The 57,671-nt window shown below is 40.6% G+C and carries 57 protein-coding genes and 2 pseudogenes (2 of these 59 cut by a window edge); 28 read left to right on the top strand and 31 right to left on the bottom strand.

All coding sequences use genetic code 11. The features are described 5' to 3' along the window. The 6 genes and pseudogenes from U9670_RS03335 to U9670_RS03310 form a co-directional block, all read right to left on the bottom strand. A protein-coding gene (locus U9670_RS03335) for a phosphatidate cytidylyltransferase (RefSeq protein WP_323841380.1) crosses the window boundary here: on the bottom strand, window positions 1–830 show its 5' portion. It extends 25 nt beyond the left edge of the window; only the first 830 of its 855 coding nucleotides appear in the window; the start codon lies at window positions 828–830; its stop codon lies off the left edge, out of view. Beyond that, complete coding sequence (uppS, locus tag U9670_RS03330; protein ID WP_323841379.1) at window positions 815–1,597, bottom strand: polyprenyl diphosphate synthase; 783 nt, start codon at window positions 1,595–1,597, stop codon at window positions 815–817. The genes U9670_RS03335 and uppS overlap by 16 nt, the downstream gene beginning before the upstream one ends. A gap of 126 nt (window positions 1,598–1,723) precedes the next feature. Continuing rightward, window positions 1,724–2,278, bottom strand: a complete 555-nt coding sequence (gene frr / locus U9670_RS03325; RefSeq protein ID WP_323841378.1) for a ribosome recycling factor — start codon at window positions 2,276–2,278, stop codon at window positions 1,724–1,726. 92 nt (window positions 2,279–2,370) lie between these two features. After that, the gene (gene pyrH / locus U9670_RS03320) at window positions 2,371–3,096 is read right to left on the bottom strand and encodes a UMP kinase (protein WP_323841377.1); all 726 of its coding nucleotides are present in this window, start codon (window positions 3,094–3,096) and stop codon (window positions 2,371–2,373) included. Between the two features lie 199 nt (window positions 3,097–3,295). Further along, window positions 3,296–3,574, bottom strand: a complete 279-nt coding sequence (locus U9670_RS03315) for a hypothetical protein (RefSeq protein WP_323841376.1) — start codon at window positions 3,572–3,574, stop codon at window positions 3,296–3,298. Between the two features lie 14 nt (window positions 3,575–3,588). Continuing rightward, window positions 3,589–4,227 (bottom strand): annotated as a pseudogene (locus tag U9670_RS03310) (SLC13 family permease); the annotation flags it as partial. Window positions 4,228–4,673: 446 nt separating this feature from the next. Between U9670_RS03310 and U9670_RS03305 the strand changes: the two are divergent. Then, on the top strand, window positions 4,674–6,125 hold the full coding sequence (locus tag U9670_RS03305) for an NAD-dependent succinate-semialdehyde dehydrogenase (RefSeq protein ID WP_323841375.1): 1,452 nt from the start codon (window positions 4,674–4,676) through the stop codon (window positions 6,123–6,125). 176 nt (window positions 6,126–6,301) lie between these two features. Further along, window positions 6,302–6,508, top strand: coding sequence for an exodeoxyribonuclease VII small subunit (gene xseB, locus U9670_RS03300; protein WP_323841374.1), 207 nt, complete (start codon window positions 6,302–6,304; stop codon window positions 6,506–6,508). 109 nt (window positions 6,509–6,617) lie between these two features. Here the strand turns inward: xseB and pncB are convergent, their stop codons facing one another. Next, window positions 6,618–7,829 carry a nicotinate phosphoribosyltransferase gene (gene pncB, locus U9670_RS03295; protein ID WP_323841373.1) on the bottom strand — a complete coding sequence of 404 codons (1,212 nt, stop codon included), beginning with the start codon at window positions 7,827–7,829 and terminating at the stop codon, window positions 6,618–6,620. A 271-nt stretch (window positions 7,830–8,100) separates the two neighbouring features. Here pncB and lipB point away from each other — a divergent pair, with 271 nt between their 5' ends. The 7 genes from lipB (at window position 8,101) to U9670_RS03260 (ending at window position 13,609) form a co-directional block, all read left to right on the top strand. Further along, the gene (lipB, locus tag U9670_RS03290; protein WP_323841372.1) at window positions 8,101–8,838 is read left to right on the top strand and encodes a lipoyl(octanoyl) transferase LipB; all 738 of its coding nucleotides are present in this window, start codon (window positions 8,101–8,103) and stop codon (window positions 8,836–8,838) included. Between the two features lie 175 nt (window positions 8,839–9,013). After that, a complete protein-coding gene (locus tag U9670_RS03285) occupies window positions 9,014–9,544 on the top strand; it encodes an inorganic diphosphatase (protein WP_323841371.1) in 531 nt (176 codons plus the stop codon). Between the two features lie 131 nt (window positions 9,545–9,675). Continuing rightward, on the top strand, window positions 9,676–10,296 hold the full coding sequence (locus U9670_RS03280; protein ID WP_323841370.1) for an inner membrane-spanning protein YciB: 621 nt from the start codon (window positions 9,676–9,678) through the stop codon (window positions 10,294–10,296). 52 nt (window positions 10,297–10,348) lie between these two features. Continuing rightward, window positions 10,349–10,651 carry a YciI family protein gene (locus tag U9670_RS03275; RefSeq protein ID WP_323841369.1) on the top strand — a complete coding sequence of 101 codons (303 nt, stop codon included), beginning with the start codon at window positions 10,349–10,351 and terminating at the stop codon, window positions 10,649–10,651. A gap of 71 nt (window positions 10,652–10,722) precedes the next feature. Then, complete coding sequence (locus U9670_RS03270; protein ID WP_323841368.1) at window positions 10,723–11,175, top strand: hypothetical protein; 453 nt, start codon at window positions 10,723–10,725, stop codon at window positions 11,173–11,175. Between the two features lie 20 nt (window positions 11,176–11,195). Further along, a complete protein-coding gene (gene mnmC1 / locus U9670_RS03265) occupies window positions 11,196–13,115 on the top strand; it encodes an FAD-dependent 5-carboxymethylaminomethyl-2-thiouridine(34) oxidoreductase MnmC1 (protein WP_323841367.1) in 1,920 nt (639 codons plus the stop codon). Beyond that, complete coding sequence (locus tag U9670_RS03260; protein WP_323841366.1) at window positions 13,115–13,609, top strand: c-type cytochrome; 495 nt, start codon at window positions 13,115–13,117, stop codon at window positions 13,607–13,609. Before mnmC1 ends, U9670_RS03260 begins: the two co-directional genes overlap by 1 nt. Before the next feature lie 112 nt (window positions 13,610–13,721). Here U9670_RS03260 and sodA read toward each other — a convergent pair whose 3' ends face one another. From sodA to U9670_RS03215, 9 genes are all read right to left on the bottom strand, one after another. Beyond that, a complete protein-coding gene (gene sodA / locus U9670_RS03255; RefSeq protein WP_323841365.1) occupies window positions 13,722–14,336 on the bottom strand; it encodes a superoxide dismutase [Mn] in 615 nt (204 codons plus the stop codon). 306 nt (window positions 14,337–14,642) lie between these two features. Continuing rightward, window positions 14,643–15,269 (bottom strand): RNA chaperone Hfq, encoded by a 627-nt coding sequence (gene hfq / locus U9670_RS03250; RefSeq protein WP_323841364.1) that lies wholly within the window; start codon window positions 15,267–15,269, stop codon window positions 14,643–14,645. Between the two features lie 73 nt (window positions 15,270–15,342). Then, entirely contained in the window at window positions 15,343–16,425 is a 1,083-nt protein-coding gene (gene miaA, locus U9670_RS03245) for a tRNA (adenosine(37)-N6)-dimethylallyltransferase MiaA (RefSeq protein ID WP_416381470.1), read from the bottom strand. Further along, on the bottom strand, window positions 16,418–16,849 hold the full coding sequence (tsaE, locus tag U9670_RS03240) for a tRNA (adenosine(37)-N6)-threonylcarbamoyltransferase complex ATPase subunit type 1 TsaE (protein ID WP_323841363.1): 432 nt from the start codon (window positions 16,847–16,849) through the stop codon (window positions 16,418–16,420). Before tsaE ends, miaA begins: the two co-directional genes overlap by 8 nt. Before the next feature lie 63 nt (window positions 16,850–16,912). Further along, window positions 16,913–17,524: a 6-pyruvoyl trahydropterin synthase family protein gene (locus tag U9670_RS03235; RefSeq protein ID WP_323841590.1), complete on the bottom strand. Its 612-nt coding sequence runs from the start codon at window positions 17,522–17,524 to the stop codon at window positions 16,913–16,915. 159 nt (window positions 17,525–17,683) lie between these two features. Beyond that, the gene (locus U9670_RS03230) at window positions 17,684–18,976 is read right to left on the bottom strand and encodes an ABC1 kinase family protein (protein ID WP_323841362.1); all 1,293 of its coding nucleotides are present in this window, start codon (window positions 18,974–18,976) and stop codon (window positions 17,684–17,686) included. 24 nt (window positions 18,977–19,000) lie between these two features. Further along, the gene (locus U9670_RS03225) at window positions 19,001–19,795 is read right to left on the bottom strand and encodes a HesA/MoeB/ThiF family protein (RefSeq protein ID WP_323842628.1); all 795 of its coding nucleotides are present in this window, start codon (window positions 19,793–19,795) and stop codon (window positions 19,001–19,003) included. Continuing rightward, complete coding sequence (prmC, locus tag U9670_RS03220) at window positions 19,785–20,606, bottom strand: peptide chain release factor N(5)-glutamine methyltransferase (protein ID WP_323841360.1); 822 nt, start codon at window positions 20,604–20,606, stop codon at window positions 19,785–19,787. The genes U9670_RS03225 and prmC overlap by 11 nt, the downstream gene beginning before the upstream one ends. 18 nt (window positions 20,607–20,624) lie before the next feature. Then, window positions 20,625–22,454, bottom strand: a complete 1,830-nt coding sequence (locus U9670_RS03215) for an AmpG family muropeptide MFS transporter (RefSeq protein ID WP_323841359.1) — start codon at window positions 22,452–22,454, stop codon at window positions 20,625–20,627. A 286-nt stretch (window positions 22,455–22,740) separates the two neighbouring features. Here U9670_RS03215 and U9670_RS03210 point away from each other — a divergent pair, with 286 nt between their 5' ends. Continuing rightward, entirely contained in the window at window positions 22,741–23,685 is a 945-nt protein-coding gene (locus U9670_RS03210; RefSeq protein WP_323841358.1) for a LysR substrate-binding domain-containing protein, read from the top strand. Between the two features lie 133 nt (window positions 23,686–23,818). On the opposite strand, the gene U9670_RS03205 is transcribed toward U9670_RS03210, so the two are convergent. Beyond that, window positions 23,819–24,427 (bottom strand): FxsA family protein, encoded by a 609-nt coding sequence (locus tag U9670_RS03205; RefSeq protein ID WP_323841357.1) that lies wholly within the window; start codon window positions 24,425–24,427, stop codon window positions 23,819–23,821. Between the two features lie 241 nt (window positions 24,428–24,668). On the opposite strand from U9670_RS03205, the gene ruvC reads away from it, so the two are divergent. Together ruvC and U9670_RS03195 are read left to right on the top strand one after the other, a co-directional pair. Beyond that, the gene (ruvC, locus tag U9670_RS03200; protein WP_323841356.1) at window positions 24,669–25,253 is read left to right on the top strand and encodes a crossover junction endodeoxyribonuclease RuvC; all 585 of its coding nucleotides are present in this window, start codon (window positions 24,669–24,671) and stop codon (window positions 25,251–25,253) included. Window positions 25,254–25,422: 169 nt separating this feature from the next. After that, a complete protein-coding gene (locus U9670_RS03195; RefSeq protein WP_323841355.1) occupies window positions 25,423–26,079 on the top strand; it encodes a TerD family protein in 657 nt (218 codons plus the stop codon). Between the two features lie 146 nt (window positions 26,080–26,225). On the opposite strand, the gene leuA is transcribed toward U9670_RS03195, so the two are convergent. After that, complete coding sequence (gene leuA, locus U9670_RS03190) at window positions 26,226–27,956, bottom strand: 2-isopropylmalate synthase (RefSeq protein WP_323841354.1); 1,731 nt, start codon at window positions 27,954–27,956, stop codon at window positions 26,226–26,228. Window positions 27,957–28,162: 206 nt separating this feature from the next. Between leuA and U9670_RS03185 the strand changes: the two genes are divergently transcribed. The 7 genes and pseudogenes from U9670_RS03185 (at window position 28,163) to U9670_RS03155 (ending at window position 32,956) form a co-directional block, all read left to right on the top strand. Beyond that, a complete protein-coding gene (locus tag U9670_RS03185; RefSeq protein ID WP_323841353.1) occupies window positions 28,163–28,627 on the top strand; it encodes an Lrp/AsnC family transcriptional regulator in 465 nt (154 codons plus the stop codon). A gap of 118 nt (window positions 28,628–28,745) precedes the next feature. Next, window positions 28,746–29,459 (top strand): annotated as a pseudogene (locus U9670_RS03180) (glycosyltransferase family 2 protein); the annotation flags it as partial. A gap of 17 nt (window positions 29,460–29,476) precedes the next feature. Beyond that, a complete protein-coding gene (locus U9670_RS03175) occupies window positions 29,477–29,803 on the top strand; it encodes a glycosyltransferase family 25 protein (RefSeq protein ID WP_323841352.1) in 327 nt (108 codons plus the stop codon). 10 nt (window positions 29,804–29,813) lie between these two features. After that, window positions 29,814–30,602, top strand: coding sequence for a glycosyltransferase family 32 protein (locus U9670_RS03170; protein ID WP_323841351.1), 789 nt, complete (start codon window positions 29,814–29,816; stop codon window positions 30,600–30,602). Window positions 30,603–30,605: 3 nt separating this feature from the next. Continuing rightward, a complete protein-coding gene (locus U9670_RS03165; RefSeq protein ID WP_323841350.1) occupies window positions 30,606–31,388 on the top strand; it encodes a glycosyltransferase family 25 protein in 783 nt (260 codons plus the stop codon). Then, entirely contained in the window at window positions 31,385–32,164 is a 780-nt protein-coding gene (locus U9670_RS03160) for a glycosyltransferase family 25 protein (protein WP_323841349.1), read from the top strand. The genes U9670_RS03165 and U9670_RS03160 overlap by 4 nt, the downstream gene beginning before the upstream one ends. A gap of 3 nt (window positions 32,165–32,167) precedes the next feature. Beyond that, window positions 32,168–32,956: a capsular polysaccharide synthesis protein gene (locus tag U9670_RS03155; protein ID WP_323841348.1), complete on the top strand. Its 789-nt coding sequence runs from the start codon at window positions 32,168–32,170 to the stop codon at window positions 32,954–32,956. Between the two features lie 20 nt (window positions 32,957–32,976). On the opposite strand, the gene glnE is transcribed toward U9670_RS03155, so the two are convergent. After that, window positions 32,977–35,760: a bifunctional [glutamate--ammonia ligase]-adenylyl-L-tyrosine phosphorylase/[glutamate--ammonia-ligase] adenylyltransferase gene (gene glnE, locus U9670_RS03150; RefSeq protein WP_323841347.1), complete on the bottom strand. Its 2,784-nt coding sequence runs from the start codon at window positions 35,758–35,760 to the stop codon at window positions 32,977–32,979. Window positions 35,761–35,892: 132 nt separating this feature from the next. Here glnE and tusD point away from each other — a divergent pair, with 132 nt between their 5' ends. The 3 genes from tusD (at window position 35,893) to U9670_RS03135 (ending at window position 36,979) form a co-directional block, all read left to right on the top strand. Continuing rightward, entirely contained in the window at window positions 35,893–36,273 is a 381-nt protein-coding gene (gene tusD, locus U9670_RS03145) for a sulfurtransferase complex subunit TusD (RefSeq protein ID WP_323841346.1), read from the top strand. A gap of 67 nt (window positions 36,274–36,340) precedes the next feature. Continuing rightward, window positions 36,341–36,649, top strand: a complete 309-nt coding sequence (locus tag U9670_RS03140) for a hypothetical protein (RefSeq protein ID WP_323841345.1) — start codon at window positions 36,341–36,343, stop codon at window positions 36,647–36,649. Next, entirely contained in the window at window positions 36,650–36,979 is a 330-nt protein-coding gene (locus tag U9670_RS03135; protein WP_323841344.1) for a TusE/DsrC/DsvC family sulfur relay protein, read from the top strand. Window positions 36,980–37,031: 52 nt separating this feature from the next. On the opposite strand, the gene U9670_RS03130 is transcribed toward U9670_RS03135, so the two are convergent. The 5 genes from U9670_RS03130 to U9670_RS03110 form a co-directional block, all read right to left on the bottom strand. Then, window positions 37,032–37,553, bottom strand: a complete 522-nt coding sequence (locus U9670_RS03130) for a tRNA (cytidine(34)-2'-O)-methyltransferase (RefSeq protein ID WP_323841343.1) — start codon at window positions 37,551–37,553, stop codon at window positions 37,032–37,034. A 131-nt stretch (window positions 37,554–37,684) separates the two neighbouring features. After that, window positions 37,685–38,890 (bottom strand): radical SAM family heme chaperone HemW, encoded by a 1,206-nt coding sequence (hemW, locus tag U9670_RS03125; RefSeq protein ID WP_323841342.1) that lies wholly within the window; start codon window positions 38,888–38,890, stop codon window positions 37,685–37,687. Further along, entirely contained in the window at window positions 38,887–40,161 is a 1,275-nt protein-coding gene (locus U9670_RS03120; protein WP_416381469.1) for a DEAD/DEAH box helicase, read from the bottom strand. Before U9670_RS03120 ends, hemW begins: the two co-directional genes overlap by 4 nt. Window positions 40,162–40,181: 20 nt before the next feature. Then, the gene (locus tag U9670_RS03115; protein ID WP_323841341.1) at window positions 40,182–40,649 is read right to left on the bottom strand and encodes a hypothetical protein; all 468 of its coding nucleotides are present in this window, start codon (window positions 40,647–40,649) and stop codon (window positions 40,182–40,184) included. 169 nt (window positions 40,650–40,818) lie between these two features. After that, the gene (locus tag U9670_RS03110; protein ID WP_323841340.1) at window positions 40,819–41,028 is read right to left on the bottom strand and encodes a cold-shock protein; all 210 of its coding nucleotides are present in this window, start codon (window positions 41,026–41,028) and stop codon (window positions 40,819–40,821) included. Between the two features lie 326 nt (window positions 41,029–41,354). Here U9670_RS03110 and aroQ point away from each other — a divergent pair, with 326 nt between their 5' ends. Next, window positions 41,355–41,831: a type II 3-dehydroquinate dehydratase gene (aroQ, locus tag U9670_RS03105; protein ID WP_323841339.1), complete on the top strand. Its 477-nt coding sequence runs from the start codon at window positions 41,355–41,357 to the stop codon at window positions 41,829–41,831. Between the two features lie 94 nt (window positions 41,832–41,925). Here the strand turns inward: aroQ and ttcA are convergent, their stop codons facing one another. The 3 genes from ttcA to U9670_RS03090 form a co-directional block, all read right to left on the bottom strand. Further along, a complete protein-coding gene (gene ttcA, locus U9670_RS03100; RefSeq protein ID WP_323841588.1) occupies window positions 41,926–42,888 on the bottom strand; it encodes a tRNA 2-thiocytidine(32) synthetase TtcA in 963 nt (320 codons plus the stop codon). Between the two features lie 140 nt (window positions 42,889–43,028). Next, window positions 43,029–45,848: a bifunctional 23S rRNA (guanine(2069)-N(7))-methyltransferase RlmK/23S rRNA (guanine(2445)-N(2))-methyltransferase RlmL gene (rlmKL, locus tag U9670_RS03095; RefSeq protein ID WP_323841338.1), complete on the bottom strand. Its 2,820-nt coding sequence runs from the start codon at window positions 45,846–45,848 to the stop codon at window positions 43,029–43,031. 133 nt (window positions 45,849–45,981) lie between these two features. Further along, window positions 45,982–47,151 carry a mechanosensitive ion channel family protein gene (locus U9670_RS03090; protein WP_323841337.1) on the bottom strand — a complete coding sequence of 390 codons (1,170 nt, stop codon included), beginning with the start codon at window positions 47,149–47,151 and terminating at the stop codon, window positions 45,982–45,984. 270 nt (window positions 47,152–47,421) lie between these two features. Here U9670_RS03090 and U9670_RS03085 point away from each other — a divergent pair, with 270 nt between their 5' ends. Continuing rightward, window positions 47,422–48,324, top strand: a complete 903-nt coding sequence (locus U9670_RS03085; protein ID WP_323841336.1) for a LysO family transporter — start codon at window positions 47,422–47,424, stop codon at window positions 48,322–48,324. 105 nt (window positions 48,325–48,429) lie between these two features. On the opposite strand, the gene U9670_RS03080 is transcribed toward U9670_RS03085, so the two are convergent. From U9670_RS03080 to U9670_RS03065, 4 genes are all read right to left on the bottom strand, one after another. Continuing rightward, window positions 48,430–49,686, bottom strand: a complete 1,257-nt coding sequence (locus tag U9670_RS03080) for an FAD-dependent monooxygenase (RefSeq protein ID WP_323841335.1) — start codon at window positions 49,684–49,686, stop codon at window positions 48,430–48,432. 181 nt (window positions 49,687–49,867) lie between these two features. Continuing rightward, window positions 49,868–51,277 carry a type I glutamate--ammonia ligase gene (gene glnA, locus U9670_RS03075; protein WP_323841334.1) on the bottom strand — a complete coding sequence of 470 codons (1,410 nt, stop codon included), beginning with the start codon at window positions 51,275–51,277 and terminating at the stop codon, window positions 49,868–49,870. 190 nt (window positions 51,278–51,467) lie between these two features. Beyond that, on the bottom strand, window positions 51,468–51,779 hold the full coding sequence (locus U9670_RS03070) for a hypothetical protein (protein ID WP_323841333.1): 312 nt from the start codon (window positions 51,777–51,779) through the stop codon (window positions 51,468–51,470). A gap of 90 nt (window positions 51,780–51,869) precedes the next feature. Continuing rightward, window positions 51,870–52,379, bottom strand: coding sequence for a hypothetical protein (locus U9670_RS03065; RefSeq protein WP_323841332.1), 510 nt, complete (start codon window positions 52,377–52,379; stop codon window positions 51,870–51,872). Between the two features lie 375 nt (window positions 52,380–52,754). Between U9670_RS03065 and rpoD the strand changes: the two genes are divergently transcribed. The 4 genes from rpoD to U9670_RS03045 all read left to right on the top strand — a co-directional run. Next, window positions 52,755–54,611, top strand: a complete 1,857-nt coding sequence (gene rpoD / locus U9670_RS03060) for an RNA polymerase sigma factor RpoD (protein ID WP_323841331.1) — start codon at window positions 52,755–52,757, stop codon at window positions 54,609–54,611. Window positions 54,612–54,822: 211 nt separating this feature from the next. Beyond that, window positions 54,823–55,149 carry a YbeD family protein gene (locus U9670_RS03055; RefSeq protein WP_323841330.1) on the top strand — a complete coding sequence of 109 codons (327 nt, stop codon included), beginning with the start codon at window positions 54,823–54,825 and terminating at the stop codon, window positions 55,147–55,149. 68 nt (window positions 55,150–55,217) lie between these two features. Beyond that, the gene (locus tag U9670_RS03050) at window positions 55,218–56,513 is read left to right on the top strand and encodes an exonuclease SbcCD subunit D C-terminal domain-containing protein (RefSeq protein ID WP_323841329.1); all 1,296 of its coding nucleotides are present in this window, start codon (window positions 55,218–55,220) and stop codon (window positions 56,511–56,513) included. A gap of 17 nt (window positions 56,514–56,530) precedes the next feature. Next, window positions 56,531–57,671, top strand: the 5' portion of a protein-coding gene (locus U9670_RS03045; RefSeq protein WP_323841328.1) for an AAA family ATPase. It continues 2,771 nt past the right edge of the window; only the first 1,141 of its 3,912 coding nucleotides appear in the window; the start codon lies at window positions 56,531–56,533; its stop codon lies beyond the right edge, outside the window.

Raw genomic sequence — 57,671 nt, 5'->3', positions numbered from 1 at the left:
CTGGCTGTATGCCCTTTTGTCCACGACTTAGTAAATACACCCATTTCCATCAATGCCCAAAAACCCAAAGCAAATACAGGCGTTGCTGATAATAATGAATCAATACGATCAAGCACACCACCATGCCCTGGCAGAACATTGCCAGAATCTTTCATTCCTGCACGGCGTTTTAGCATGGACTCAAACAAATCACCAAGAACGCTTGCACCCACCGTCAGAGCGGATAATGCCAAAAACCAAAATAAGGCTGCACCTGATAATTGTAAATAATAACCCACAATACCAGCAACCACGCCTGCTGTTACAAGACCACCACACAGCCCTTCTACCGATTTATTGGGCGAAACATTTGGTGCAAGTTTGGTTTTACCAACTTGGCGACCAACAAAATACGCACCACTGTCAGCACACCACACAAGCAAAAACACATACATGAGCCACCAAGGCGACATTTGCCAAAGTCCGTACATCGCCGTGATGGCAGCGGTCAAAATCACACAGCCCATGTATATCAGACGATGGCCATACCATTTTTCTTTACTGGGATATTGCTTAACCCATATCATCGCCATTACCCAAATAAGAAGCGACATCGCCCACCAAAACACCCAAGTTTGTGGCAAAAATATCGACACCGCCGTCAATGCACAAGTAGCAGCAACAAATATTAACGGATTGCCCTGCTTAGGCAAAAATTTTGTCCATTCATAAGAAGCCATCAACACGCCCACTAATAATAGCGGAATGATAAAAATTGGTGCTGAACTGGCAAATAACGCAAAGCCAACAACCAACACCAAAACGATGGCAGTTTTTATTCGTTGCCACATGATACACTCTCCGTTGGTTGCTGACTGGCAATTTGCTGGCTTGTCTTACCAAAACGGCGTTCACGATTGACAAAATTTTGTATCATTGCATCAAGTTCATCAACGCCAAACTCAGGCCACAAAGTCGTCGTAAAAAATAACTCTGCATAGGCTGCTTGCCAAAGTAAAAAGTTGGAAATGCGATAATCACCACCTGTACGAATCAACATATCTACAGGCGGATACTCCGATAATTGAATGTATTTATCAAGCACGCTTTCATCAACATCATCAGCACAAATATTCCCTACTTGCACATCTTGGGCAATGGCCTTGGTAGCATTGACAATATCCCACTTGCCACCATAACTGATGGCTATCACTAAAGTCATCGCATCAAATGCTGCCGTCTTGGTTTCAGCATCGGTCATCAGCTGAACCAATTTATCTGACAAACAGGCACGATCACCGATGAATTTTAAGCGAATGCGGTATTTATGCATTCTGGGTATCTGCTCATAAATGGTCTGAGCAAGCAAATCCATGAGTAAATCTACCTCCGCCCTAGGCCTTTCCCAATTCTCCGAAGAAAAAGCAAAGACCGTCAAGACTTCCACCTTGCAAGCCAAACAATGCTCCACAATCGGATCAAGAGCATCTTTACCTTTGATATGACCTTGACCTGCGGCAAGGTTTTGAGATTTGCCATAACGATTATTACCGTCCATGATGATGGCAATGTGTTTGGGCATAGCAACAGGCGGTATTGGGCTGGCAGTATTTGGCATAAATTTAGTCAATTAAAACAATAAAAACAAAAGACTTATACAAAATTATCTCAAAACCAAAGTCAATTTTGACAACTTGCATAAGTCTTGTTTAGCTTGATTATTATCTTTTGGTCAAAGACAATATTAAACTTCCATAAGCTCGCTTTCTTTTTTGGCAAGTCGTGTATCTATGGTTTTGATGAAATCATCGGTCAGTTTTTGGATATGAGTTTCGGCACGACGCTCATCATCTTCACTCACTTCTTTATCCTTGACCAATTTTTTAATGTCGCCCAACATATCACGACGAATGTTACGCACAGATACACGCGCAGATTCTGCATCAGAGCGTGCCAATTTTTGCATATCACGGCGAGTCTCTTCAGTCAAAGCTGGCATTGGTACACGAATCACATCTGCAGTCATGGGATTTAGCCCCAAATCTGCCTCACGAATTGCCTTATCCACAGCCTGCACCATCGAACGGTCAAAGGGTTGAACCAATAGCGTACGAGAATCTTCAACATTGACGCTCGCCACTTGATTTAGTGGCATCTCAGAGCCATAGCAACTGACCATCACCCCAGACAAAATGCCAGGGTGAGCTCGCCCCGTACGCAACTTAGCAAAAGCACCTTCCAAGGCTTCTAGTGCTTTTTGCATACGACTCTCACCGTCTTTTTTAATATCATCAATCATTGTCATTCCTTAAATAATTCAAATGGTTTTAGTTGAAAAAGTTAAAAAAATATTAAATAAAATTGCTAAAAACACAAATATGTTGATATAAATCAATGAAAAACTCTCGTGCCTTCTTTTTCACCCATCACAACATTTAACAACGCATTAGGCTTATTCATGTCAAATACTTGCAACGGAACATTGTGCTCACGACACAAGGCGATGGCAGTCAAGTCCATCACACCAAGTTTTTTTTCTAACACTTCATCAAAAGTTAGGCTTTCGTATTTGACCGCATCATCATGAATGCTTGGGTCTTTATCATACACACCATCAACCTTGGTGGCTTTTAAGATCAGCCCAGCTTCAATCTCAATGCCACGCAAACAAGCGGCGGTATCGGTAGTGAAAAAAGGATTGCCTGTACCAGCAACAAAGATACACACTTCTCCATTACTTAAATGGCGAATGGCATCACGACTAGAATATGGTTCACCAATGGTTGAAATGGCAACAGCCGACATCAGACGCGTTGTAATATTACGGCGTACAAGAGCATCACGCATGGCAAGACCATTCATAACCGTAGCAAGCATACCCATTTGATCACCAGTAACACGGCCAACCAGACCCTCTTTTTGCAGGGTTGAGCCACGATACAAGTTGCCACCACCAACAACAATGCCCACCTGCACGCCCAAACCTCGTAAATGTGCAATAGAGAGGCTCATTTGGTCTAAAATAGATGCATCAATGCCCATGTCACGACCACCCGCTAGGGCTTCACCAGATAATTTTAATAAAATGCGAGAAAATTTTGGATTTTTATCAGACATAACAACCTCAAATTTGATGAATCAATCCAACTTGAAAAGTTCATAGATATTTTTATAATTCTATCACATTTTGACTACTTTTGATAATTTTATTTCCAGTCATGACTTAATTTGATTTTTTAATTTGCACTTGTTTTAAAACCTTAAACTCATTGTAAACTTGACAATCTGCAACCATCTTAATCATCAACAAAATCAATCAAGCATCTATACGAGCTTCTTGTATGCGAGCTTCTTGAATGATCCTAAGCTCAGGATAGCTCAGTATCAGCACATAGTGTACGCCATTTTTTAAGGCATAGATATTTAAAATAAAAGCATTCATGCGAGGTTGCAACTCAATATTACGCACTTGATAGCCATGCTCTTGAAGCATACGCAATGCCTTGGTGCGAGTTTCGGCAAATGCCATTTCATCATACCCCTCGTGAATATGATTTGAATATAGACTCTCAGAATACGCGAAGATAGGCATCATCGCCAACATCATGGACCAAAAAGACAATATGACCAATCTTTACCAAGTAAAACGAAGATGAAAGTATTGCGGTCTTTTTTGCCATCAACATGACTCAATAAACCTACCGCCAAAGGCAACATCATCGCCGCAGTGGCGGTATTACTAATCCACATGGACAAAAAGCCAGTTGCCACAAAAATCAGCGTAATCGCCCAACCCAAATGCCCACCAGCAAGACTGACAATACCAAACGCAATCTTGCGGTCAAGTTTTTGCACATGCAAAGCTGCTGCCAATGCAAACCCACCAAAAAACACAAAAATAATAGGGTCAGCAAATGATACGAGGGCTTTTTTGGTGTCAAATTCTGGAATGCCGATAAAAATCGCCAATACTGGCACAAGAATGGCCGTTGCTGTGATATGAATGGCCTCTGTTAACCATAAAATACCGATAAAAGTCGCCAGTGCCAGACCTTTATTTGCCAAAGCACCAAATGGTAAAATGCTTGTCGCCAAGAAATAAGAGATGATCGCAGAAATCACCGTGATGACCAAGCCTCTGACCACATCAGAACGCACTTTTCCTGAAGGTGGTACTTGGTCGTCATTATTTTGATAATCAGTCCTAAGAGCAAAATCTGTCTCGTTGTTTTGAGTTGATTGAACCATATGAAGTTCCTTTTAAAAAATAGCCATGAAATAAACTCAGATAGAGCATCTTCCATGACTTTACAAGTCTAAGCCAATCTCAAATTTTTTATTAAGTCATGCCACTTTTTGTACCCAATAGACACAACTTAACACCATAATAACACAAAAGTTACACATCGTAAAATAATTAAGCACTGCTGTTACAATTTGCGGTCAATATTTACTTTTTACACCTACCTTTATCATGCATTTGGTTTATACTTAATTACTTAATTAATTAACAATGGCTTTTTTCATTGTTTTTGTTTTATCATTCTTATGATGCCTTGCCATATCACCTTAATCATTTTAATCATTCATCAGTAGAAGTAAATAAGTAGTAAAAATAAGTCAATAAGTAAGCCACTTCCACAGATTAAATCAAGATTAAATCACAACTTTAAAAAGTAAATTTAGGAAGGAACATGAAACTAAAAAATTCCGTTTTATTTCGTCAAGCCGCTTTCATCAATAATGAATGGCAATGTGCCAACTCTGGTGAAACAATAGATGTATTCAATCCGTTTGATGGCAAAAAAATTGGCGTGATTGCCAATCTATCTGCTGATGAAATCAAAGATGCAGTCGGATTTGCCCAAGATGCCCAAAAAATCTGGGCGAGCAAAACAGCACATGAGCGTGGTGAAATTTTACACAAATGGGCAAATTTGATTGATGAACATATTGATGATTTGGCCATCATCATGACTACCGAACAAGGCAAACCATTAAAAGAATCAAAAAGCGAAATCACCTACGCCAATAGCTTCATACGCTGGTTTGCCGAAGAAGGCAAACGCATTTATGGCGACACTATTTTTGCCAAAGCCAACAACCTACGCCACATCGTCCTAAAACAGCCGATTGGTGTATGTGCGTCCATCACACCGTGGAATTTTCCAGCCGCAATGCTGACACGCAAAGCTGCACCAGCACTGGCAGCAGGCTGTACCATGCTCGTACGCCCAGACAGTCAGACACCTTTTTCTGCACTTGCCCTAGGTGAACTGGCCAAGCAGGCAGGCATTCCCAAAGGTGTACTACAAATTGTTACAGGAGAGTCGCAGATTGTAGGCGGTGTATTGACAACCGACAAACGCATCAAAAAACTTTCTTTCACAGGCTCAACTCGGGTTGGTAAGCTACTGATGGAGCAATCTGCCAGCACCTTGAAAAAATTATCGCTTGAACTGGGCGGAAATGCACCGTTCATCATTTTTGATGATGCCAACCTTGATAAAGCCATTGATGGTGCGTTGTCATCAAAATATCGCAACGCAGGGCAAACTTGTGTCTGTGCAAACCGAATTTATGTACAACGCAATATCTTTGATGAATTTTTGAATAAATTCACAGCCAAAGTCAATAATCTTACGGTAGGTAATGGGCTTGATGACCCAGACATCAGCTGTCTTATCAACGATGCTGCAATCAAAAAAACCCAAGAATTATTGCAAGATGCACTGGATAAAGGTGCTACACTCATTACAGGTGGTGCACGCCATGCCAAATACAATTCTTGCTTTTTGCCAACCGTTGTTACAGACATTACAAATGATATGCGCATCGCCCACGAAGAAATTTTTGCACCCATTTCAGCCATTTACCCTTTTGATGACGAAGACGATGTCATCAGACAAGCAAATAACACACCCTACGGTCTGGCGGCATACTTTTACACTCAAAACCACGCGCGTGCATGGCGAGTTACCGAACAGCTTGAATACGGCATGGTCGCCCAAAATACAGGCATGCTTTCTACAGAAGTTGCTCCATTTGGTGGCATAAAAGATTCTGGTTTTGGGCGTGAAGGGTCAAAATACGGCATAGACGAGTACATCGTAACCAAATATTGGTGCTTGGATATTGGTAGATGATGAGTAAATAGTAAAAATAAGCACCGCCTTCATCAACAAAATGCACATCTGAGCTTATTAGCTTAATGTGCGTTTATCAACCCATTTCATCACCCCTCTTAACAAAATGCTCATGATCGATTACAATAGCATTCTAAATTTTTATTGATGATTACAAAAAAAAGTAAGAGAATACAATGGCAAAAAAACCAACCACATTCAAAGACGCTTATCACATATTAAAAACCAATAGTGAAAATCTAGAACAGACAGAAGAGCTGGACATTGATAATTTGGTGAAGACCATTGAAGAATCTATTACCGCTTATAAGGTCTGCCAAGAACGGATTTTGGCAGTAGAAAAAGCATTGGCACAAGCCTTTGATGACAAGCTTGATGAATGAACCAATTCTCAAAACCCATCAAAGCAATGATGATTGGTGATTGTAATGATTAAAGACGCATTTAAGATACGCCTTTTATTGAAATACAACAATTCTTAGGTTTTTAGCATCAATCCTTGATATCAAATACTTGTCTTAGATATGCCAAATAAGTATCATCATCAATCATCGTTTTGCCTGGACTGTCAGATAACTTAGCGACTGGTTGACCATTGCATTGCACCAATTTTAAGACAATATTTAACTGCGTCAACCCCATATCATTGGTTAAATTTGTACCAATGCCAAAGCCTGTCTTGATGCGTTCTTTAAAATATTGATGTAAGCTCCAAGCCTTTTTTAGCGTCAAGCCATCACTAAAAGTCAAACTCTTGGTTTTAGGGTCAATTTTTAGCATTTCATAATGAGCAACCGCTTTATCCCCCCACTCGTACGGATCTCCAGAATCATGACGCAAACCATCAAAAAGTTTGGCAAAATATAAATCAAAGTCTTTTAAAAAAGCGTCCATACCCACAACATCAGTCAAGGCAATACCCAAATCACCACGATATTCACGCACCCAGCTTTCAAGAGCTGCCTTTTGACTGTCTCTTAGTCGTACATCCAATGCCTGAAAAGCCTGCATGAATTCATGTGCCATCGTGCCAATCGGTGTAATGCCCAACTCTTTGGCCAAATACACATTGCTTGTGCCACGAAAAATTTCAGGCGAAGCTTTGGTTAATATACGCACCACATGATAATGCCAGTCTTTAGAATAACGGCGACGCGTACCAAAATCCGCCACCGCAAAGGGTGGGTTTGTCAAATCTGAGCGTTGAAGCATTTCGTAGTGCTGGAGTGTTTGCACTTTTTCACAAAGACGCCTTTGACCCTCTTGCAAAACATCATCATTGTGCAAACGCACATAGTAAAGCTCATTGATGATACTTAAAACAAAAATCTCAAAAAACATTGCCTGAATCATTGGGCCTTCAATATCAATATTTAGGTGATCATCACCATCAACCGATACTTTAATAAAACGGCGTTTTAGCTTGAATAATTCTAAATAATCAACAAAATCAGATTTAATAAATCTCAATCCACGCAGATAGCTGAGCTCATCTTGAGAAAATTGAAGCTCACACAAATAATCCAGTTGTGTTTCTAAATCGTCCTTAATCCAAGCAAGAGGGTAGGCCGTCTCTTCATTGTTGCGACAGCGAAATCGGTACACGCCATGCGTCTGCGGAAATTGGTGCAGCATCGCTTGAAGCATGGTAAACTTATACAAATCATTATCAAGCAATGAAGTAATAATGGGCGTGGTTTGCATGACTTTTTTGTCCAAATTATCACAATAAGGTTGCTCTATCATACCGAAAAATAACAATTTTTGCATCGTCTTTGGAAAAATGTTACAAAATAATGCCACTCAAATGCTGAAAGCTATAAAAACTTTTCTTAAAAAATTGCCTAAAATTCTAAAAACCGTATGGCAATTTGCTGGCAATTTAACAAAATCCCAACAAACAACTTAAAAAATTCTCAATTTAAGGGTACAATAAAGCATTTCTTTATTACTCTTGTTACAGCAGTTCATCATCATGACAACACCCATCACTTCCTTAAATTTGTCCACACTAGATATCCAAGAGCAATGGAACGATTTGCGTATTTTTATTTGCAATGATGCTGAGTATAACACCACACATGACGCAATGCTATCGCAAGTTTTAGCACGCATTGATGACAAAAAAAATGGCAAGCTCACACCCAATGAGCTGTGGATTGTAGAACATCAAGATGTCTATACACTCGGCCAAGCAGGTAAAGAAGAGCATATCTTACATAAAACAGACACGCCCATCATCAAGACCGACCGAGGCGGTCAGGTTACTTGGCATGGCAAAGGACAGCTTGTGGTTTATTGGTTATGGGATTTGCACCAGCTTGGCATAGGTGTAAGAGATTTGGTCAGTCATGCCGAGCAAGCGATTGAAGATGTTGTACATGAATATCTGCCAAGCAACTTGACTGCCAAAGCTCGTCGAGATGCCCCTGGAGTATATGTCTATAATCACGCAGGCGATATGCTTGGCAAAATTGCATCTTTGGGCTTTAAAATCAAGCAAGGACATAGCTATCATGGTGTTGCGATAAATTTAACCAATGATTTAACCGCCTTTAACGCCATCAATCCTTGTGGCTATGCTGGTATGAATATGGTGAAATTATCCAGTTTTGGCAAATTTACCGCTGACGATACGCACGCATTCATTCAAAAATTTGTTCAAAATATTTACAGCAGGCTTCAAGGAACGATTGCACTTCGCAAGATTTAATATTACAATGGTGCGGTTTTTTAAATTCATTCACCAAAGCTCTTGTAAAATCATAAAAAAAACCAAAAGCCGTCTGTTTGTATCTCATCAAAGAGCCAGCTTTTTATGGTACAACACGCTTACCACAAACAAGACGACCGATTTTACAAGCAGTCTACTTAAATTGGAGCACATTATGGCAGATTTTAACCAAATTTTGGACGCAGGCGATGTAGATGGCGGTATCATCAATGTTGTTGTGGAAATACCAGCAGGCTCAAACCATAAAATTGAGTGGAATCGTAAATTGGCATGCTTTGAGCTTGACCGTGTTGAACCAATTGCTTTTGCCAAACCCTGCAACTATGGCTTTATCCCCCAAACTCTAGACGAAGACGGTGATGAGCTAGACGCCCTAATTCTAACCGAACAGCCTTTGACTACTGGCATTTTCTTAAAAGCCAGAGTTATTGGTGTCATGAAGTTTGTAGACGATGGTGAAGTGGACGATAAAATCATCGTTGTGCCAGCAGATGATCGTAATAATGGCAATACCTATCACTCATTGGCAGACCTACCAAAACAATTCATCAAACAGCTAGAATTTCATTTCAACCATTATAAAGATTTGAAAAAAGCTGGCACCACTAAGGTTGAGGGATTTTTTGATGTTGATGAAGCAAAAGCGGTCATTATTGAAAGCCAAAAACGCTGGAATGAGAAATAACTTTTTGATCCATCATAAAAAATAGCTCAAAATTGGGCTATTTTTTTGTTTTTGATGGTCATTTTAAAAATTTTGGTTTTATTTTTATTCATTTTATTTTAAACTATGTGTTTTTTATTGTCTGCCAATTCATGAAAGCCATACTTGACTATATTCCACTGATTGTCTTTTTTTATCTGTACAAAACCACAGATGAAACCAATCCCAATCACCCATTGCTTGACCTTTTTGGTCTAACTGGTGCAACAACGAATAACCACATCATCGTTGCAACCTTGGGGCTCAGTCTTGCAACACTCATGGTGTATGGGTTTTTGTTCATCAATCAAAGATTTCGCCTAGAAAAACAGCAAATTTTTGTACTATTGATGACGATTATTTTTGGTGGACTGACCTTAGCATTACGAGATGATTTTTATATTCGTCTAAAAGCTGTGTTAATTAACCTAGGTTTTGCTGTTGGTTTGGCATCATCACCACTATTTTTAAAGAATAAAGAGTCTGCCATTCAAAAATTTTTCTCACCTGTTTTTGAATTATCAGCAAGTGGCTGGCAAAAATTACATTGGTCATGGGTAGGTTTTTTTGGACTGATGGCAAGTTTGCACGCCTTTTTCGCTTTTGTATTGATGAACGGAAAATATTGGGGTGAATTTACCGCTTTTGGTGATATGATTGTGATGATAATTTTTATGATGGGTATGTTTTACGCACTCAGAAAAAACATTCGCCTAGACGAAGCAAAGAAATAAAATCAAGTTTTACACCCTGTTCATTTTATAATCACAGCTCAAGGAGAAAATCATGCCTTTATTTGCCATCATTGGACACGATGTCGCCGACAGCACCTCAAAACGCACCGAGATTCGCCCTGCACACATTGAGCGTCTGAATGCTCTACACGCCCAAAATCGTCTTGTCATTGCAGGGCCAACACCAATTGCACACAACGAACCTACAATGAGTGGCAGTCTGATCATCGCACATTTTGACGATTTGGCACAAGCGCAGGCATGGGTGAATGACGAGCCCTACCTACATGGTGGCGTGTATAGCCATGTAGACATTAAGCCCTTCATTCAAGCCTTGCCAAAAATGGACTCATGATGCAAAGATTCGCCTTTTTTTTATTACTAATATGCTCATTTTTTACCATACCAGCTTGGTCAGCCCCTACTATGACTGTACAGCCAACCGACACTGACAAGATGACTGTTCAGGACACAAAAACTCAAGAAACACAAGAAACACAAGAAACACAAGAAACACAAGAAACACAAGAAACACAAGAAACACAAGAAACACAAGAAACACAAAATGTATCACAGGAAAATCTTAGCAACCAAAATGCTACCAACACCTCCAAGTTACAAGATGTAGGCATACCAAGCATTGAAGAAATTGCCGCCCCCAATGATGGCAGTCTGTCTCATGCTAATGCTGAATTACTCATCAAAAATGCTGAACTGGAACGCCGTGTCAATGACTTAACAACACAGGTCAATGTCCTAACCCATGAGCGTAGCGGACAGCTATATTTGTACGGTGCAATGACAGTGCTGATAACGATTGGTTTGTGCATGCTGGCTGGTACATTCATCTCCATGCGTGGACAACGCAGTCGCTGGTAGAATCATCAAAACACCCCATTATGAGCCAACTTCAAACCGCCATCATCAACTGGCAAACCGACCAACTTGGTAACACCGTTCCGACCTCTGACACATTTGATGATGTGTATTTTTCACACGCAGGTGGACTCAATGAAAGTCATTATGTCTTTATTGAAGGCAATGATTTACCCAGCCGATTAACAAAACTCCATGACAACGAAGTCTTTGTTGTGGCAGAAACTGGCTTTGGCACAGGGCTAAATTTTCTTGCTTTGTGTAAGTTTTGGAATCATCTAAAAACACAAGGCAAGCTTAATAAAACCGCACGCTTACATTTTATCAGTACCGAAAAATTCCCCCTAAAACAATCCGACCTACAAAAAGCATTAGACTCTTGGCGAAATCAAGATGGCGATGACATCACTCAATTCATCAACGCCCTAATTGATCAGTACCCACTACCATTAGAGGGCTGTCATCGACTTTATGTGCGTAATGATGTGGTACTTGATTTGTGGTTTGGTGATGCATTGACCAGTTTTCAGATTATTCATCAAAGTCGCAGTATAAATCCCAACCCCACCCCAAAAGTTAACGCTTGGTTTTTAGATGGTTTTGCCCCCAGTAAAAATAGCGAGCTGTGGTCAGATGAGTTATTTGATACAATCAAAAAATTGTCAGCAGATCATGCCACACTGGCCACTTTCACTTCAGCAGGGTTTGTGCGGCGTGGCTTGCAGGTGGCAGGTTTTGTCATGGCTAAGAAAAAAGGATTTGGACACAAGCGTGAAATGCTCACAGGTCAAATGTTGGCACAAACCATATGCAGCCGTGATGATGTTAAGAACAACAATCTAGCACACATTGCCATCATTGGTGCAGGTGTATCAGGGCTGTGTAGTGCATATGCCTTAGCACAACGAGGCATAAAGGTAACTTTGCTTGACAAAAACACACCGCCATCGGGTGCATCAGGCAACCCTAGGGCCATGTTCGCCCCTAAATTATCACTTATTGAACAAGCAGCACACCATCTATCAACCGTGTCGTTTTTATACGCAACACGGCTGTATCACAAACTTAATCAACTGGCCGATGTGTACGCACCATTTGGTGTGGTGGATTTTTTACTTCCCACACAAAAAAGCTATGACAAATTAAACACACTCATCGCACCCTACCCCAACCAGCTGATTCATGAAATCAAACCAATTTATCCCAACCAAACCATTCACGCATTTGTCCCACAAGCAGGCTTGATTAACCCAAAAAAGCTGGCAGAGGCCATACTTTGCCATCCATTGATTTCATGGCAAAAATTTGCTGTGCAATCAATCGTACACAATGATGATGGCATTATATTATTAGGCGATAACGACAAACTCATGGCAGATAAGGCCATCATTTCATCAGGCCATCAAAGTCATATGTTGCATGACAATCTATTTAATCCACGCAAAATCCGTGGGCAGGTCTCATGGCTGTCGGTTGATGACGATACTTTTAACAGTCTACCAAATCACCCCATTAAGTATGATGGCTATTGTGCCAAGTTTGATGAAGGCGACACAAAACAATTTCTGATCGGTGCCAGCTTTGTACGCAACTGCACCAACACCAACATCACCGTAGACGAACACAAATTTAATATCAGTAAATTAACACACAGCTTGCCACACATTACCAAAAAACTTAACTTATCAACAAACGCCCTAAAAGGACGAGCTGGCATTCGAGCACAAACACCCGACTACCACCCTATTGTTGGAAAAATTGATACACATATTTACACCATATACGGCATGGGATCTAAAGGCTTTACTTTTGCACCATTATGTGGAGAAATTTTAGCTGGCATGATTTGTGATGAAATTTTGCCCATCAGTGGCGAATTACTTCATAAAATTAGCCCACAACGCTCACGGCTTAGCACACCCTTGATGGATAATGAAATTTGATGAATTTTATACCGCACTTTGTTTTTATCATTTCTACCACTGGCATTTTGATGGCTTGTCATCAGCCAAATAACAATACCGCACCACAGCCCAGCAAAGACAGCATTAAAGCACGACAGGATTTAATGCATCAATGGGGCAATTCATACGACATCATCAAAAACATGGCAAAACACCCAGAATCTTTTGATGCAAAACAGCTGACCGCACAAACCACACTCATTAATGAAAGCAAGGCTCAAATGTGGCATTATTTCAATGGTCATATCAATGATAACCCACCAAATGAACGAGCCAACCGAGTAAATAGACTGATCCAACAAAACCCCACTGATTTTAAGCAAGCCACCAATCAATTTGATGAAGTTTTTGAACGCCTGCACCAAGCCAGTCAGCACACCACTTCTATCAATGACATCAAAGATGAAATTAAGCAAGTCAAAGCAAGCTGCAAAAGCTGTCATAAAACCTATAAAAAGCCATCAATTTTTTAAACCACAACAATAAAAAAACACCCAAAACCATGAAGTTTTGAGTGTTTTACAAACAATTTTAGATTTTTAACATTAAAATCTAAAAAATTCACGCTAAACTCTTAATATAAAATCAAGCAGCGTCAAAGCGTTTTTGCGCCTCATCCCAGTTTACTACTGACCAAAATGCTTTGATGTAGTCTGGGCGTTTGTTTTGGTATTTTAGATAGTAGGCATGCTCCCACACATCAAGACCGATGATGGGTGTACCCTCACAGCCTGCAATGGCCTTACCCATTAACGGACTGTCTTGATTGGCAGTAGAAACAACAGCAAGTTTATCACCTTGTTTTACAAGCCATGCCCAACCAGAACCAAAGCGAGTTTGTGCTGCTTTTTCAAACTGCTCTTGGAATGCCTCTACCGAACCAAAATCACGCACGATGGCGTCTTTTAGTGAGCCACCCAATTGTGTGCCAGTTTTTAAAATTGTCCAAAATAGGCTATGGTTAGCATGACCACCTGCATTGTTACGCACAGCAGTTTGTTTGTCAGCTGGGATTTTATCAAGATCAGCAATCACTTCTTCGGCTGATTTATCTGACCATTGAGTGCCCTCAAGTGCAGCATTAGCGTTATTCACATAAGCCTGATGGTGCTTGCTGTGGTGGATTTCCATGGTTTGTTTATCAAAATGCGGTTCTAGTGCGTCATAGGCGTAGCCTAATTCTGGTAATGTAAATGCCATGATGGTATTTTCCTTTTGATTTTTTAAATAAATGAGTTATATAGTGCGTACTAGTACAAATAGTAGCTTGTGGCTACTTTAGTTAATATAAGGCCTTTACTGGGTAAAATCAAGTAAAAAACAAATAAGTAAAAATAAAAAAAAATTTAAAACCAAAAAAACGATGAAATAAGAAATAAACAGCCATTAAATTCATGAATCATGCTCCAAAAACCAGATTATTAGGTTTAGACATCTAACTTTTGGCATGATTGGTATATTGAATCATCAAGGTTTTTTAGGGATTGGCGTGATGATCGGTTAAGATTATTGGTTATCAAACCCATCACGATTGACAAATTTATTATCAAATACCTTCTCGTCAAAACCACCGCTAATACCACGACTCTCTTTTTTTTCAAAGTTTTTGCCATCAAAACCACGCTCCTCAAATGCCGAGCGATCAAAGCCTCTTTCAAAGCCTGTGTTTGTATGATGCTCAAAGCCTTGGTTAGCATTCCCCTGAGGATAACCACCACGCTCAAAACCACCACGAACATTCAAATTGTCATTGGGTGGTGTGCGTGTAAATCCACCCAAAGGGCGACTACCAAAATTGCCAGAACGGTCAAAGCCAGCATTGGTAACGCCAGACATACCACCAGCTTGATAGCCACCAGAAGACATCACACCAATGGGCGTGTTTGGATAACCTGTAGATGCTCCAGATGTGGGTGTGCCATCTGTGCGTGGATTACGAGTTGGCACAACCGTAGAAATCGCATGCTTATACACCATTTGGCTCACAGTATTCTTAAGCAGTACAACATATTGGTCAAATGATTCAATCTGCCCTTGTAGCTTGATGCCATTGACCAAAAAAATAGATACAGGAATACGGTCTTTGCGTAGTGCATTTAAAAATGGGTCTTGTAGACTTTGCCCTTTTGACATAAAAATTCTCCAAAAATAAACTGATGAAAGATTACAGTTTAAAAAAAATTAACGCATCAACATAGATGCTTTTTTATAATAACTGTTTTTCTACTTCTTGTATGCTAGAAAATGATGCAATGAAAGATGAGCGATGTACATCATTAAGACGAGCAAGGCTACGCTGCCAAGTTGATTGACGCTTTGCTAACTGTCTTGTTGCATATAATGCCTTATTTTTCATATCTTGACAAGCCATTTGGATTGTATTTGATGGTTCTTTTTGTAAGTTTTTAGAAAAGCTTTGCCAAGCTGGCGAGATTTGCATGACCTCATGCTCTTTTATCGCTAAAAATTCTAGCACCTGCCGATAACCCACACACCGCATAGAAGGCATATCAGGTGTGAGGGTCGGATATTGTTCTAGCAAGGCGACCACCTCCTCAACCAAACCATTCTCCCACATGACATCAAGGCGTTTTTCAATCCGCTCATGCAACCAAGCTCTGTCTGGCTCTACCGACAGCGTCAACCACAATTGGCTAAGGTCGTGACAAGGGGCAATTTTGGGTGTGGCTTGCCAAACGCTCATTGGCGTACCTGTCTGCAAATACACCTCTACCGCTCTTGTGATTCTTTGAGTATCACTTATTTTTAAGCGTTCACAAATGTCTGGGTCGTGAGTTTGCAAATAGGCATATAAATCACCAATACCCTCATCATTTAGCCAAGCCATCACTTTTTGACGAGTGGCAGGCTGGGTATCAGGCACGGCCGATAAGCCATCTAAAAGTGCCATGTAGTACATCATTGTACCCCCAACAAGTAGGGGGATTTTATTGTTTTGGTGAATCTGGTTGATTAAAATCTCAACATCAGCAACAAAAGTTGCCACATTATAAGTGTCAGTTGGTGCAATGATATCCACCAAATGATGCGGAAACCTTGATAATTCTGCTGGTGTAGGCTTTGCCGTACCGACATTCATACCACGATAAATCAAAGCACTATCTACAGAAATCAACTCAAATCGCCCTGTCTCATACAGCTTGAATGCCAAATCCGTTTTTCCACTGGCGGTTGGAGCAATGAGGCAAACAACAGAATTTTTGGGTAAATTTTTGTAATTTAAGTTTTCAAGATTCAAAGTTTTGATTAAATCATTCAGATTATTCAAGGTTTATTCCTTGTATGATCACCAACCTATTCTCATTGTCCAGTTTTTTAATATCAATCAAGACATCAGGCTTTGGCAAAATGGCTTGGGCACGACTGGCCCATTCTATAATCAGTAGCGAATTTGGCTCATCAAAATACTCAAAAAAACCCATCAATTCAAGCTCTTCTGGGTCAAGCAGGCGATATAAATCACAGTGATAAATTGGCTTATCGCCCAGTAAATACGACTCAACAAGAGTAAAGGTCGGACTTTTTACTACCCCTTGGTGTCCAAGTGCTTGCAGTAGATAACGAGTAAATGTGGTCTTACCTGCACCCAAATCACCCGATAGCCAAATACTCCCCATAGGATTAAGGCTTGCAATTTTTTGGGCAAGTTGGGCGGTGTCAGCTTCGGAGGCTAAAATAAATTGTTGTGTCATTTTAAATTTGAGTGATATTTTTTTAAAGGTTGATGATTTGTCTACATCGTCTCAGATTTTTATTTAATCATGCAACTTAACATCTATAACCTGCAATTGAACTTTTGGGTTGGTAAATATTTCACCGCTTTTTAGCTTATCAAATAGCAAAGGATCTCCCCACTCTTTTTTGACATCATCACTAAATTCAAAATCATCAAGAGCCAACAGACCCATCTGTGGATTAACCACATCTTCATAAAAACACTGAGCATAGCCTGTGGCGGTTTCGTGAACAATGACTGAATAGACAGATACACCCTGCTCGCCATTATTCATCTGAGTTTGCTTTAAGATTTCACTCACCCAAAAAAATATGACACGGCTAAATTGCTCAGCAGATGGAGAGACAGGCAGTACAACCCAACGAGATGAAAACTCTTTGCACACACGAACATATTCAGGATCATCTTTTGCCCACAAAGTAATGGCATGGTCAAAGCCATCGATAATGTCTTTAATATGACCTTTTAATAATCCAAAATCATAGACCATGTGCCCATTATCAAGAGCGTTGGCCTGCAATATCAACTCTACTTGGTAGCTATGCCCATGGATAGAGTACTTACAGCGGTCAGATGAGCAGTTGCGGACAATGTGTGCATTCTCAAATTTAAAGAGTTTTCGGATTCGCATATTGATGATAAATATTATGAATAAAGACAAGATAACTTTTTATTATAGCACATTTCTTTATTAACAATAAAAAATATCTGCCAAACAAGAAAAACATCTACAATAACAATCACTTAGTTTTTCTTACCGCTCATCATGCTTGGCCATATTGAGTCAGTCTTATTCACCACCCACCATCTTTAGTCTACCACCTTCCAACAATTGCATTTCTGGAGCAAGGGTTACCATAAAGCGGTCAAAGTACAGCAGTTGCTTTAAAAGCAATGCAAAATCTCTAGGAAAATGAATGCCATGTCGCTTACCAATCTCAGTCAGTTCAAGCATCATCGCATTCAAGCTCTCTGGCCGATTATCTTTGCCAATCTGACCAAGCATTCGATGCAAATCTTTACCAAGTCCATCAATATCCACCCGCTCATGCGTCATACCAATTTCTACCATTGCTCTTGCCATACCTTGATAATCGTTGGTTTGCAGGCTTTGTACTAACACAAAACACGCCTGCAAACTTTTTGGCTCAATCTTTCCCACTAAGCCAAAATCCAAAAATGCAATCCGCCCATCATCTAGCATCATCAGATTGCCCGCATGCAAATCCGCATGGAATTCGCCTGTCGCCATAAGAGATGAAAACCAAGTATCTAACACATCACTCATCACCTGGCGTGATTTTTCATCATCTTTGGCAATCTCCAAAGTCTCATCAACCAAAGACTTACCCAGCAGTAGATCCATTGTCAAAACCCGCTTGGTTGTCAGCTCATGATGTACGGTAGGCGCGGTAACCTGAGTATTGCCCATTTGTTTTAAAAAATTTAAAAACTTTTCAATATGGCGACTCTCAGCGACAAAGTCGGTTTCCATCAGCATTCTTGAACGAATCTCGTCCAAAATTGGTGCAAGATTGGCCGCCCTGATTGATGGCACAAGTTTCTCTGCCAGCCAAAATCCACGGTGCAATACACTCAAATCCGTATGAATGACCGTAGCAACATTGGGTTTTTGTACTTTCAAGGCCACCTGACGGCCACCGATGAGTACCGCCCGATGCACTTGTGCAATGCTTGCCGATGCCAGTGGCTTAGGATCAATATGCTCAAAGATATCGCCCAAGTCACGCTCACGCCCAAGCTCTTCACGCAGCACCGACAATATTTTTGTGAATGGTATGGGCGTGGTTGCATCTAGGCAATCTTGAAATGCCAGCACATACTCCCTTGGAAAAATAGACGGCGTACTGGCAATGAACTGCCCAAGCTTAATATAAGTAACCCCCATTTGCTCAAAAGATTCTTTTAATAGCTGTGCGTCCATTTTTTCGCCCATGGCAACCCTGAGTGCGGACAACCCTGCCACACCAGCAGTTTTTTGAATGCGTTTAAGTACATTAACCCCTGTATCAATGGACGACTTGACCATAACTAATGGCGATTTTTTGAATGCAGTTTTCATTTTTTTACTTTTGTTATTCATGTATTATTCATCAGACATTGTTTCATCAGGCATTGTTTTTGGCGTAAATTGGCAAATGGCACAATTTTCATCTTTACTAAATTTTACCTTACGCAAAGTCATCGTCCTCCCTTGCCAAAGCACAAGTTCATTTGCAATTGGGTTATGATGCCTACCTAAAAAATCTAAAGCGACTTGAGTTGTCATTGAACCAATCACGGCCACAGTACTGCCCAGCACGCCAGATGTAGCACAAGTCGTCTCATCACCCATATCAACACCAAACAAACATTGATAACAGCCAGTATCACTTGTGAATAAGGCAATCTGCCCCACTTCACCAATTGCAGAATTAGACAACAACGGCACATTCATCGCACGGCATGATTTGTTCAACAAATCCCGAATAGCAAAATTATCAGTACAGTCAATCACAAGACTGGGGGAAATTTTTGTCATAAAGTCCATAATATTATCATGGGTCAGCTTGGTGTCGGTATAATCAACCTGCACCAGCTCATTATGTGTACGCAGTTTTTCACAGGCGGTTTTGGCCTTGGATAGGCCAACATCAAGGCTGGTAAAAAGCATTTGGCGTTGCAAGTTGCTTTCATCTACCACATCAAAATCTACCAAATGTAGCCGCCCCACGCCAGCACGCACCAGTATTTGACAGATGGGACAGCCAAGACCACCGATACCCACCATCAACACAGTACTATTTTTTAAATTTAACTGTGCGTTCATGTCCCAGTCATCTAATAAAATTTGCCGAGAATAGCGTAACAACTCTTCATCAGTAAACGAATTAGCCACCATATACCCCCATAGTCAGCCTGTCATTACCACCGTAATCTTGCACCGATCGCAACGACTGATAGCCATACTCATCAAAAATCGCCCAGACCTTTCTTCCTTGGTCGTAGCCATGCTCGATGGCAAGCAATCCACCAGCATTAAGATGCTCTCTTGCACCACTGATGATGTGCTTAATATCCATCAAACCATCATCTTCTGCCACCAATGCAGTCATTGGCTCTGCCATCAAAGCCGTCAAATGCTCATCATCTTTGGCAATATAAGGTGGATTGGCAACAATGATGTCAAATTTTTCATGAACATTTTCATACCAATTTGACTGCAAAAAAGTACAATTATCCACAGATAAATTTTTAGCATTTTCTATCGCAACCAACAACGCATCTGGCGAAATGTCTAGCGCTGTTATTTGACAATTTGGTAATGCCTTGGCAAGCGTGATGGCAATACAACCCGTCCCTGTACCCAAGTCCAGCAACTTGCCCATTTGTAAGTCATGAGACCCAGCCCAGCCCAACACCTCTTCAATAAGCCGTTCTGTATCAGGTCTTGGAATCAGCGTATGTTCATTAACCTTAAATATACGCCCAAAAAACTCCTGCTCACCCATCAAATACGCAAGTGGCACACCACTTAGCATCTTAGCAATGCCATCATCAAAGCATGACAACTCTGCTTCTGTCAGCACATAATCATCATCAGTAATCAAAAAACTGGTCGGCTTACCAAGCACAAAACACAACCAAGCCTGCCACCAATGGCGTGGCAAAATACCATTTCTATATGTATCTTTTATCTCAAAAACGGTCAAAATTTCATTCCAATTTGTTCAGTTTTTTACACTAAATTTGCCATCGCCCAAGTCAATATATCTACCCACCAAATACACCAAAAATAGCACAGGAACACCCATGACACAAGTGATCAAAAAGAAAGTTGGGTAGCTTGTCGCCTCAACAATACTGCCAGAATAACCGCCTAAAATCTTTGGCGATAAGGTCATAAGAGATGAAAATAAAGCATATTGAACCGCTGTAAAACGAATTGATGTCAGTACCGATAAAAATGCCACAAACACCGCACTTGCCAAGCCACCTGCCAAATTATCAAAAACCACCGCCACATACAGCATACCTGCAGTCGGATTATTAAACAACAAAATGAACAGTAAATTGGTTGCTGCCGCCAAAATAGCACCAATCATCATGGCGGCGATGATTCGCATTTTTTGAGCGATGAACCCGCCCAAAAATCCACCCAAAATACTCATCGTCAAACCGACCAATTTACTGGCGTCAGCGATTTGCACCTTAGTAAACCCCAAATCCTGATAAAATATATTAGCGATGTTGCCTGCAACAATGTCTGAAATGCGATACACGCCGATCAGAGCAAGAATTAAGGCGGCTTTTTTGCCATAGGTTCTAAAAAAATCTAAAATCGGCTCAGCCCAATACCGCACAGCAATTTCTTTTTTAACCACACCCAATTTAATCAGTGCCGTCGCCACCACGATTGCCATCACCGAACTACCAACAAATCGCACGCTTTCAAGCAAAAATCCAACCAGATTTGAATGCTTGGCATCAGCAATCATCACATCGCCAATCGCACGAAATGCAAAAATAAAACCAAGCATTGACAAAATAAACATCAACACCAAACGCAGGCTATCTTTACCATATTGTCGGCTGTTTAGCGTATCATCATTGGTATTTAGAGCAATCATCTTGATTTTTGGCTGGTTTAAAAGAAGAAAAATCAAGATGATTGGTGCGGGAATGAGCATGGCTACACCATACCAGCTGGCAGTGTTTGCCACTGTATCAGAAATGACAAAGGGGCTATTTGCCATCTCAAAAATACGCACCGAGATTTGATTCAGCAAATACCAAATGCCATACAGTGCCATCGGAATGAGTGCAAGAGCGGCATAAATACCCATGACCTTATCATTCAGCGATTGTTTTTTTGGTGTCAAAATCTCACTATTTGGCTCGCTGGCAGTCAGTGTTGCCATCACGCCTACGCCCATCACAAGAGCCATGACCAAATAAGTATTTTTCCACGCATCATATTGATACAATTCTTCTGACGAGCCAAAATAAGTCGCCAGATATAACGCTCCTGCACCTGAGATGATCAATCCTAAGCGATAGCCAAACACATATAATGCTGAAAATGCTGTCTGCATTGACTTTGGTACAATCTCAATACGATACGCATCAATCACAATATCCTGAGATGCCGAAGAAAATGCAAGCAACACAGCAAACAATGCCATCATTTCCAAAGAATTCATCTGACTTGCCACAGGGCTTGTAAATGCCATCAATACAATCGCCGTGATGACACAGCACTGCATCAGTACCAACCAACTGCGTCGTTTGCCCAAATAATTTTTCAAAAATGGAATAGACAGCCCATCTACCAAAGGCGACCATAAAAACTTAAAAGAATATGCAAGCCCCGCCCAAGCAAACATGGTTACCGTACTTTTGTCAATCTGAGCTTCTCTAAGCCAAATGCCAAGCGTAGAAAACACCAAAAAATACGGCAATCCTGCTGAAAAGCCGAGCATGAGCATGATTAGAGCATTTTTAGTCAGATAAGCTTCTTTAAAAACCGCCCAAGATGAGTTGCGTGTTGCATCAATCATAATAATCTAAACGACAAAACGAAATAAGTACACAATATTAGAACAAATTTAATCTATTTGCAAAGAAATTTGCAACTTTTCATCATCAATTAATGACAAGTTCGGTATAATGTGTAAAAAAACAATATGCAAATTTAGAATATACTTTTGATTACTTTGCTGGTTTCATTTTTTAAAGTCGCTTTTATAATAGGTCAATCTAGCATGATTGCGATTTTTAACCCTTATTTTTGAATATTATCTATAAATCTAATTATTTTTACTCACGCATATTTTGGACATTTTTATGGCAATAGATATCGTCATCAATCAACGACACTTACAAATCCAGCTCAAACAACTTGAAACCGTATGGCATACAGTGGTTAATGGTTATAATCTCAGCCAAGCCGCCACCCTACTGCACACCAGTCAATCGAGCCTATCCAAGCAAATCGCTGCTTTAGAAAATCAACTAAAAGCCGATGTTTTTACCCGTCAAGGCAAGCGTCTAACAGGACTGACACCAATTGGCAAGGCACTACTACCGCATATTGAAGCAATTTTTGCAGAGATTCGCACAATTGAAAATCTAAGCCTTGATTTTAATAACTCTGCCGCAGGGACACTCACAGTCGCCACCACACACACCCAAGCAAGATATGTTTTGCCCAGCATCGTCAAAGCATTTCGTGAAAAATTCCCCAAAGTCAATCTTGTGTTGCAACAAGCTGACCCAGAGACCATCGCACAGATGGTGATTCGTGGTCAAGCAGACATTGGTATTGCCACCGAGTCGCTATTAAATAATGATGTATTACGCTGTCATCGCTATTACGATTGGTCTCATGTCGTCATCATACCAAAAAATCATGAACTTGCTGAACTCTCAGGCATCACTGATGCTGTGGACCTACCAACTTTGGCAAGCTATCCAATTGTTACCTATCATGGTGGCTTCACAGGGCGTGGTGCAATTGATGATGTCTTTGCCAAAGCAGGACTTAAGCCTGACATTGTACTTGCAGCACTTGACTCAGATGTGATCAGCACTTATGTATCATCAGGTTTGGGCATTGGTATTATCGCTGAAATGGCATACGAACCCAAGCATTATCCAGACCTAGTCGCCATTCCAATGACGCATTTTGGCCGATTTACCAGCTGGATTGCGGTGCGTGATGACAGTGAGATTCGTAAATTTGGGCATGAATTCATCAAGCTGTGCCAAGGACAGTTTGACACTTTATGAATCAACCCCCACATTTTAGCCGATTAAAAAAACGATTGAAATGATTAAAAGCATTAAAAAGATACTCGCTTAGCATCATGCCACAAAAAATCCACCCAAAAAAAGGTGGATTTTTTGAATTTAATCATAATTTTCATTCATCGTTAGCAGATTTTAGGCGTTTGGCCTCTTTTTGTACGGTTTTGGCTTCGCCATCGACAGTTGTGCCACCAAAACCATTTTTGCCAAAACTGCCAAAACCACCACCTTGGCCAAACGGATTACCCTGCCCAAATGGATTATTAGGATTGACAGTACCGCCCATACCAAACGGACTTTGACCACCCATTTGACGAGACATCATTTGCAGTACTTTATCTTGGTTTTTTAAGGCATAATTTTTTGCAGCAGCAGTCAACTTATTTTGCACAAATGGCAACAACAAAATCAACGCACCAACATCAGAAAGCAGACCTGGCAACAAGAATAAAATTCCCGCAATGCCCGTCGCCACAGACCCAGCAACCGTCGTCTCGGCAGGCTGATTGGCAGGATTTGGAATAACGCCACTTTGCATTTGTTTTAGTTGCTGTGCCATTGGGTTGAGCGTGCTGGCGGCTTTTTTAATCAGCATCAAACCCAATACCGCCGCAATGATGAACCAAAAAAACACCCACCAACCACTCATAAATTGTGCCACCAGATACCAAATCAGCATCTCGATGATGAACCAAACTAAAGCAATGCCAACAACCGCACCCATAGATTTTCCTTGTAAGTTAATGAATCAATAAAATTTCTAAAATACTCAAAAATACGCTATACTATCAGATATTTTAGGCATTTGGCAAGATTTTCAAGTCTTGATCAGATTTTTCCTAATAATATGGAACTATTTGATGGAATGATTTGTGCATTGATTACAACACCTAAAACATCACCAATTTAATACTTAATGATTATTTATTAACATATCACTAAAATACATCTTAAAATAAGCAATCATGACACTCATCATCGGCATAGACCCTGGCTCACGCATGACAGGCTACGGCATCATCAGCACCACCGCAGACAAACTTACTTTTTTAGATGCAGGGACAATTCGTACCGACAGTGCGGATATGCCACAACGCATTGCACAGATTTTTGCTGGCATATCACGCATTATCAAGCACCATCAAAAATACAGCAATACGCCCATGCATGCGGCTGTTGAACAAGTATTCATGGCAAATAATCCAGACTCTGCTTTAAAACTTGGACAAGCACGAGGGGCTGCTATTGCTGCCTTGACCGCACTAAACCTTAGCGTCTCTGAATATACCGCCCGCCAAATCAAACAAGCTGTCTGTGGCTATGGTGCAGCTGATAAAGAACAGGTCTCAGCGATGGTGTGTCGTATTCTATCACTTGACATAACCCCACAAACAGACGCAGCAGATGGGCTTGCGTGTGCAATTTGCCATGCGCATTCTAGTCATTCTATGCACAAACTATTGGGTAATACCGCCTTAGCAAGTCGTAGTACCTCCAAGAAAAAAGGACGCTGGCGACTGTCAGAAGAAGACTTGTTAAAATTGCGTTAAACAACCTATCATCAATGCTTTTTTTGGCACAGACATTAGGATTATGGTCTTTTTGTTTTTTATGTAACAGATTGTATGAAGTGCTTTACTGGCCGTTTTATTACTGAGAATTATTAAGATTTTTTGATAAAAGTTTGCTACAATGGCAAAAATTTTTAAGGAATTTTTCATGAGTCAGTCAGCGATTGATAAACCATTAAAAACATTTTTTGAGCCAAAAACCCTAAGCGAGCTTGGGGTTATGGGTCACATTTTGGTCCCTGCTGTGCGTTTTGAAGACACCAGATTGCCAAAAAAAGGATTGGCAAAGTGGCTGTCCTACCTACCAAAAATCAGCAAAGAACCCATCGTTATGGATATTGATGTAGGTTGTGTGTTGCTTGGGCAGACAGGCAACATTATTGACAAGGTGTATTATGGCAATATTCGTAGCGACAATGATGGTGTGCGTCATGGTGGTGATGCACTGATAGGTGCCATAAATTTTGACGATAAATTCATCAATCAAGAGCAAATTCATCTGCACTTAAACAAAATCCATGACGATGTTCATCACATCTTTATTGTCATTGGTAGTTATCATAAACAATCTTTAACCTTGGCCAATAAAGGCTTGGGCATACTTAGAGATAATGAAGGGGCACTCATACACGAATTTGAGTTGGCATCTTTAGATAAAGATACACACGCCGTCATCGCTTGGCACATCAAACGCAACGATGATGATTGGTCGGTTCGTGCCCCACTCAAAGCCATTGGGCACGACAGCATGGAAAATCTTTTAACGCAAACATCGGAGTTTTTATCCGCACAGACTCGCTGGTAATCTATTCATCAAAACGCCAAAATACATAAAAGATACAAAAAATCGCTGAAGCTGATTGATTTATTGTTAGCAATGCAGTCATCATGACTGCATTGCTTTCATCTTTTATTAATATCTAAAATTAATGTCTAAACAAGGTGGACGCTTTAACACGCCTGCGACAAAGCTGATAACACGCCTTTTAGCATAGAGGATACCGTGCTGTTACAAACACCAATGCCTGAGTAAACTTTGCCAGCAATATTAAGCTGAACATACGATACTGCTGCCGAATTGGTCTGGTTATTGCCAAGCTCATCATCTAGCACATTGGGCGTATCTTTAGTATTAATGGCGTGTTCAGAATAGTTGGTTACATGAATGTCTTTTCCTATTACCTTAACAAGACCATCAATGAATGCTGATAATGCACCATTGCCCTGACCGACAATTTCCAACACTTCACTAGGTGTGGCAACTTGACCATTAAAGGTTACCCCACCCCCTTTGTTATTGATCTGATAATCACTCAATTTAAAGGTTTCTTGATTTAAAAATGTATTGGTAAAAATATCCAACAACTCTTCATTTTTAAGCTCACGAGCCAAACGCTCCGCTTCATTTTGCACCACTTTGGCAAAGTCAATCTGTGTCCAGCGTGGTAGATTAAAGCCAAAATGCCTTTGTAAAATATATGCCACCCCACCTTTGCCAGACTGACTATTAATACGCACCACATCTTGATAACTACGCCCAATATGCACAGGGTCTATTGGCAAATACGCCACATCCCAATGCTTTTCTGTTTCTGGGTGACTCTCATTGTAATCCAAAGATTTTTTAATCGCATCTTGATGCGAACCAGAAAATGCAGTAAATACAAGCTCACCTACATAAGCATGGCGTGGGTGCACAGGCAAATTAGTGCACTCAGTCGCTACTTGTACAATTTCACTCACCTGCGACAAATCAAGCTCAGGGTCAATACCTTGTGTATAAAGATTCATCGCCATTGTCAAGATATCCATGTTGCCCGTACGCTCACCGTTCCCCAAAAGCGTACCTTCTACACGGTCTGCCCCTGCCATGACGCCCAGCTCACTTGCTGCCACACCACAGCCACGGTCATTATGCGTATGCAAGCTAATAATCACATCTTTTCTACTTGGCAAATGACGACAAAAATATTCAATTTGGTCAGCATATAAGTTGGGCGTGCTTGCTTCCACAGTGGCTGGCAAGTTCAAAATCACTTTTTGCCCATTTTCAGGTTGCCAAACATCACACACCGCCTGACATACCTCTACAGCAAAATCAGTCTCGGTCTGAGAAAAGCTCTCTGGACTGTACTGAAAAGTCCATTCTGTCTTAGGATAACGCTTGGAGACCTCTTTAAGCAAAGTTGCACCATTGATCGCAATGGCTTTAATGCCCTCTTTATCAAGTTGATAAACTTTATCTCGCTGAACTTTAGAGGTGGAATTATAAACATGAACAATTGCTTTTTTTGCCCCTTCTAGAGCCTCAAAAGTACGCTCAATCAAATGCTCTCGTGCCTGAACCAACACTTGCAAAGTAACATCATCAGGCACATGACCGCCCTCAATCAAAAGGCGTGTAAAATCAAATTCCACTTGGGCGGCAGATGGAAAGCCGATCTCAATTTCCTTAAAACCTACCGCCACAAGAAGCTTAAAAAACTTTAATTTTTGCTCAATGGTCATAGGATCAATTAAAGCTTGGTTACCATCTCGCAAATCCACACTCGCCCAGATAGGGGCTTTTTCAATACGCTTATCGCACCAAGTGCGGTCAGGCAGATGTGGAGCAAATTCAAAGGGGCGGTATTTGGTAAAATCAAAAGCGGGATTTCTTGGGGTGATTTTGGGTGTTGGCATGATAAGCTCACTTAATGGTAAAGTTTGGGCGAATATAATTCGACCCTACACATCCTATAATAAAGGTTTTTGAGATGATATTATCATACCAAAATTTTGCAATAATTTTTACCAATTTTACAAAAATTTTTGGCAGATTTTAGCCATATTTACCAAAAAATGATAAATTTATGGTAAAATCCGCCAAATTTTGATGGATTTCCATAATGAGTGCCATTAACCTAGACCTCACTGACCATAAAATCCTAAAACTACTCACGGACAACGCTCGCCTTGCCATTGCCGACATCTCAGAGCAGGTCAATCTCTCCGCCACGCCTGTCATTCGCAGGATTAAACGGCTTGAAGACATGGGCGTCATCACAGGCTATCACGCCCACACGTCCGCACGCTCACTGGGTAACACACTATCCGTCTTTGTGGCGGTCAGCATGGATAAACACACCGCCGAACGCTTTGGCGAATTTGAAAATCACATCAAAACCTTTGATGAAGTGGTCTCCTGTAGCCTTGTTACAGGGCGGTCGGAAGATTATCTGTTAAAGGTCGTGGTGCGTGATATGAGCCATTATGAAGAGTTTTTGCTTCATAGACTCAGCAAAATTGACGGGGTCAGTCAGCTTCATACCAGTTTTGAGTTGCGGGAGGTTTTTAATCGGGTTGCCATCTAAAACGTTAATGAAAAAATATATCATTAACCACTTAAAATTATGCCAATTAATGAGTATAATATCCAGAATTTATCTTCAGTGCTTACCCATGCAAAATCAATACCCCCTATCGGTCGTCATGATTGTCAAAAATGAAGCCAAAAATTTGGCAATTAGCCTGCCTGCCCTAGACGGTTTGGCGGACGAGATTATCATTTTGGACAGCGGTAGCACCGACAACAGCCGTGAAATTGCCGAACAATACAGGGCAAAATGGCACGTCAATACCGACTGGCAAGGCTTTGGTAAACAACGCCAGCTTGCCCAATCCTACGCCACAGGCGAGTGGATATTGGCATTAGACGCTGATGAAGAGATTACCGATGAGCTAAAACAAAGCATTCTAGCGGTCATCAAAAATCTCCCAAATGATACGGTATATGGTATCAAACGACTTGATTTTATTGTAGGTAAGCAAATTGATAATCCTTATTGGGGCGTTAAACCATACTGGCGACTGTTTCCCAAAAAATTTGGTTTTAATGATTTGCTTGTGCATGAATCGCTTGATATCACCAATGCCAAAACCCAAGTACTATCAGGATTTTTACATCATCACACCGCCCCAGACTTAGAATTCTTACTACAAAAACGTCTAAGCTATGCCAAAACTTGGGCGAACGAAAAACACCAAAAAGGCAAAAAAACCAGCCTATTTGCCATCATCGCCAATCCGCTTTGGCAGTTTTTGCGTCAGTATGTGTTTGATGGGCGTTTTTTGCAAGGCAAGCACGGTTTCGTTTATTCGTTAATTTTTTGTCAATACACTTTTAATAAATACTTGCTACTTTGGCAAAAAGGTCGAGCAAAATGAAAATTTATATCATCAATTTGGACCAATCCACAGACAGACTTGCTTTACAGAACAAACAATTTGCCAGACTCAATCTGTCATTTGAACGCTTGCCTGCCGTGTCCGTCGCCGACATCTCCAAAGAGTTTTATCTTACAAATATGCCGCACTCAATCATCGGTGCCATCAAAAACACCATCGACTTTCAACCCACGCTTAGGCACAAGCTTGGCTTTAAGAAAAACCGCATTTTCACCCAAATAAAACTTGGCATCAAAACCATCAAAGCACTTCTACTGGGAGAAAAAAGAGAAATCCTAGTAAATAGGGATAAATTTTTATAGGAAATTCATCATGAATGAGCAATTACCAAGCATTAATGCCCTATGGATTGGCGGCAGTCTAGGGAAAATTTCATCAGCTTGCCTAACTTCCTTTTTAAAGCACGGACACCAAGTCAACCTGTACGCTTATGATGACATCGCTGACTTGCCTGATGGCGTGGTGGTGCATGACGCCAATGCCATCATGGGCGAATCTCAGATTTTTCGACATCATAAACGTGGTAGCTATGCACCGTTTTCCGATGTTTTTCGCTATAATATGCTAAAACAAATCAGTAATGGCATTTATGTGGATTGCGATGTGTACTGCCTAAAACCCATGACACTCCCAGAGCATGGCTATCTGCTGGGCTACGAAAACCCCAGTATCATCAGCAATGCCGTTCTTGCCCTGCCCCAAGATAGCGAGTTACTTGACATCTTGATTCATCTGACCAGCCAGCCTTATTTTACCCCCGAATGGTATTCAGGCTATGATAAGCTTAGACTAAAAATCAAACGCCTATTTGGTCATGCTAACACCTTAGGAAAGATGGGCTGGGGAGTAACAGGTCCGAGTGCCGTCACGCACTATGTCAATAAACTACAACTCAACCATCTGGTGCAGCCCGTAGATGTCCTATACCCCATTCAGCATCACGAAACAGGCAAACTGTTAGACTCAAATATCAACATCAAGGACACCATCACCAATCAAAGTGTTTGTGTGCATCTTTACAATGAAACCATCAGACATCTAAATTTGGATGAAATCTCTCCAGATTGCATTTTGGCAAAAATGCTGAATAATCAGGTATGAATCATGAAAAATATCGTCATCAGCCTAGCTACCGCCCATGACAGACGCACGCACATTTGCCAAGAATTTGGTAAACAAGGCATTGATTTTGAGTTTTTTAATGCGGTTAGTTTTGCCGACATTGATGCGGTATGCGACCGTTTGGGATTTGATAATATCAAACAAACCCACCACCTTGCCAATGGCGAAAAAGGCTGTTTTTTAAGCCATCTTTCACTGTGGCAAAAAATACTTGATGATGACATAGAGTGGCTTGCCATCTTTGAAGATGATGTGCATTTGGGCGAAAATGCCCATCTGTTTTTAAATCGTTCCGACTGGCTAAGCGGTACGTTTGGCTTGGTTAAGATTGAGCATTTTTATCCAAAACTACATCTGGGCAAGGCGATCGCAAGCCATCACGGTAGAGAGATTTATCCTTTATTAAGCGCCAATCTTGGCACGGCAGGCTATATCATTCACAAAAATACAGCCGATCATTTATTAAAAATTCTTAAAAACATCTCTGCCGATGACATCATTGCCATCGATCATTTTATGTTTGCTCAAATGATTGAGAATCAATCAATCGCCATCGTTCAGCTTAGCCCAGCACTATGCATCCAGAGTGATAGGCTTGATCCAAACACCGCTTTGGTAAGCGACATCAATGCCGAACGCCGAGCCAGAATGGACAGCGAAAAACAAAAACGCACCCTGTTGCAAAAAGTGAAGCGAGAGTTTGGGCGAGTGTTTAAACAAATCAATCAAGATAAAGATTCAAAACAGATGGTGGAGTTTAGATGATGAAAAATTATGTGATCAGTTTAACCACTGCCAATGACAGACGCACGCACATTTGCCAAGAATTTGGTAAACAAGGCATTGATTTTGAGTTTTTTGATGCGGTTACACCAAATCAGCTCGTTGAAACAGCTCAATCTTTAAAGATTGATTTAAATAAGAATCAACTATTAAGTAATAATGAATTGGCGTGTTTATTGAGCCATATCTCTTTATGGAAAAAGGCAATTGATGAAAATATGGATTATATTGCCATTTTTGAAGATGATATTTATTTGAGCAAAGACGCTCATTTATTTTTAAATCATAGTGATTGGATTAAAAATGATTGGGGATTTATCAAAATAGAAAAAACCATTGAAAAAGCATTATTAAAAAACCCAACGCCATTACAAGAAAATCATACGATTTCTTTATTAAATTCTGTTCATCTTGCCACAGGTGGTTACATCCTATCCAAAACCATCGCTCAGCAATTATATCACCATTTTTTATCCTTAAATAACATTGGTCATATTGATCAATTCTTATTCAAAACCGTCCTAGAAGAAAATATTGCACCCATTTACCAAATTAACCCAGTGTTGTGCATTCAAGATTGTATTTTATATCCAGACAATCAAAAATTTTTATCATCTTTGGAATGGAGAGATAGCATCAAAAATAATAAAGCCAGCCCTCCCTTGCATAAAAAAATTGTACGAGAATTTCAGAGATTATTAAAACAGATTTACGATTATATATTTTTCACCAAAATGAGATTAATTTTTAAGAGATAAATTATGAAAAACATTTTTAGATATTACCTTAGTATATTTAACCACATGATCTCCCCTTATCAATATAATGAAAGTAAGTATAAAGACTCTTTTTTGGCTAACTCTCCTTATAGCACACAATGTGAGTTATCTCCCATTCCTAAGTTGATTTATATTTTTTGGACAGGGGATAATGAAATGTCAGAGAACCGATTAAAGGCAATTCAGGTTTTGCAACAAAAATCTGGCGTGGATATTCAACTGATTACCCCCAATAATCTAGCGGAATATATTTTACCTGATTTCCCCCTACACCCTGCTTATAAATTCTTATCCCTCAACCATCGTTCAGATTATTTGCGTTGCTATTTTATGCACCATTATGGTGGTGGCTATAGCGATGTAAAAATGTGCCAACATTCATGGCTGCCTATGTTTGAAAATTTAGAGCAAAGCAATGCTTGGTTAATTGGCTATCCCGAAACAGCGAAAACAGGCTTGGGAGCAAGAAACCTGCCTAAAATTCGCAATAAAATGATCAAATATCTTTCCCAAATTACAGGTAATGGCTGTTACATTTGTCGTCCATATTCACCATTGACAACTGAGTGGTATGCAGAATTACATCGAAGATTAGATGAAAAATACGAGTTAGTCAAACAAAATGCAGGTAATATATGGGGCGATAATGAAGGTTATCCATTTCAGTGGACAGAGTTAGGCGGTGATATTTTACACCCTCTTGTGTTTAAATATATGAAATTCACACTAAAAGATAAAAGATTAAGACCTATTCTAACAAATTATCGTTAGGGTAAATAATGTTGAAGTTTTTACCCCAACACCCCCTCCCAAACCCCACGCACAAAGGCTCGGCTTTCTTGCCAAAGCTCATCATCCACGATGATTTGCTTGTCAGATAAGGCAAGCTCGTGCGTGGTCTTGCGAAGTAGTAGATAGGTTTGGGTGAGTTTATCACACCACTCATCGCTAATGAGCCCTGTCTTTGCCACTTCCTCAAAGATACGCACATTATCCGACCAAATAGCAAGATTTGGGTGTTGGTGGGCGTGTGCCAACACCAAAAACTGAGCCAAAAACTCAATATCCACCAGACCGCCAAAATCCTGTTTTAGGTTAAATTGATGCGTCTTATCGCCCTGCGTTCCTAGATGGCTTTGCATTTTTTGACGCATTTCTTGTACATCCACACGCACCTGCTCGACATCACGTGCTTTGGTCAATATCGCTTGGCGAATCTCATCGAACACCCCAAGCACCGCTCTATCGCCTGCGATGCCACGAGCTCGCACAAGCGCCTGATGCTCCCACGCCCATGCTTTTTGAGTTTGATACAACTCAAATGCCAAAAGTGAGCCAATCATCACACCTGCATTACCCGATGGACGCAGACGCATATCAAGCTCATACACTCTGCCATCTCGGGTCTGAGTGGTCAAGTAGCTGAGTATCTTTTGCACCATACGAGAAGCAAATCTCATGCCACTGACAGGTTTTTTGCCATCTGTATCAGATTGTTCATTAATGTTGTGCAAAAATACCACATCTAAATCTGACGCATAACTCATTTCAATACCACCTAATTTGCCATAGCCGATGATGGCAAATCCAAGATGCGTATGGCTGGCTCGCTCACCATTTTGTAACATTGGATAGCCATGCTTATGCGTAAGTTCATCAAAAGCACGCTGTAATGCTGATTCCAATACCACCTCAGCGATAAAAGTAAGGCTGTCCGAGACTTTCATAATATGACGAAGCCCTAGCACATCAGCGGTTGCCACTGCCAAAACTTGTGTTTTTTTAAAAAGCCTAATGCTTGCCAAATAGTTTTCATCATCAAATCGCTCTACCCTAAGCAAACCTTGACGCAAAATATCAGCCAATTCAGCCTTATTTGGCAAATGCAGGTAGCGTTTTTGCAAAAAGTTATCAAGTAGCATTGGGTGTAATGCCAGCTCTTTGGCAATCCAGTGGCTTGCTGAGAGCATGGGCACCAGTGCAATGGTCGCATTAGGATTTTCAGCCAACATCACCAAATAAATTGAACGCCGACAAATGGATTCAAGTAGTGTAATCAATCTGGGTACTGCTAAATTTGCACGCTGTTCACCATCTTGTTTGGCGTGTTCAAGTAAAGCGTGCAAGATGATGGGGTAGGCAGCGTCCAAACGAGATTTTGGTTCTTCGTCCAAACTTTGCACGAGCTTTGAACCATAAAACTCTTCAAACAATCGCACGCTTTGATCGCTCAACACCGCTTGCAATTCTTGCCAAATGGTCGCAGAACTACCAATCTTCTGATTTGGGCTTTTGCGGTCGGTAATCATTCTATTAAAAGGTATGGATACCTTTTGGCGATGCTCATCTAACGCTTGGATAAAATGGTCAATATCCACAAACCCAAGCACACTTGCAATGGCAGACAGCTCCGTCTTATCTTGGGGCAGTCTTTGCGTCTGTTTATCATGACAAGCTTGAATGGCGTGCTCTAATCGCCTTAAAAAACGATACGCACCTGCCAAATTATCCGCTTCATCAGCATTTAGATACCCAAATTGAGTCAAAGCGACAATACCATCAAGGCAAGACAGATTCTCACCCAACGCCACTTGATGACCACCATAAATGAGCATGAACGACTGCACAATAAACTCAATATCACGAATACCGCCCACACCCAGCTTAACATTATCCAAATCTTGTCGCTGCGTTTGCTGTGCCACAATCATCGACTTCATCTCTCGCAACGCACTAAAAGCACTATAATCAATATAATATCGATAAACAAAGTTTTTGCGTAGATTGGACAACCTATCCAAAAACGGCTCACTGATTTGATTAACCACACGAGCCTTCAACCATGCAAAACGCTCCCAAGTACGCCCATGATGATTAAAATACTTTTCAAGTGCCGTTGCTGTCATGACAATCGCCGAGCCATCGCCCCATGGACGCAATCGCATATCCACTCTAAATACAAAGCCATCAACCGTCATCTCGTCCAACAAACGGATGATACCACGCCCCAAACTGGTCATGAATTTTTGATTTTCAATGGTTTTTTTACCGATTTCACTAATATCTGTTTGACCAGTGCCTTTGTGAATAAAAATCAAATCAATATCACTGGATAAATTTAGCTCCATCGCCCCAAGCTTACCCATAGCAACCACAGCAAATTCATCAATTTGTTTTTGTCCATCAACGATTGTCATCGGTATGCCATAACGACGAACCAGGTTTTGATAAACATGATTTTTGGCAAAGCAAATACACGCATTGGTAAAAGCAGACAGCTCATGCATCAGCACAGTAAGCTCAATCATACCCAACGCATCTTGCCAAATCCATTTAAGCATAAGCAGGTTACGCAATGCACGCAGCAACGCCATCACATCATCATCTTGCTCTGCCGATTTGATATAATCATCAATCATTTCATCAAATTCAGCGTCGGCAATCGCATATTCAAAACCATATTTGGTCAAGAATGCCTCAGCATCTGTTGTTTTTTTGTTGTATAATGAATACGCAAAAGGACTGGCAAGTCTCAAGGTATCAAGTTCGGCTTGGCTGGGGCTAAATGTCGTCATGGTAGTTTGTTCAAATGTTAAAACCAGTTAAAAAATAAAAACAGTTTTTCTCATTTTACACCAAATTTTAGGCTATAATAAGCATAATTTTTGACAAATTTTTAAGTTACTTTTTTAAAATCAATGCCAGCCATGCCAATCTTATTACTCATCACCACCAATCCACACAGCAACGCCGCCAAAATGGCTCTGATCACCGCCAAACAAATGCTCACAAACAACGAAACCGTGCATGTCTTTTTTTATGGCGATGGTGCTTACACAGCCAATCGTCTCATGTGGCAAACAGCAGATGTAGCCAATATTCAAGATGAATGGGTGAAACTGGCAAATCAATACTCGCTTGATTTGCCCGTATGTGTCAGCACAGCGTTGGCGCGCGGTATCACAGACAGTAGCAATGCTAAGCGACATCAGCTAGATGGTGATAATTTGCACCCATCTTTTCGCCTAACAGGATTATCAGAACTTGTCTTAATGCTAAATAATGATACAAAAATAATGCAGTTTTAATACAAGCTAACAAAATGAACAAGCAAATCAACAAACAAAAAATTTTAGCAATCAGCCTTGATAAATTATGAAATTTTTAATAAAAATCCAGTCAGACAGCGAGTTGATCAATTACGAAGCCATCTCTTTGGGTTTGACTTTGGCAAGTTTTGATCACCAAGTGCAATTTTATTTTTCAGGCCTTAGTCATGTGATATTAAATGATTCGCAGAGTCGCACATATGGCATGGTTCAATCGCTAAGCCTATATGATATTGAGCAACCTTGGATAAGTTTTGACAAACACATCATCTTAAATACCACCATTGATGACATGATGTTACATTTAGATGACCCACCAAAAATGATGGATTTTGATGGCATTTTGGAATTTTAAATGACAAACACAATACCAGAACTACAATTAGATGGTGATGGGCACCTGACCGACCATACACTATGGACGCCAAGCACAGCCCAACAACTTGCTGATACCTTGAACATAAAACTTGATGGCATTCATTATCGCATTCTAGACGAAGTCAGAGCATTTTTTGACAAATACCATCACAGTCCTGCCACACGCCCACTCATCAAGCATCTAAGTCAAAGCCTACCTGATGATGAGATTGATAATGCCAAGCTACAAAGGCTCTTTAACACAGGGTTAGTAGCACGCCATATCAATCGCATTGCAGGCCTGCCAAAACCACCCAACTGTTTATGAATGAATGATGGCTGACAGAAGAAACCATTTTAAAACAAGATCACAGGCTTATTCATCTTGATGTCAGCTTATGATAGCCCACACTTTGCCCCACATCACCAGCAAAACCCTTTTGCCGCCACAATTCATATAAGCAAATTGATACTGAATTAGCAAGATTCAAACTGCGAGATTCGGGCAACATGGGCAATCTTAGCCAGTTTAACTCACCGATATCAGCACGCACCTCAGGGGGTAGCCCATCGGTCTCAGAGCCAAATACCATCGCCACACTCTCTTCATGAACAAAGTCATGTGCATAAAAGCAGTGGCTGAATTTGGTTGTCAATGCTACTATCTGATACACGCCCAAGGAGGTCAACTCACAAAGACAGGCCTGCCAATTTTCATGAACACGCATCTGAGCATATTCATGATAATCAAGCCCTGCTCGTTTTAATTTAGTATCATCTAATTCAAAGCCAAGTGGCTTAATTAAGTGCAGTTTGGCTCCAGTATTGGCACATAAGCGAATGATATTACCTGTATTATTGGGGATTTTTGGAGAAAATAAGACAATATGAATGTTGGACATGGCTCAATACACCGACTAAAGTTATGTATTAAATAAAGTTATGCACTAGATATGATTAAAAAATATGATCAAAAAAAAAACACCAAAGAAACCTATTTTTAGCATTCATTCATATTGCTCATCATTTATCCTTATAAGAATGCTCTAACCAAATGATTTACATAGCGAAAACCCATGTCCGTAGGGCTCAATAAAGATGCATCATGCACCATAAAACCTTCATGTTGCAGTGGCAATAACTCATTGTCAATGCTACTAACAAGCAATCCTGTCCGCTCTTCAAACATCTGTGTTGTTGCACCATGTCGCAATCTTAGTGCGTTCATCATGAATTCAGCGGGCAATGCGTCTTCGGCAATCTTTTCAAAATTCACCATCTTTGGTGCAACCAATGGCATAAAATTTAGGTAGTCTTTTGGTATGCGAGACTTACTAAACCGATAAATACCATCAGCAAAGTTGGCATGACCACATAAGGTTATCTTGCCATGTGCACCAGCACCAATCGCCAAATAATCACCAAATTGCCAGTAATTCACATTATGTCTACATGGCGTGTCATCAGCACCTACCCACGCCGAGATTTCATAATTATCAAAGCCGTAATCAACGAGCAACTTACGCCCAGCCTTTTCAATGGCATCAAGCGTATCATCATTAGGCAAACTGGGGGGCGTACGATAAAAGGCAGTATTTGGCTCAATAGTAAGCTGATACCAAGAGATGTGCGTCGCTCCTGATTGAATGGCGGTTTTCAAATCATTAACAGCAAGCACTTCGGTTTGATTGGGGAGTCCGTACATCAAATCAACATTGATACGGCGAAAGCCTGCATTTTTTGCATTGGCTACTGCACTCGTCGCCTGCGTAGGATTGTGAATGCGTCCAAGTATTTGCAATGCTTGCTCATCAAAAGTCTGAACACCGATGGATAAGCGATTAATGCCAATGCTTAAATATTCCTCAAAAGGTGCATGCTCAATCGTACCAGGGTTGACCTCTAGCGTAATTTCACAATCTTCACTAAATTGATAAACATCACGAAGCTCATCAAAAAGTCTTTTGAGCTGATGGGTAGGCAAAAGTGATGGCGTACCACCACCAATAAATACCGAATGTATCTGCCGACCCTGCACAAAAGATGTCTGTGAGCGTGCATCTGCAAGCAGTGCATTAACATACTCAGTAAAGGACATATCCAGTGTATCGGCATCACTATGAACTGGCAAAGCATGTGAATTAAAGTCGCAATAAGGGCATTTCTTCACACACCACGGGATATGGATATACAGAGACAAAGGAACATTAACAGCCAATAACTTTAACAACGGATTCATAAACCATTCGCCATGTCATCACTTGAACCCAGCTGGTCAGCCGATGAATGTGATTGACTTTGGGTGGTATTAACTTGAGATTGGGATTTAAATTGGCTTAATTTAAACTTCATATCCAAGTGTTTCTCAAGAGCGGGTAAATTAAAAGCATCATTTTCACTAACAAAGCTGATTGATACACCCGTATGTCCTGCACGACCAGTACGCCCAATACGATGCACATAGTCATCTGGCATATCTGGCAAAGTGTAGTTAATCACATGGGTAACATCATCAACATGAATGCCACGCCCCGCAACATCAGTCGCCACCAAAATATTAACCTCACCATCTTTAAAACGCTGTAGATATCGTTCTCGCTTTTGTTGAGCAACATCTCCTGAAAGCATGGTAACCTCGAATTGGCGACGCAAATTATCATACAAACGCTTAACCTGATCTTTGCGATTGGCAAAGACGATGGCTTTTTTGACATCACCAGCAGACAAAATTTCACGCAGCGCGCTCATCTTTTCGCGTTCAGTCAATAAAAAGAATTTTTGATCGATCGCTTTATTTGTCTTATTCTGTGGTGCAATCTCAACAAAAGCAGGATTGTTTAGCCAACGATATGCCAAATTCATCACATCGGTATTAAAAGTTGCTGAAAACAGCAAACTTTGGCGGTGTGTATTGGCAGGCATATGGCGGACAATACGCTTAATATCAGGGATAAAGCCCATGTCAAGCATACGGTCTGCCTCATCAAGGACGAAAACTTCTACCCTATCTAAAAATAAGACACCCTTATTCACCCAATCAATGATACGCCCTGGCGTACCAATTAGGATATCAAGGGGTCGGCGTTCAAGCTGAGACGCCTGTTTATCAAAATCCGCCCCACCTGTAATACACAAATTGTATAGATTGGCAAATTTAGTAAGCTCTCGACAATCAGCAAAAATCTGCTGAGCAAGCTCTCGGGTCGGTGCCAAGATGAGTGCTCGTGGCTCACCCAAAAAACGCACCTCCCCATCAACGAACGGACGCTTTAATAGCGACTCAATGATGGTGATCAAAAAAGTCGCTGTCTTACCCGTGCCTGTCTGTGCCTGACCAATGGCATCTTGATTGGCCAAAGTATGCGGTAAAATTTGTGCTTGAATTGGCGTTAGTTGTTCAAAATTCAGTGCACGCACCGCCTTTAAGGTCTGTTCAGACAATGGCAAATCATCAAAATGGCAAAATCCCAATTGATGTAAGCTGGCCTCAGCAAAAGTATTTTCTATCAAAAATAAATCCTTTTTATTAATTACTTACCACCAGCCAATGAGTAGCCAACAGCAATAGAACAGTCATAGAATTCGCCAAATTTTACACTCTCCACCAAACTGAGTTTTTCGGCATCTGTTTTTTGAATGGGCTGTTTTGCGTACACATTCTCAATCAAAGAATTCAGTCGTTTTTTAGTAATTTCTTGCGTCTCTTTAGGAGCACCCTCAGCGATTTCACTAAATTTTTTCTTAGCATCAGTCTCGCTCACCCCGCCTTGACGCATTTTTGATACATCAGCGAGCAATAAAGCATTTGATAAACACATTTGATAACCTTGATTAAGGCTGGCGTCCAATCTTTGCTCATCGCTTACCTGCTTTTCTATGATTGCAGGACTGGCAGCAGGTGCTTTGGTTGCCTTAGTCGTCTTGGCAATCGCAGATGCAGAGAAGATAGAAGTGGCAAATAGTGCAGTTGCAACAATAACTTTTTGTGCAGTTTTCATAAAAATAACCTCTATTAATTTAATTAAAAAGCCGTAATACAATAGCTTATTTTGACAATTTATGCAAATGATTTAAAACATTATCCACATTTTATCAGTTTTTTTGGTAACAAAAAAGCCCACTATTTAGCGGGCTTTTTTATTTAAAATACTTAAATTAAAGACATTTTTAAAGCTTGGTCACTTCTTCTGCTTGCAATCCTTTATCACCTTCGGTTACCACAAATTCAACCGCCTGACCCTCTTTTAGTGAGCGATAGCCCTCGCCCAAAATCGCACGGAAGTGTACAAACACATCTTCGCCTGTTGTGCGTTGAATAAAGCCAAAGCCTTTAGAATCATTGAACCACTTCACAGTACCTTGTTCACGAACTGACATATTTTTTCCTATAAACTAAAAATGCTTAATCGATGTTCATCGCAAGCCAACTAACAAGACCGACAATCGATCTTTTATTCCAAACACAGACATTCTGGCGGTTAATTTTTCGCAAATTAATTGTATGAAATATTTACAAAAAAACACATCTTTGAATAACTGCTGAAATTATCATATCAATGATAATTTAAGAATACAAGTATTTTTTACAATTTTTACCAAAATTTTTACGAAAAATTTGCAGATTTAAGCAACAATAAACTCAAATCTTTGCTGATAAATCTGTTACAATAGCCCTGTTCATCAGTTTGATTTTGGCATTTGGCATGAGTTTAAAAACACCGCACATTTTATTATTAAATGGTCCAAATTTGCACTTATTAGGCAAAAGAGAACCACACATCTACGGCACAAATACGCTTAGCGATATTGAAAATCGCCTATCAGAAAAAGCGAACGCACATGGCATTAAACTCACCGCTTTTCAATCCAACCATGAAGGCGATATCGTTGATAAAATCAGCGAATTAGGGTTGCTGGCCGACAGCAAAAGTTTTGATGCCATCATCATCAACCCTGCCGCTTTTACACATACTTCGGTTGCCATCAGAGATGCATTGTTAGCAGCAGACAAGCCTTTTATTGAAGTGCATTTATCCAATATTCACGCTCGTGAGCCGTTTCGCACGCATTCTTATTTTTCCGATAAGGCGGTCGGTGTGATTTGTGGGCTTGGTGATTTAGCTTATGACATGGCTTTAGCATGGTTTATTGAGCATTTTAAACAAGATACAGGTGTGTAAGCACATGATTATACCATCTAACAAAAAAACACACTAAAGTAAAAGTGCAATCAATCAAGATGTCATGACCACACCCGATCTTTTAATTTAAGCCTTATAATAGGGGGTTTATCACAGGAATTTTATTCTCTTTATTCTTATCAAACTTAGGATTAAAGGTCTGCACCTCAGGGTTAGTCGGCAGACCCATATCCGCCAGCTTATCAACAACACCCACCTGAATATGATCGCCCTCAAACAGTCTTTTATCATCATTGCGATTGATTTTTAAACTCTCAAAATCAAACAATTTGCGGTCAGCAAGCTGGCTTGGAGCAACATTTTGTAACGCCTTAAACATACTGGCTAGGCGTTTTGGGTGAGCATTATCCCATTCACGAAGCATATCATTAATCATGGCTCGTTGTAAGTTTTCTTGTGAGCCACACAGATTACAAGGAATGATTGGAAAGCCCTTATAATTGGCATATTTAATGATGTCCTTTTCAGCAACATAAGCAAGCGGACGAATCAGTACATTTTGCTCATCATCTGATAATAATTTTGGTGGCATTGCCTTTAAGCTGCCGCCATGAAATAAATTTAAAAAGAAAGTCGCCAAAATATCATCACGATGGTGCCCCAATGCCACTTTGGTCGCTCCAATTTGCTTGGCAAAGCCATACAGCGAGCCACGACGCAAACGGGAACAAGCCGAACAGTAAGTTTTACCCTCTGGTACAACTTGCTTGACAATACTATAAGTGTCTTTTTCTAAAATATAATAAGGAATGCCTTGCTTAGATAAATACTCTGGCAAAATATGCTCAGGAAAGCCTGGCTGTTTTTGGTCAAGATTGACCGCCACCACCTCAAAATCAATCGGTGCAATGCGTTTTAAAAATAACAAAATATCCAGCAATGTAAAGCTGTCTTTACCGCCAGAAATACAAACCATGACCACATCGCCATTTTCAATCATGTTAAAATCACGAATCGCCCAAGAGACTTCTTTGCGTAACTTTTTTTGCAGTTTTTTAAAGCGAACAGATTTAATGCCATCGTTCAAATCGTACATCTCATCGTAAGCGTTATCCAAATCAGCATGGTCATCACTATTTGATTTTGACGATAAAGCTTCAATGATTTTTAAATCATCTGCATTTAAATTAAGATTCAAATCATTCATAATCTTTTCTCAGCTCAGATTTCATTTTATTAAGATTTTGATTTTATTGTATATTTTTTTGGAATATTATCAGCTTGCGACTCATCAATAGGTTTTGCCACAAGTCTGCCATCAATTTTCTCATAACGCACCTTTTGTGCAGGTGTATTTGATTTTTGGGCAGAATCTCTTTGATGCTTTAATTCCCCCGTATCAAATCGAGTAGAATTTTTGATGGATTTTTTATCAAATTTATCAAAATGGCCGTTTTTTACCCCATCTTTTTTAAAATTATCTTTTTTCAATCCACTCTTTTTAGCACCGTCAGACCTCATGCCACGCCCAGAGTCAATATTGACATCATCTTTGCTGGCATTGCCTTTAATAAAACCTCTAGATTTGCCTTTTTTTAGAGTGTCGTTATTAAAACCAAACTTACCATCGGTTCTAAAATCATCATAAACATCTAAAAAATCATCATCTTGGGTGCTTTGTATTATCTTAGCCTGAGTGCCATTTTTGTGGCGAATTTGGTAACTTTGATGAATTGGTTTTTTTGAATTAAAATCAAAACCAATTGTCTTATCTGTCATGCACACCACATCATAACGCTCAATTAGACTCTCATCTAACGCAAAACGCGTGTAGTTATTACTAAAGTACAGCACGCCATCGGCAGATAAGCGATTCATGGCACGGTTGATTAAGGCAACATGATCTCTTTGAACATCAAAAGTGCCTCTAAACTTCTTAGAATTTGAGAAAGTTGGCGGGTCAATAAAAATCACATCATAGTGTTCGGTATGCTCTTTAATCCATTCAAAAACATCAGATGCAATGAATTGATATTTGTCCTCATCTTGCAAAGTAGCAGTTAAATCCAAACCATTGAGAGCAAAATTTTGCTTGCCCCAGTCAAGATAATTAGCAGACAAGTCCACGCTTGTTACCGTCTTTGCCCCCGCCATTGCAGAATGCACGCTTGCGGTGCAGGTGTAGGCAAATAGGTTTAACACTCTTTTAGCACGGCTGGATTGAGCCACAATTTGACGCATATTGCGATGATCAATAAACAATCCTGTATCCAAATAATCAGTAAAATTCACATACAGATACGCACCATGTTCACGCACGACATACATTTTTTTGCGTTTAATGTCTGCATTGGGATTTTTGGTATATTGTTCATTACCCAACTGCCTAGTTCGTGTCTTAATAAACACATCTTCACGAAACACACCAAGCACCTCACGCACACCATTTAATACCAAATTAAATCGTGCTTTAGCAACTTCTACAGGGATTTGTTTAGGCGGTGCATACTCTTGCACATGGACTTTATCGCCATAAATATCAATAGCGACATTATAATTGGGCAAATCAGCATCATAAGCACGCACATTACTCACCCCATTAGATTTGGCAAGTTTTTTTAGGTGGGTCAAATTTTTTTGAAGCCGATTGATGAACTCCTGCGACTCTTCATGGACGATTTGTCTTTTTTCAAATCGCTCGAGCAAGGTTGGGCCACTTGTCAAATCCATCGCCCCATATCTAAAATACACTGTCAGTGCACCATTATGACAGCGTAAAGTTTTTGGCTCCAAGATGGGCAAGGTATCCACATGTTCAACATGACTGCCCAACACCGCCATATCCGCACTTACCACACCCGCAAGAGCAAATCCGTCAGTTGCCAGCAAACCCAAGCCGTGATATAGCGGCTTGATAAAATCGCCCTCACCCAAACGCTCACCATAAGGAGGGTTGGTGATGATCAACGGATGATTTACCTTAATGCCAGACAGCACATCTTTTAGCCCCGATAAAGACCTTTGCTGCAAGGTAATGTGTGGCAATATTGGCGCAAGCCCCGAGACAAGCAAATTCTGATGGCAAGCATGAACAGCCGCAGCATCTGCATCCAAGGCAATGACAGTTGGTGGATTTTGAACAAGCTTGTCCAAATTGGCATGAAATTGCTCACTTGCCATACTAACAATACTCTGCCACAGCTCATCATCGTGATGCACCCAGCAATAAAAACCGAACTCATTCGTGTTTTTATCCAATCCCACAGGGTAGTTGGCTCGCATGAGTAAGGCTTCTGCAATAAAAGTTCCAGAACCACACATCGGATCAATCAAGGCATCATGTCGCCCTGTATGCCAGCCGCACTCATACAAAAGTGCTGCTGCCAAGTTTTCTTTTAAAGGTGCAGTAGTATTAACCACACGATAACCACGACGGTGCAAACTGACGCCTGATAAATCCAAAAAAATCTCGGCAAACTTATTATTTGCTGCAACAAAAATATGAAAATCAGGCGTTTTTGAAACATTCGGGCGTGCACCAAGCTTTTTATTAAAAGTATCGGCAATCGCATCTTTGATGCGTAAGGTTGCAAACTGTTGATTGACCGTCATGCGTTTGTCAGTAGACAGACGAATGGCAAAAGTATTATCTAGACCAAAAATTGCCGTCCAGTCATAACGAGATGCAAATTGGTACAACGCCTCTGGTACATCTTCGTCAATCACTGGTGTATCAAGCGTGCGAGCCGTGGTGCGTCCTTTATCGTCCTTGGGCGTTTGATTGTTGATGGTTGGTTTTTGCTTAAAATAATACTCACCTATTGGCAACAAAACACGGCTTGCCACACGAGAATATAGACAAATGTGATAAAACTTGGCAAGATTGACCTTAACTTGCACGCGTCCTGCTCGCAAAATATCTCCCTGCAAACCAAAACCATCAAGCTCAATCAATAAAGCATTTTCAAGTCCATCAGCACAAGTGATGACAAGATTAAACGCATTAACATCAAAATGGTCAAAGGGATTGGTAAGAAAAGGGGTGGTAAGGCTCATAATTTTTCCAAAGCAGGGCAATCAACCGATTATTATAGCATAAATCCACCAAATACCGATGCTTTTTGGTGGATTTATCAGCATAATGATTGGCTAACTTTTATACTCAGCACCCCTAGATGCAATCAATACCCTATTCATCAGTTTGCTCGTCAATGGCTGTGCCGAGCTTTTTAGATGGGCTGACAATTTGAATACCGCCATCATCAGGCATGATAAGACGCATGTGTGGATAAGGCGCCCAAATACCCGCCTCATCTAAGGCACGCTTAATTTTTTCATTGATATTTTCTTTGATGATGGGAATGCGAGCCACCGACAATGGAGCAACCCAAAAACGCACAATAAAAAATACGCCATATTCACCAACCTCTGCTACCGTTGCCATCGGTGCTGGGTGCTTTAATACAACCTCATCTTTAGATAGCGTTTTAACAATGATGCTACGGGCCTGACTGATGTCAGCCTCTAAGGCAATACGAGCCTTAACATCAAAACGAATCATTTTTTTGGAGGTAAGATTGACCACCTCAGATGAGGCAACAGTAGAGTTGGGAATAATGATGATGATATTGTCACGGTCAAGAATCTGTGTGGCTCGTAGAGAGATTTTGACCACACGACCCTCTTTATCACCCAAACGAATCCAGTCACCCACCTGAAAGGATTGTTCAATCAAGATGGTGATGCCTGCAATAAAGTTAGCAAGCGTACTTTGGGCAGCAAAACCCACCGCCAAACCAACAATACCAAGACCTGCAACCAAAGATACAATATCAAAGCCAAACTGGGCTAATACGCTTGCCAATGCCAACACCAACACCACAACAAGCATCATATTTTTAAACAGCTGTTCAATGGAGGCGTTCAATTCATAATGTTTTAACACGCCACTAAGCATTTTGCCCGATGTCGTCCACAAAACATAATAAAACCCTGTCCATGCTGCCGCTTTTGCTGTTGCTTTGACCATGTCCGCCTGAATGCCGACCTGCATCATCACCGCAATTAAGCTTGTAACAAACCACATATATCGTAGCACAGCACGCATAATGCGTACACCACGATGCGACACATGAAAAAATCTTTGAGCGTATTTGATACAATACACCCAAAACCAATAAATAAGCCCAATCACCGACAGCAAAATCATAATTTTTATCATGATTGTTGCCAAAGACAGCCCACGCTCCGCCCAGTTCAAAGTCTGGTCGTCCAGCGAGCCACCCAAAAATAAATACACACTTTGGTGCAAATCTTTTAAAATTTTATCAAAAAATTGAATGACACTTTGACTATTCATAGGACCAAGGTAGCGTTTGTTGGGTAAGAATGCTACAATAGTAGCAGAAATTCGCCCATATTTGATTGCCTAAAACCACCCTTGCTGACCTCAACCCTCATTAGCAAATAAAATAATGCAATGAATAAGTCAGCGCAGTGTGTTTTTATTCATAAAAAAAAAATTATGTACCATTTTAACAAACTTATCACCAAAAATACGCTTTTATTTTTAAACTATTAAAAAATATTGCCGTACTTTGGGTTTATTTTATCCGACTAAGATGACGCAATGAATGCACTGGTTACACTGATTCTGATTTTAACACCAATGTTTATTGGGTTTGCCCTGCCCAATCGCACCGACCTAACAAAAATGGCCGAGCGTGCACTGAATTATCTGATTTATTTGATTTTAATTGTTATTGGCATTGAGCTTGGACTGATTGATGACCTTGTTGAAAAAATTGGTGAAATTGCTTTATATCTAAGCACTCTTGTTTTTTTGACACTCAGTGTTGGGTCGGTCGCACTATGGCTACTTGATCACCGCAGTCAAACAAAAATAAATACCTTACAAAACAAGCCAAAAATTAACCTACAAAGTAGCATGGTTCAGCTTGTCTGCTTGGCAATCGGCTTTGTAATAGCAAAATTTTTACCAGAACAGCTTTTACCCCCACAAAACACCACTACTATTTTACTGATGGCATTATTGTTCTTGGTGGGCATCAGTCTAAAAGGCTCTGGCATGACCTTAAAAGAAGCCATGCTCAATAAAAAAGGGGTGCAAATCAGTCTGATATTCATGACAGCAACTTTATTATCTGGCGTAATATTTTCACTGATATTTGATGATGTTTCTATGACCAAAGGTCTGGCATTAGCATCAGGTTTTGGCTGGTATTCGCTATCAGGCACGGTCATGACTGATGCTTATGGTGCCGTCTGGGGAAGCATTGCTTTACTTAACGATCTTAGCAGAGAAATCATTGCACTCATCATTATTCCTTATGTCATGCGATATTCATCATCAGCAGCGATTGGGCTTGGCGGTGTAACCAGCCTTGATTTTGCCTTACCCACACTCGCATCGGCAGGTGGCACACAAATCATTCCTGCTGTGATCAGTTTTGGTTTTATCACCAACATCGTCTCGCCCATCTTAATGGTATTTTTTAGTGCACTGGGCTGATTTAAATGACTCATAGGGCAGTTTGATTGGCTATAGCAAGCTATCCCAAACAATCTATTGCCCTCACACTATCACCCTCATACCCTCATTACAAAAAAACCATCACTAAAATCCACTTGCTTTTTTATTGAAAAAATCCATCAATGGGCGGATTTTACCTGTCAAATTGACCACCTCTGAACGGATAAACCGCATCGGCTCTTTTTGAAAGATTTTGCCCACAAAAGCATAATTAATCGCCGAAAAGCCATGCATCATCAAAGTATTTTTGCCATATCTGGCTCGCTCATATTGACGAAGTAAGCCTACTTTGCAGATATTTTTGCCATCATTTGCAATAAGAGCTAATAGCTCGCTAACATCTGCCAAACCCAAATTCAACCCCTGCCCCGCCAATGGGTGCACACCGTGTGCTGCATCACCAATAAGCAATGTGTGCGGAGCAATGTAGCTTTTGGCAACTTGGGCAGACAGTGCAAAGCTGGCAATCGATTGGATCTGATGGATTTTTCCCAGTTCAAAACTACTTGCCAATGCCAATTTATCAGCAAGATTTTCAGGCGACAATGCCAAAAATTCTTTGGCAATCTGAGTTGGTAATGTCCAAACTACCGATTGCCAATGCCCACCATCATCTGCTGACATATCTGCAAGTGGCAATAAAGCAAGCGTTCCTGTATCAAGCATGGCTTGACGGGCTGTATGCTGATGTGCCTTATCGGTTTTGATGGCACAGCAGATGGCTGTTTGATGATAATCTAATGTATCCACGCCAATGCCAGACAGCCTACGCACGACAGAACCTCGCCCATCTGCACCAACCAGCAGATGAGTATTTACAATCTTAGTCCAACCTGTATCATTCATGATACGAACACACACCGTCTTTGGCCGCACATCAATACCAAAATGCTCATCAATCCAAGTGCCATGCAGCACGGTTAAATATGGCGTAATATCCGCCTGCATTGCTCGTTGTCTTAGTGCCTCATCAATAATGGCAGGCTCAATCATACTACCCAACAATCTTGGCGTAAGCGATTGTTTGGCAAAATTTAACTCGCCACGCCCATCGCCTTGCCACACCTGCATTTTTGTGTAGTCTGCTCGGCGCTGAAAAACATCAATGCCAATACCGATGCCATCAAACAAATTCAGACTGGCTAAATTCAATGCATAAACACGAGCATCTCGCCTGTTTAATGCCATTTGTTCGTCAACCACCGACAGCTTAGGCTTAACATCAATCAACATGACGGTCTTTTTTAACTTGGCAAGCCCAATAGCCAATGTCATGCCAACCGCACCACCACCCACAACAAGTACATCAGTATTGATTTGCACCATATTATCTGTTTTCATTACTTTCCCAAATCATCAAATCTTACGGCTTTATTCATATCATTAATATCATTAATATCGCATTAATAAATTATTGTACTGAAAATACGCCATTTTTACCAATGATTTAACCCATTTTATAAAAAAAGCATAAGACAGTCTTATGCTTTTTTTAAATTTACTAACAAATCCACCAATAAAACTACGCACGATAATACATATCAAATTCCAATGGATGCACCGCCTCATTGATTTTTTGTACTTCTTTCATTTTTAAAGCAATATAATCATCAATCATCTCTTTGCTAAATACATTGCCTTTTAGTAGGAATTCATGATCATCACGCAAAGCATTAAGTGCCACCTCCAAGTTCTCCGCCACAGTCGGAATCAGCACCTCTTCTTCTGGTGGCAAGTCATACAGATTCTTATCTGCAGCCTCACCTGGTTCAATTTTATTCTCAATACCATCAAGACCTGCCATTAAAATGGCAGCAAAACACAAGTAAGGGTTGGCAGATGGGTCTGGAAAACGAGCTTCAATACGCACCGCTTTTGGACTATTGACATGCGGTATGCGAATAGATGCCGAGCGATTTGATGCAGAATAAGCCAGTTTAATTGGTGCTTCAAAATGTGGCACAAGACGCTTATAGCTATTGGTGCTTGGGTTTGTGATTGCATTTAACGCACGCGCGTGCTTGATGATACCACCAATAAAGTATAATGCCGTCTTTGATAGGCCAGCATACTCATCACCTGAAAAAGTATTTACGCCATCTTTGGATATGGACATATTGACATGCATACCTGAGCCATTATCACCAACAAGTGGTTTTGGCATGAAAGTTGCTGTTTTACCAAATTGACTGGCAACATTTTTCACAATGTACTTAAACTGTTGCACTTCATCTGCTTTTTTGACCAATGTATTAAAAGATATGCCAATTTCAAGCTGACAGCTGGCCACTTCGTTATGGTGTACCTCAATACGCCCCTCGCCCATCACCTCTTCAATGCGATCGCACATCACCGCACGCATGTCTTGATGATGATCTACAGGTGAAATGGCAGCGTAGTTACCTTTGACAGCAGGACGCTGACCGTGATTGCCCCACGCATAGTCTTTGTTGGTGCTCCAAGCTGCCGCCTCTGCGATGACAGTACTTCTAGCACCAGACATATCAATGTCCCACTTAACCTCATCAAACACAAAAAACTCAGGCTCAGGCCCAACCAAGGCGGTGTCGCCAATACCTGTTGATTTCAGATAAGTTTCAGCACGGCGAGCGATAGATCTTGGGTCTTTTGCATAGCCCTGCATTGTATCTGGCTCAATGACATCGCAAGTAACGACCACTGTTGGTGATTCAAAGAATGGATCAAGGTATGCTGTATCTACATCTGGCAATAAAATCATGTCTGATGCTTCAATGCCCTTCCAACCATCTACCGATGAACCATCAAACATCTTACCATCTTCTAGCGTATCTTCGTCAATTGATGATGCAGGAAAAGTCAAATGCAACTCTTTGCCATGCGTATCAGTAAACCGAAAATCCACCCATTTTGCGTTTGATGACTCAATCAAGTCAAACAACTTGTTAGACATAATATTACTCCAAAGGTCAAATTAAAAAACAAAGATAACACACGATATTAAAGCCTCAACCACCATCTGTCAATCACTTTTGACAAGTTGGTCAGATTTGCAATATCTTATCATCAAATCAGCACAATTTATCATCATGCCATCAAATTTTCTAGTTTTTGTGCGCCAAAAAATACATCAAAAAAAGCCATCAGTCTGGCAAATTCATTCTGGTGATATCAGGATTTACCCCAAAATAAAACACCACCGTCGCCACCAAACTATTCATCAAAACAAACGCCCAATCAAAAACAAGATGGTGTAGTATAAAACGCCCCATCAAGGCACTCACCACCAACATCACACCAAAACAAATGATTAAACATTTCATTAATGCTGGGTGTAAAATAGGCAATCGCCCATCTTTGGCCTGCTTTTGATACGGTTTAAGAAATTTTTGACGCACCATAAAGCCCGCCAAATACATTACCGAACCCAAAACCAAATAGCCAATCAACCCCATGTCAAGCTCCCATTTATACTTTTAATTGCAATCTTGTCTATGATTTAAAACATTTGTCATGACTTTTCATCATGATTTGATTGGTGATGATCAATCCACATGGCACGACACTTGATAAACAGTATTAGAGCCTTGCACGATGTACATGACATATGGACTGTCTAGGCGTGGATTGATATTTTTTGCAGATGCTTTGACTTGTGCCAATGCCATCATACCGTCTGGGCGTGCAATGATTTTTAAGACATCATCTTTGTTTAAATCCAGTGCATTACTCTTAAAGTATTCCCACCCTTTGTCAGTATTTAACACCTGCAATGACTCGCCACTATCCCACACATTCACCCCATCATCTTTTGGCTCTTTCATTTGCATGATAAAGCCACTTTTAACATGATCAATTTTAATTTGTGCAGGCTCATTTTGATCCAACGCATAGCACCCCACCAAAGCATCAGGTTCAAAGTTGGAGTCGTTTGAAGAATTTTGAGCCTTGTCTTGACAGGCAGCCAAAATCAACCCTAATAAAGCAACACAAAACAGCCTAACACCAAGAAATCGAGCAAAAAACATAGAAAAACTACAAAAATAATAAGACATACAAAACCAATTGACAACCCAAGCAATCTTAAACCAAAACCTTGAACCAAAACAAAATTAAGATAAGATAAATAAAGACCTAACAAAATCAATAAAAATAATACGACGCATCTTATTTTACAAAGAATTTATATATTTTGCCAGCAATCTTATAAAATATTATCCATTCCACCCACTAAATCATCTTAATTATCCAGCTTGCATCTTACTTGGTTCTCGCCAATAATCATGATGGGGCTGTTTATGACATCAGATTCATTCAAAAAACCCATAAAAACCTTTAAAAATACAACAAGCACCCCCAAATACCACATATCCATGCTATAATAAAAAGCAAATATTACCATCAAGTTGATAATAAAAAAGTGAGCATTCATGAGCGAACAACATTCTAATTCTCAGTTGGCAGCCCTAATTCAATTAGGCAAGGAGCAAGGCTACCTAACTTATGCCGAAATGAACGATCAATTGCCCGATTCTGTAACAGAAAGCGACCAGATTGAAGATATTGTACAAATGCTTACCGATGTAGGCATTCCAATTTATGAAGTTACCCCTGATGAAGATGACATCATCTTGGCCAGCTCAGGCAATGATGATGATATGGCAGCAGATGAAGCGGCGGCGGTACTGGCAAGTGTTGAGACTGAGCCTGGTCGTACCACCGATCCTGTACGCATGTATATGCGTGAGATGGGGACGGTGGATTTGCTTTCTCGTGATGGTGAAATTGCAATTGCCAAGCGTATTGAAGAAGGCACTCGAGAAGTACAATACATCATGGCCTATTGGCCTGGTACCGTAAAATTTGTGCTTGATGAATACGCCCAAATACAAACAGGTGAAAAGAAAATCTCTGACATTGTTGCTGGCTTTTTAAATCTTGAAGATGATGAATTTGAACTCAAAGAAGATGTTGAGGTTGAGCTTGATGATATCAAAGAAGATGACGACGATATCAGCGACTCGGACGATGAAGACGATAACATAGACCCTGTAAATAGCGATGATGACAGCAATCTTGACCCAGAAGAGGTGCGTACACGCTTTGAAGAAATCCAAGACTTATTTAACAAATCTCAAAAAGCCTTAGAAAAATATGGTCGTGGCAGCGATGAAGCAAAGTCTGCCTATGATGAGCTTGCCTCACGCTTTATGCTAATCAAACTCAACAACCGCCTATCTGAGCAAGCAACAACACTCATGCGTGAAGTTTATGAAGATGTACGCAACAGCGAAAGAAAAATCATGCGTTTGGTTGTGCGTCGTGGCAAAATGCCTGTAGATGAGTTCAAAAAGACATTTCCAAGTAACGAAACCAACTTAGAGTGGCTACGCCTACGCATTGCTGGCAAACCTGCTTTTGCCGATACGCTAGAAAAAGTACTGCCAGAAGTCATCGCTTTGCAAGAAAAAATCCTAGCTCATGAAAATGAGCTACACATGGATGTCAAAAACATGAAAGCGGTAGCACGCCAAATGGCAATCGGTGAAGCCAAAGCACGCCGTGCCAAAAAAGACATGGTTGAGGCCAACTTGCGTCTGGTCATTTCCATCGCCAAAAAATACACCAACCGTGGCTTACAATTTCTTGATCTCATTCAAGAGGGCAATATTGGCTTGATGAAAGCGGTAGATAAGTTTGAATACCGCCGTGGTTATAAGTTCTCAACTTATGCCACTTGGTGGATTCGCCAAGCCATTACTCGTTCTATTGCTGACCAAGCACGCACGATTCGCATTCCTGTGCACATGATTGAGACCATCAATAAAATTAACCGTGTCAGCCGTCAACTACTTCAAGAAATGGGTCGTGAACCAACACCAGAAGAGCTGGGCGAACGCTTGGATATGGACGAAGCCAAAGTCCGCAAAGTCTTAAAAATTGCCAAAGAACCCATCTCAATGGAGACGCCAATTGGTGATGATGAAGACAGCCATTTGGGGGATTTTATTGAAGACAGCACCATTTCAAGCCCTGTGGAAAGTGCTACAGCCGAAGGCTTGCGTGAAGCGACTCGTGAAGTTTTGGATAATCTTACCGAACGAGAGGCAAAGGTACTAAAAATGCGATTTGGTATTGATATGGCGTCTGATCATACACTAGAAGAGGTGGGTAAGCAATTTGATGTAACTCGTGAACGCATTCGCCAAATTGAGGCTAAGGCTTTGCGTAAACTTCGCCACCCTTCTCGCTCCGAGCATTTGCGTTCATTCTTAGAAAATGATTAACCAAAAGCCCAAGCAGATAAAACAGCAAGATAAGACAAAATAACCACCTTTGCGTGGTTATTTTGTTACAGTTTTATTGCAGTCTCTTTCGTACTTTTTAAATACGCCTAAATAGCACATCTTAGCTTGGCACCAGCTGATAACATCTTGAAAATTATTATCCACACCCCATTTACAAATCATCATAAAATATAAAACATAAGGCATTCTGATGAAATTAACCGACTTAAATCGCACACCTACCGCACAAGGTGCAAAACGCACCGAAATTCAAAATCCAGAATTATGGCAGTTTCCAATGGACTATCCAATCAGTATTATTGGGCATGAAGGCGAGCATGACAGCTTGCGTCATGAAGTAACACTCATATTGGCAGAGATTTTTCCAGAATTTGATGCAGCCAGCATTCAAGTCAAACCCTCAAAAACGGGCAAATTCCACGCACTTCGTACACGCCTGTATCTGACCTCTGCTGATGAAGTAAATCGCCTATACACCGCACTTGATAAAGCGAAAACTGTAAAGACAGTCATATAAAGCACACAATTGCCATAGCCTTTGTGATGCCATCTGCCTAAAATACCCTGCAAGGTTTTTTAAATTTTATGAGTACATTTGTCCCCATTCCCAAAAAAAGTAAATCCACCTTGCGGGTGTTGCATACTTCTGATTGGCATCTTGGCAAACGGCTGTACAACCAGCAACGCTATGACGAGTTTACTCATTTTTTAGATTGGCTAATCAATGCCATCAACGATAATACTGTTGATGTACTCATTGTGGCAGGTGATATTTTTGACACCATGACCCCCAGTAACAAGGCACAAGAGCTGTATTACCAATTTTTAGGTCAAGTCGCCAAAAGCAGCTGCCACAACATTGTGATTATCTCAGGAAATCATGACAGCCCAACCTTTTTAGATGCACCAAAATCCATCTTAAACGCTCTAAACATCAAGGTTATTGGCACTACAAGTGGTCATATTGACGATGAACTATTGATTTTAAGCCAAGATGATACACCTAAAGCCATCGTACTTGCTGTACCATATTTACGAGACAAAGATATTAGAAATAGTGGCAGTTTTGATGACATCAAAAACAAAGAACATGACACCACCATAGGCATCACCAATCATTATCAAACACTAACCAACCATGCCAAACAAGCACAAAGTGATATTTTAGAAAAATTTAACAAAAAAATCCCCATCATTGCAACAGGACACCTGTTTGTTTCAGGGTCGCACATTTCATCAAAAGATGACGGTATGCGAGATTTATATGTTGGCACATTAGGACAAATTTCTGCCAGCATTTTTGATGATTGCATTGATTATGTTGCACTTGGTCATATTCATGCACCACAAAGGGTTGCAGAATGCGAGCATATTCGTTACTGTGGCTCGCCCATTGCGATGGGTTTTGGTGAGATTGGCAAGACCAAACAAGTACTGATTGTTGATTTTAACCCAGATCATCAAACCACCACACCCAGTATCCACCCCCTTGCTGTGCCAGTCTTTCAAATGCTGGCAAAAATCACAGGTGATTGGCAAAAAATCAGTAGTGAATTGGCCGAGCTGATGGCTAAAAATACCAGCATTTGGGTGGAAATCATCTACACAGGTCAAGAATTACGACCAACACTCACCCAAGACATACGCGAGTTTATTGATGGCTCGCAAATACTGGCGTTAAACATTCAAAATCGCACATTACACCAAAGAGTGCTTGGTTCAAAACCAAAACCAATGAACCTCAAACAGCTTAAAGAGACAGACATTTTTGAACAGTTGCTAACCACAAAAAACATCAGCAGCGATGAAAAACTTTTTTTGACACAGGCTTATCAAGCACTACTTGCCGACATTCACCACACTGACCACAATATAGATTAACCTTTTTATCACCAATCATGAAAATTTTAAGCCTAGCATTAACCAATCTTAACTCCCTAAAAGGTTCTTGGCACATCAATTTTACCCACGACACTTTTGTCAGAGATGGTATTTTTGCCATCATTGGGCAGACAGGTGCAGGCAAAACAACGATTTTGGACGCAATTTGCCTTGCTATTTATGGACAAACCCCTCGCATTAAGCAAATCAGCACCGCACACAACGAGCTGATGAGCATTGGTGCTGGTGAATGCATGGCGCAAGTTGAGATTCAAATAAACAATGACTGTTATCGATTTACTTGGCAACAAAGACGAGCAGGTGGTAAAGCAGACGGCAAATTACAAGCCATTCGCAGAGAGATTAGCCAAATCAAACACGCAGGCGACAACCATGGCAAAATTTTAGAAACCAAGCCAAGCCTATGCGACAAAAAAACCTTAGAAATCATGTGTATGAACTTTGAGCAATTTACCCGCTCGGTCATGCTTGCACAAGGTAATTTTGCAGCATTTTTAAAAGCAGATGCTGGCGAAAAAGGCGAAATATTAGAACAGATCACAGGCACAGAAATCTATGCCAAAATTGGCATCAAAGCCTTTGAAACTGAAAAATCTAAACGCCTTGCACTCATTAGTTTACAAGATAAATTAACCGACCTAAAAATCATGAATGATGAAGAATTTCATCAGCTTAGCAGTACCATCACCACCGACAAAACCACCTTGTCTGCACTCAAACAAACACTATCTACCACCGAACAGCACATCAAACAGCTTGAGTACAAGCGTGATTGCGAGCAGAAAATTTGTGAACTGCACAAATCCCTAACCACTCATCAGCAAAATTTTGACAGCTTTCATGACAAGTTCATCATTTTGGACAATGCCAAAAAAGCCTTTGAATTAGAAAGCAGTCATGCCACTTTATCACACCTAAGACAGCAACAAAACCACGGTCAAACAGAACAAAAACAACTACATCAAGCCCTAAAAACCGCCAAAAATCAGGTAAAGATAAGCCTTGAACAAAAATCATTTGCCGAAAAATCACTACATCGCATTCAAGATGAAGAACAAAAATACTTACCCATCTTTGACCAAGTGCGTAAACTTGATGGGCAGATTGGTCGTGCAAATGACCAGCTTTTACAATTAC

This window comes from Moraxella tarda, from assembly GCF_035181405.1.
Taxonomy (GTDB): domain Bacteria; phylum Pseudomonadota; class Gammaproteobacteria; order Pseudomonadales; family Moraxellaceae; genus Moraxella.
This window is presented reverse-complemented; position numbering and strand designations above follow the sequence as displayed.

What these genes read in the sequence shown, in the direction of transcription:
- uppS (WP_323841379.1), bottom strand. Translation starts at nt 1,597, where the DNA reads ATGCCAAATACTGCCAGCCCAATACCGCCTGTTGCTATGCCCAAACAC.
- frr (WP_323841378.1), bottom strand. Translation starts at nt 2,278, where the DNA reads ATGATTGATGATATTAAAAAAGACGGTGAGAGTCGTATGCAAAAAGCA.
- pyrH (WP_323841377.1), bottom strand. Translation starts at nt 3,096, where the DNA reads ATGTCTGATAAAAATCCAAAATTTTCTCGCATTTTATTAAAATTATCT.
- U9670_RS03315 (WP_323841376.1), bottom strand. Translation starts at nt 3,574, where the DNA reads ATGATGCCTATCTTCGCGTATTCTGAGAGTCTATATTCAAATCATATT.
- U9670_RS03305 (WP_323841375.1), top strand. Translation starts at nt 4,674, where the DNA reads ATGAAACTAAAAAATTCCGTTTTATTTCGTCAAGCCGCTTTCATCAAT.
- xseB (WP_323841374.1), top strand. Translation starts at nt 6,302, where the DNA reads ATGGCAAAAAAACCAACCACATTCAAAGACGCTTATCACATATTAAAA.
- pncB (WP_323841373.1), bottom strand. Translation starts at nt 7,829, where the DNA reads ATGCAAACCACGCCCATTATTACTTCATTGCTTGATAATGATTTGTAT.
- lipB (WP_323841372.1), top strand. Translation starts at nt 8,101, where the DNA reads ATGACAACACCCATCACTTCCTTAAATTTGTCCACACTAGATATCCAA.
- U9670_RS03285 (WP_323841371.1), top strand. Translation starts at nt 9,014, where the DNA reads ATGGCAGATTTTAACCAAATTTTGGACGCAGGCGATGTAGATGGCGGT.
- U9670_RS03280 (WP_323841370.1), top strand. Translation starts at nt 9,676, where the DNA reads ATGAAAGCCATACTTGACTATATTCCACTGATTGTCTTTTTTTATCTG.
- U9670_RS03275 (WP_323841369.1), top strand. Translation starts at nt 10,349, where the DNA reads ATGCCTTTATTTGCCATCATTGGACACGATGTCGCCGACAGCACCTCA.
- U9670_RS03270 (WP_323841368.1), top strand. Translation starts at nt 10,723, where the DNA reads ATGACTGTACAGCCAACCGACACTGACAAGATGACTGTTCAGGACACA.
- mnmC1 (WP_323841367.1), top strand. Translation starts at nt 11,196, where the DNA reads ATGAGCCAACTTCAAACCGCCATCATCAACTGGCAAACCGACCAACTT.
- U9670_RS03260 (WP_323841366.1), top strand. Translation starts at nt 13,115, where the DNA reads ATGAATTTTATACCGCACTTTGTTTTTATCATTTCTACCACTGGCATT.
- sodA (WP_323841365.1), bottom strand. Translation starts at nt 14,336, where the DNA reads ATGGCATTTACATTACCAGAATTAGGCTACGCCTATGACGCACTAGAA.
- hfq (WP_323841364.1), bottom strand. Translation starts at nt 15,269, where the DNA reads ATGTCAAAAGGGCAAAGTCTACAAGACCCATTTTTAAATGCACTACGC.
- tsaE (WP_323841363.1), bottom strand. Translation starts at nt 16,849, where the DNA reads ATGACACAACAATTTATTTTAGCCTCCGAAGCTGACACCGCCCAACTT.
- U9670_RS03235 (WP_323841590.1), bottom strand. Translation starts at nt 17,524, where the DNA reads ATGCGAATCCGAAAACTCTTTAAATTTGAGAATGCACACATTGTCCGC.
- U9670_RS03230 (WP_323841362.1), bottom strand. Translation starts at nt 18,976, where the DNA reads ATGAAAACTGCATTCAAAAAATCGCCATTAGTTATGGTCAAGTCGTCC.
- U9670_RS03225 (WP_323842628.1), bottom strand. Translation starts at nt 19,795, where the DNA reads ATGGTGGCTAATTCGTTTACTGATGAAGAGTTGTTACGCTATTCTCGG.
- U9670_RS03215 (WP_323841359.1), bottom strand. Translation starts at nt 22,454, where the DNA reads ATGATTGATGCAACACGCAACTCATCTTGGGCGGTTTTTAAAGAAGCT.
- U9670_RS03210 (WP_323841358.1), top strand. Translation starts at nt 22,741, where the DNA reads ATGGCAATAGATATCGTCATCAATCAACGACACTTACAAATCCAGCTC.
- U9670_RS03205 (WP_323841357.1), bottom strand. Translation starts at nt 24,427, where the DNA reads ATGGGTGCGGTTGTTGGCATTGCTTTAGTTTGGTTCATCATCGAGATG.
- ruvC (WP_323841356.1), top strand. Translation starts at nt 24,669, where the DNA reads ATGACACTCATCATCGGCATAGACCCTGGCTCACGCATGACAGGCTAC.
- U9670_RS03195 (WP_323841355.1), top strand. Translation starts at nt 25,423, where the DNA reads ATGAGTCAGTCAGCGATTGATAAACCATTAAAAACATTTTTTGAGCCA.
- leuA (WP_323841354.1), bottom strand. Translation starts at nt 27,956, where the DNA reads ATGCCAACACCCAAAATCACCCCAAGAAATCCCGCTTTTGATTTTACC.
- U9670_RS03185 (WP_323841353.1), top strand. Translation starts at nt 28,163, where the DNA reads ATGAGTGCCATTAACCTAGACCTCACTGACCATAAAATCCTAAAACTA.
- U9670_RS03175 (WP_323841352.1), top strand. Translation starts at nt 29,477, where the DNA reads ATGAAAATTTATATCATCAATTTGGACCAATCCACAGACAGACTTGCT.
- U9670_RS03170 (WP_323841351.1), top strand. Translation starts at nt 29,814, where the DNA reads ATGAATGAGCAATTACCAAGCATTAATGCCCTATGGATTGGCGGCAGT.
- U9670_RS03165 (WP_323841350.1), top strand. Translation starts at nt 30,606, where the DNA reads ATGAAAAATATCGTCATCAGCCTAGCTACCGCCCATGACAGACGCACG.
- U9670_RS03160 (WP_323841349.1), top strand. Translation starts at nt 31,385, where the DNA reads ATGATGAAAAATTATGTGATCAGTTTAACCACTGCCAATGACAGACGC.
- U9670_RS03155 (WP_323841348.1), top strand. Translation starts at nt 32,168, where the DNA reads ATGAAAAACATTTTTAGATATTACCTTAGTATATTTAACCACATGATC.
- glnE (WP_323841347.1), bottom strand. Translation starts at nt 35,760, where the DNA reads ATGACGACATTTAGCCCCAGCCAAGCCGAACTTGATACCTTGAGACTT.
- tusD (WP_323841346.1), top strand. Translation starts at nt 35,893, where the DNA reads ATGCCAATCTTATTACTCATCACCACCAATCCACACAGCAACGCCGCC.
- U9670_RS03140 (WP_323841345.1), top strand. Translation starts at nt 36,341, where the DNA reads ATGAAATTTTTAATAAAAATCCAGTCAGACAGCGAGTTGATCAATTAC.
- U9670_RS03135 (WP_323841344.1), top strand. Translation starts at nt 36,650, where the DNA reads ATGACAAACACAATACCAGAACTACAATTAGATGGTGATGGGCACCTG.
- U9670_RS03130 (WP_323841343.1), bottom strand. Translation starts at nt 37,553, where the DNA reads ATGTCCAACATTCATATTGTCTTATTTTCTCCAAAAATCCCCAATAAT.
- hemW (WP_323841342.1), bottom strand. Translation starts at nt 38,890, where the DNA reads ATGAATCCGTTGTTAAAGTTATTGGCTGTTAATGTTCCTTTGTCTCTG.
- U9670_RS03115 (WP_323841341.1), bottom strand. Translation starts at nt 40,649, where the DNA reads ATGAAAACTGCACAAAAAGTTATTGTTGCAACTGCACTATTTGCCACT.
- U9670_RS03110 (WP_323841340.1), bottom strand. Translation starts at nt 41,028, where the DNA reads ATGTCAGTTCGTGAACAAGGTACTGTGAAGTGGTTCAATGATTCTAAA.
- aroQ (WP_323841339.1), top strand. Translation starts at nt 41,355, where the DNA reads ATGAGTTTAAAAACACCGCACATTTTATTATTAAATGGTCCAAATTTG.
- ttcA (WP_323841588.1), bottom strand. Translation starts at nt 42,888, where the DNA reads ATGTACGATTTGAACGATGGCATTAAATCTGTTCGCTTTAAAAAACTG.
- rlmKL (WP_323841338.1), bottom strand. Translation starts at nt 45,848, where the DNA reads ATGAGCCTTACCACCCCTTTTCTTACCAATCCCTTTGACCATTTTGAT.
- U9670_RS03090 (WP_323841337.1), bottom strand. Translation starts at nt 47,151, where the DNA reads ATGAATAGTCAAAGTGTCATTCAATTTTTTGATAAAATTTTAAAAGAT.
- U9670_RS03085 (WP_323841336.1), top strand. Translation starts at nt 47,422, where the DNA reads ATGAATGCACTGGTTACACTGATTCTGATTTTAACACCAATGTTTATT.
- U9670_RS03080 (WP_323841335.1), bottom strand. Translation starts at nt 49,686, where the DNA reads ATGAAAACAGATAATATGGTGCAAATCAATACTGATGTACTTGTTGTG.
- glnA (WP_323841334.1), bottom strand. Translation starts at nt 51,277, where the DNA reads ATGTCTAACAAGTTGTTTGACTTGATTGAGTCATCAAACGCAAAATGG.
- U9670_RS03070 (WP_323841333.1), bottom strand. Translation starts at nt 51,779, where the DNA reads ATGGGGTTGATTGGCTATTTGGTTTTGGGTTCGGTAATGTATTTGGCG.
- U9670_RS03065 (WP_323841332.1), bottom strand. Translation starts at nt 52,379, where the DNA reads ATGTCTTATTATTTTTGTAGTTTTTCTATGTTTTTTGCTCGATTTCTT.
- rpoD (WP_323841331.1), top strand. Translation starts at nt 52,755, where the DNA reads ATGAGCGAACAACATTCTAATTCTCAGTTGGCAGCCCTAATTCAATTA.
- U9670_RS03055 (WP_323841330.1), top strand. Translation starts at nt 54,823, where the DNA reads ATGAAATTAACCGACTTAAATCGCACACCTACCGCACAAGGTGCAAAA.
- U9670_RS03050 (WP_323841329.1), top strand. Translation starts at nt 55,218, where the DNA reads ATGAGTACATTTGTCCCCATTCCCAAAAAAAGTAAATCCACCTTGCGG.